This window comes from Mobilicoccus pelagius NBRC 104925, from assembly GCF_000247995.1.
GTDB lineage: Bacteria > Actinomycetota > Actinomycetes > Actinomycetales > Dermatophilaceae > Mobilicoccus > Mobilicoccus pelagius.
This window is the reverse complement of the sequence record NZ_BAFE01000056.1, coordinates 1-57,671: the sequence shown is the minus strand read 5'-3', so window position 1 is coordinate 57,671 and position 57,671 is coordinate 1. Positions and strand designations below refer to the sequence as shown.

Here is a 57,671-nt window from a genome sequence, read left to right as displayed (position 1 = left end):
CGCCTTCGCCTCCCGCAGGTGGGTGACGAGGTCGGTGCGGACGACGTCCGTGAGGTCACGCAGGCGCGCGTAGCCCTCCGGCGTCGTCACCCCGGCGACGTCCTCGTCGGCGAGGATCTGTCGCACGGCCTCCGAGGGGGAGCCGCCTCGACGTGCGACGACGACGAGGCAGCCGCCGAACACGTCCTCGGGCCAGGCGTCGACGACGGTGAGACCGTGACGTTCGCACGCCGCGGACCAGGCGTGCAGCGAGAAGTAGAGGGGATGCCCGTGGCGGACGGTGTCGAACTGTCCGCCGGTGAGCTGCCGCAAGGCGTGGTGGAACTCGATGACGAGCACCCCGTCCTCGCCGAGGGCGGCGACACGGTCGGCAAGGTCGGCGTCGGCCGTCTCCGAGTGGATGATCGACTGGTTGTCGATGACGACGTCGGCGTCGTTCTCGACGCTGCGGGCGCCGCGGTCGACCCAGGCGTCGATCCAGGATCCGCCGTGATGGCTGGAGAACTCGCGCACACGTGGGGGGTCGGGCAGGTCCACACGGCCGAGAATGCGGTCGGTGACCTCGCGGGCGTGGCGCTTCAGGGTCTCGCTCTCGACGGCGCGGGCGATTTCCTCCGGCGGCGAGACGTGGTCGAGCTGCACGAGGGTGCAGTCCCGGCAGATCGTGAGCGCGAGGGGCCACGTCGGGTCGGGCCCCGGGTCGTCGGCGGGCGGAAAGTGGTCGCAGGGCGGTTGGTCGCCGAGGTCGAGGACCCGGGTGAGGTGGCCGCCGCCGCACATGCGGCAGCTGGTGATCGGCTCGACGGGCTGCGACATGACATCTCCTGGGGTGTGGGTGCAGGGCGTCGTCCGCCCGCCCGGCGGGCGGCGGGGTGCTCGGCGCAGGCGTTCAGAACAGGGGTGCGCCGAGGACGGCCTTCTCGCACCGGAACGCCTCGGCGTACCGGTGGCGGCACTCCATGCCGCGGAGGCGGGCGAGGGCGGAGAACGTCTCGGCGTCCCACCAGTCCTTCTCGTGCTGGCTCACGTAGTGCTCGTTCATGATCCGCCACTTGGCCTCGACGGCGTCGGCCGTGAGTGGCTGGTAGACGTTCGGTCGCGAGGTGCCGAGGTCGCCGTCCCACTTGGGGATCTCGAAGGCGAGGACGAGGTGGTCGCGGAACGCCGTGGGTGCGAATTCACCGAGGAGGCGGTGGTCCTGGTGGGCGTCGTACCGCTGATGGGTGAGGACGACGTCCCACGGCTCGCGGGAGAGCTCGGCGAGGGCGTCCTTCACCCGGTCGTAGTCGACGGGAAGGCGGGTGTCCCGCAGGTCGTGGACGACGATCTCGACCTGCGCCGGCGCCACGAGTGCGGTGAGGCATGCGCGGGACTCGGCGGCGCGTTCCGGGGTCGAGGTGAGGATCACGCACGTGAACTCCGTGTCGGGCGCGGCCTGCGCCCACGTGTGGAGCGTCCCTCCGGCGCCGATCTCGATGTCGTCGCAGTGGGCACTCACGGCGAGTACTCGGCGGGGGCGACCCGATTCGGTGGGGGCGGCGATGAGCGGCAGCATGTCAGCGGCCTGAGAGGAGGGGGGTGTCGGGGACGGGCGGGGTCGTGTGGGGCATGTCGCTGTCGCCCCACAGCCGCCATGGCGCCTTCCCGCCGGCCGCGAGTTGTTCGAGGACGGTGCGTTCCTTGACCGTGTCGGCGGGCATCCAGAACCCGTCATAGGGGTAGGCCTTGACCTTTCCCTCGGCAGAGAGGCGGGTGAGGGTGTCGCCCACGAGATCGTGGCCCGGCTTCAGCTCGTCGAGGAGCTCACGGCGCATGACGAAGTACCCGCCGTTTTCCCTGATGGGCAGTTCAGACACCGACCGGATACCGCGAACCACGTTCCCGCCGTTGACGTCGATGATGTGGAACGCCGACTGCGGCGGCACGGCGAGCATCGTGGCGAGGGCATCGCCGGCGGCGAACTCGTCGATCATGGCATCGAGGGGCGCGTCGGTGAGGACGTCGGCGTAGTTCGCGAGGAACATCTCGTCGTCGCCGATGTAGTGCGCGACACGGCGGAGGCGTTCACCGATCGGCGTCTCCACGCCGGTGTGGGCGAAAGTGATCTTCCAGTCCTTGACGTCGGTGGTGAGGTAGTCGGTCTCACCCCGGTCGATGACGAAGTCGTTGCTGTAGGCCTCCTCGTATTCGAGGAAGTACCGGGCGATGTGCTTGGCGCCGAACCCCATCGCGAGGATGAACTCGTGGTGCCCGAAGTGGGCGTAGTAGCGCATGACGTGCCAGATGAGCGGCCGACTGCCGACCATCGCCATGGGCTTGGGGATGTCCTCGGCGCCCTCCCGCATGCGCATCCCGTACCCGCCGCAGAAGAGAACGACCTTCATCGGGTCTCACCGCCCGTGAGCGTCTCTGCGGGGTCGACGATCTCGAGAGCAGGAACGGCGAAGACGAGCTTGCCGCCCCAGGAGGAGACCGACGGGGCGAGCTGACGCGTGATCTCGTCGCGCAGATTCCACGGGAGGACGAGTACGTAGTCGGGCTTCGCCTCGTCGATCGCGGAGGGAGCATGCACGGGGATGCGGCTGCCGGGCAGGAACTTTCCGTGCTTGTGGGGGTTCATGTCGACGGTGAAGGAGAGTAGGTCGCGGGAGATTCCGCAGTGGTTGAGCATCGTGTTGCCCTTGCCGGGCGCGCCGTAGCCGACGACGGTCTTGCCCTGCTCCTGCGCGTCGAGGAGGAACCGCAGCAGATCACGCTTGACTGCGTGAACGCTCGCCTCGAAGCCGGTGAGCCCCTCGAGGTTGTGCAGGCCGGCGGACTCCTCGCGTTCGAGCAGCTCGCCGACGGCGGACGTGGGCTCGGCGGCGTGGTCGGCGTGCTGGGCGTAGACCCGCAACGAGCCGCCGTGGGTGGGGAGTTCCTCGACGTCGACGACGGCGAGGCCTCCCAGGGCGAGTGCCCGGCCGATGGTCTGCAGCGTGTAGTACTGGTAGTGCTCGTGGTAGATCGTGTCGTACTGCCGCAGGTCGATGAGCTTGGCGAGGTGAGGCACCTCGATCGTGAGTGTGCCGGTGTCGGCGAGGAGTTCGGCGAGGCCGCCGGTGAAGTCGTCGAGGTCGGGCACGTGGGCGTACACGTTGTTGGCGACGACGAGGTCGGCCTTCCCGTGACGTGCCGCGATGTCGCGCCCGGTTTCGCGTCCGAGGAAGCAGACCTCGGTCTCGATGCCCTTCTCCCGCGCCGCCTGCGCCGTGTTGGCCGTGGGCTCCACGCCGAGGCACCGGGTTCCGGCATCCTTGACGTGTTGCAGGAGGTAGCCGTCGTTGCTCGCCACCTCGACGACGAACGAGTCGCGCGTGAGGTTCAGCCGCTCCCGCATCATCTCGACGTAGCGACGTGCGTGCTCGATCCACGAGGTCGAGAACGAGCTGAAGTAGGGGTAGTCGTCGGTGAAGATCTCGTCGGCAGGCAGCACCTCGGGCAGCTGCACGAGCAGACACGCGTCACACACCCGCACGTGCAGCGGGTACGCCGTCTCGCCCTTGGTCACCGCCTCCGCATCCAGGATCGCCTCGCACGGCGGTGCCGACCCCAGGTCGACGAACGTCGTCGTCAACGGTGCGCCGCACACGCGGCAGTGTTCGTCCCACGATTCGTATGTCACGAAAAAAATCCCCCTGATCGGTGTGCGCAGCGCCCCCCGGGCCAGCGCCTTCCTGTCACGCGGGCCCCGTGGGAGCCGACGTGACGTCGCTCTCGATCATAGTCGGGCGTCCGACAAGTCAGCACTAGGCGGTCGACCGAATGAGGAGGGGCAGTCGGCAGCGCCGCCAGGATTCTGCTGGTTACAGTGCTGAGATGCGCGTCTTCATCGAACTGTCTCAGGACGTCGATGCCGCGTCGTGGGGGGAGAAGAACGCTCGGGGTCTTGCACCTGACGCCACCCCCTATGGGCTGCATCGGCTGGAGGATCACGGCCATCGGGTGCGTTTCGCCCCGCCTGTGCGTACGCCGTTCGTGCGGCGCCTGGGGGAGGTGACATCGGGTCGCCTGTGGGGCTTGCAACCCGTCCGCGCGACAGCGGCGGCGGTCGACGCAGCCCGGCCGAGCGCGGACGTCGTCCTGTGCATGGACGAACGGAACGGTGTCCCCGCGGCATTGTCACCGTCGTCGACCCCGGTGGTCACGGGGGTGGCCTGGCTCGAAGATCCGGCCGAGCTGTCCCCGGCGTATCGGGCCGTGGCGGCCCTCGCGTTGAAGCGTGCGTCGGCCGTGTTCGTCGAATGCTCCGCGATGATCGAGCCCCTCGTGCACGGCTTCGGCGTGCCCGCGGAGAAGATCCACTTCGTCACCCTCGGAATCGACGACGAACACTTCGCGCCGGCCGAGCAGCCTCCGATCCGCCAACGCGTGTTCTCGGTCGGCGACGACCGCATGCGGGACTACAGCACCCTGGTCGGGGCGCTGCACCGTGTCCACGAGCAGCGACCTGGGCTCACAGCCGAGGTCGCCACGACCCTCCCCGTCGAACTGCCGCAAAAGTGGGCGCACATCCATCGTCGCCGCATGGACCAGGAGGTCAAGGGCTGCTATCAACGGGCCGAGGTCGTCGCCCTCGCCCTCCGCCCCACTCGCCAGGGCTCCGGGCTGACCGTCATCCTCGAGGCCATGGCTTCCGGGCGGCCCGTCGTGGTCACCGACAACCCGGGCCTCTCGGACTACGTCGAACACGGCGTCACCGGTCTTCTCGTCCCGGCCAAGGATCCTGGCGCCATGGCCGACGCCATCGACGCACTTCTCGCCGATCCGGGCCGAGCCGCGGCGATGGGGCGTGAGGGGCGCCGGCGGGTAGAAGGTCATTTCACGACAGCGCACATGGCCGATGACCTCGCTTCGGTCCTGTGTGACGCAGTGAGGTGAGGTCGCGCGCTCGCCGGAGCCGGACGCCGTTACACCGAGGGGTCTTCCGGCGGTCCACTTCAGGACTCGTCCATACCTTCCTCGATAGGCGCCAATAGGGTTGCGACACCTATCCTCTCGCCAGCCGGCATGGCCGGGTCGTATCGGTCGCGAAGTCCGCCATGGGCTAGGTTGCCGTTCGGGCTGTCTCGTGGCCCGCCGACGAGCACGCAGAGAGGACTCTGAGGTGGACGCACCTTCGCCCACGGGTGGACCGCTCCGGATCGCGGTGGTCTGTGAGGGGGATCCCAGCGACCCGACGGAGTGGTCGGGCACCCCGTTCGGCATCGTCGGAGGACTGAATGCCCTGGGCGTCGACGTCGTCCCCGTCACAGGTGCCCCCAGCGGGCGCACCGCCGCTCTGTTCCGCGACGTGATCGCGGTTGCCGGGGTCCGGCCGGAGGGCATCCGATCATCTGGGATCGGCCGCGCCCTTCGCGTTGCGCGTGAGGTCGCACCTTTGACGGCCACCTACGGCAATCTCGGTACCGCGTGGGTCTGGGCTTCGCTGCGGCGTCGTGGGCCCGTCGACGGCGTCGTGCAGATCGGTTCGTCGTACGAGGTCCGCCACCCCCGGGTGGTGACGTTCGAGGACATGACGGTTCGCCAGGCCATCGACGAAGGGCAGTATCGCTGGGGAGTGATGAGTTCCCTGCAGATCGAGAAGCGGATCGCTCGTCAGCGTCGGGTATACGAGCATGCGGTGGCGGTGACCGTGGCCACGCCGTGGGCCGGCCGGTCCGTGGTGAGTGATTACGGGATTCCGTGTGGCAAGGTGGCCGCCGTCGGTTTCGGTCGAAACCACCACGTCGCCCCGGTAGAGCGTGAGTGGGGGAGTCCTCGGTTCCTGTTCGTGGGGGTGGACTGGGAGCGGAAGAACGGGGATGCCGTGGTCGCGGCGTTCAGGGAGGTGCGCAAGCTGCGCCCCGACGCCACTCTCGATCTCGTCGGCGGTCACCCGCCGGTCGACGAGTGCGGTGTCGTCGGTCATGGTCGACTGCGTCTCGACGACCCGACCGACGGCGAGGTGCTGGCAGGCCTCTTCGCCTCGAGTACCTGCCTCGTCATGCCGTCTCGTTTCGAAGCGGGTGGGATCGTCTACCTGGAGGCGGCAGCCGCGGGGTTACCCGTCATCGGAACGACCAAGGGCGGTGCACCCGACCTCATCGGCCCCGGTGGCTTCGTCGTCGACCCTCTCGATCAGGGGGCCCTCGTCACGGCGATGGTTCAGATGTGCGAGAAGGACATCGCCCGGGCGTTCGGCGCACGAGCCGCACAGAGGGTCGCTGCTTTTACGTGGGAGATGGTGGCCGCCCGCCTCCTTGACGCAATGGGTTTCGGGTTCGCCGAAGCGCAACCCGTCAGTTGGTGACATTCATGTTCGCGAGCCACGTGAGGAAGTACCAGGTATGAGAGAGACGGCCATCGTCGTCGTCAACTACGGCGACACCGGACTGCTGGAGCAGAACCTGGTTACTCTGGCGGAAAAGCGTCCGGATGTCGGGGTGGTGGTGGTGGACAACTACACCTCCCCAGCCAACGCCGCCGATGTCGACGCGATCTGTGCGCGGTATGGCTGGGGCGCCCACCTGAGTCCGACGAACCTGGGTTTTGGTGGGGGCATGAATGCCGGCGTGGAGCTCGCGATCGCGCGCGGGGCCACGCGGCTTCTTCTGCTGAATCCGGATGCCACGATGGATGAGGAGTCCTTGTCGAGGCTCGAGGCCCACGTCGACGCCGAGCCCATGGTCGCGGTGTCACCGCGGGTGCTCATGACTGCTGGGACGCCGTGGTTCGAAGGCGCGGGACTCGACGTGCGTGACGGCACGATGGTCGGCCCCGAACGGCTGGGGGAGCCAGACATCGAGCCTTGGCTCAGTGGAGCCTGTCTCATGTTGTCCGCGGTCCTGTGGCATCGGGTGGGCGGATTCGACGACTCGTACTTCTTGTACTGGGAGGACGTCGACCTTTCCCGGCGCATTCGCGAGGCCGGAGGGGGGCTCCGTGTGGTGGGGGACGCCGTCGCGGTGCACGACGAAGGCGCGACCCACGGGACAGGCGGTTCGCGTGCGAAATCGGACCTCTACTACTACTACAACGTCCGAAACAGGCTCAGGTATGCGCAGGTGCATCTGACCCCTGCAGCTCGTCGTCGATGGGTGGCCTCTTCCCCGGTCCAGGCTCGGGAGGTGCTCCTGCGGGGTGGCAGGCGGCAGTTCCTCGACTCGCGTTCAGGTCTCTGGGCCGCGGCCGCGGGTGTGCGTGACGGTCTCGCAGGACGATGGGGGCCGCGCGGGGGGCAGTCGCCGCGCCATGACGACGCCCTCGGTGGACGGGACGACAGGCCGTTGCGAGTGCTGATGACGTACATGCAGCCCCTCCCGTTTCACAATCCGTACGTCAAGATGCACGACCAGTCGCTGGAACGGACGGGGCAGGTCGAGGTGCTGCACTTCGACTGGCGCACTGCGTTGTCCGGTCGCTACGACGTCGTGCACTCGCACTGGCCAGAGGACATCTTCGCGGCGTCGTCGCCTCTCAAGGCTGCGGGTAAGCGTGTCGCCGCCGCGGCCTGGCTCGCAGTCCTTGCGGTCAAGAACATCCCCGTGGTGCAGACGGTGCACAACCTCGAGCTTCCGGACGACAAGGATCCGATCAAGAGAGCGATGCTGCGGCACATCCACGCGATCGCCGAGCACCGGATCCTCATCAGCGACACGACTCCGCCGCCGGACGGGCCGTACTCGGTCGTGCTTCACGGCCACTACGCAGACTGGTTCGCCGAGCATCCGAAGCCGGAGCCGATCCCCGGCCGGATCGCCTACGTGGGACTCGTGCGCCGTTACAAGAACGTCGAGGCGCTCGCCTCCGTCTTCACGGCGACGCGGGAATCGCACCCGGAGTGGTCGTTGGAGATCGCAGGAAATCCCTCGAATGACGACCTGGCCGAGGCTGTCGCTCGGATCCTCGAGGGCGACGAGCGTGCTCAGTTGCTACTGCGCTACCTGGAGGACACAGAGGTCGTGCGGGTCGTCACATCGGCGCAGTTGATCGTCCTCCCGTACAAGGAGATGCACAACTCCGGAACGGTGCTCACCGCTCTTTCGCTCGGACGCCCGGTGCTCGTTCCGGACAACGCCACCAATCGGGACATCGCAGCCGAGGTGAGGCCAGGGTGGGTTCACACGTTCAGCGGGGAGTTGACGGCTGCAGATCTGGAGTGGGCGATGATGGCGGTGGCCGATCAGCCCCGCAAGCCTGCCCCGGATCTCTCTCGGCGGGACTGGGAGGTCTCCGCGGCGGGGCACCTGGAGGCATTCCGGTCGGCTCTGCAGTCTAGGGGTGAACAATGATGGGGCGAGGTGAAGAACCTCTGCGGATTCTCTTCGACGGGTATTGGTGGGTGGACGGCCCCCCGTCCAACAGCCATGTGATGCGCGAGACCATCGCGGAGTGGCTCAGGCAGTTCCCTCAGGATCGCCTGGCCGTGGTGGTGCCGGAAAAGCATCGAGCGGCGGTCGCAGCCGAGTCAGCAGGCCGTTACGCTGTTCTGGGTACCCGTGTCTGGCCCCACGGCGCATCCAACATGACCGCGTTGTCCGAACTCGCGTTTCGGTGGGAACCGGACGTGGTCTACACGCAGAACTATTGCGTCCCGGTGGCCCCGCGGGGGACCTTGACCGTGGTGTTCCTGCACGACGTCCTTTTCCGTACGAACCCCGAGTGGTTCACCGTCGCCGAGCGACTGTACTTCTCTCCCATGCCTCGACTCGCACGGCGGGCAGACCTGGTCTTGACCTCAAGTGCCACCGAGGCCGGCCGCATCCGACGGGAGACGGGGGCCACGGACATCGTGCCCGTGGGCATCGGGATGAGTACCGAGCTGCAGGAGGCAGCACCGTCGCGCCCCGAGGCGATACCCGCGTGTAGCCCGTTCCTGCTGACCGTGGGGCGCCTGAACGTGCGGAAGAACCTCGGAGGTGTCATCGCGGCAGCGCTGACAAGCGGAGCGATCTCTCCTGCACGTCCGCTCGTGGTCGTCGGTGGCGCGGACGGCAAGGCCGAGGAGATGAGCCCGGAGGTGGACGCCGCGATGGCGTCGGGTGCCATCCGGTTCACGGGGCACGTCACGGATGGTGAGCTGGTGTGGCTCTACAAGCACACCGACCTTTTCCTTTTCCTGTCCCGGGGGGAGGGATACGGAATGCCCCCCGTGGAAGCCCGGTTCTTCGGGGCGCCTTGTCTGGTCAGTGACCTGGACGTCCTGCGAGAGATCCTTCCGGACGACATCGCGCGGGTCCACCCGGACGACGTCGACGCGGCCGCCAATGCCATCAGGGAACTGCTTGGCGACCAGAAGACACCGCGGGGGCTGATCGATCCGCCGTCGTGGTCCCAGACCGTGCGCACCACCCGAGAGGCGATCCTGGAGCGGCGGGGCAGGTAAGCATCACCCCTCCCAGCTGCGGTCCACCCGCCAGCGGGCGACACCGGGGCGCGCGTATTCGTCGAACACGAGATCCCAAGCGCCGAGTGCGATTCCGAGGCCGCGAAACGCGGTGTGCAGGCCGAGCCCGTAGGTGGCCTCGTCACGAGTCCCGAGCCCACGGAGGATTCGCGCACCTCCTCCCAGGACCCGCAGTACCCCCGCGCGGGTCTGACGGATCCTGTCACTCAGGTGAGGGCCGGACCCGTCGAAGCGGGTCCCGATCCTTCCGGTGATGACCCCATCGCCGACCGACCGCGTGAGGACCCAGCTGGGAGTCGTGCGTTGGAGTGGCACGGCCTCGTCCACGATGGCTTCCGGCTCCCAAGAGATGACGACGCCCCGTTTCACCATTGCGGTGGTGAACCAGCTGTCCTCTCCGCCCCGTGTCCCGATCTCGGGAAACGACAGGCCGTGGCGTCGTACCACATCGACATCGATCAGAAAGTTAGTGACCGCGCTGAGCGTCATCTTTGCGTCGCGAGGTAGATGAGACGCGTCATGGAACGGCCCCATTTCGATCCACGACGCCGTCCCGGGTGGGTAGACGGGGCGCGTCGGGCCCGCGACGGCGCCGGATCCTGTGCGCATCCAGGCGAGCAGGAGATAGCGGAGCCACATGGGGCGGGGCATCTGGTCGTCGTCGATGAACACCATGAGCTCACCCGACCGGGCTGCCTGGAGGCAGGCGTTCCTCGCAGCAGCCACTCCGGGAACGTCGGCGTGCACATACGTGACGGGCACGCTGCCTGTTGCTGCGTACCCCACGACCACAGAGCGCGCCCCCTCAGCCGGGTCGTTGTCCGCCACGACGATTCGGCTGCTGGGGGCGAGGTCTTCGATCTCACGTAAGTGGTCAGCGAGACAGGGGAGAAGAGCCTTGAGCTGGGCATTTCGACGGTAGGTCGGAACGGCGACGACGATCGACTTTTGCGGCGACCCAGATCGGCGCTCCGCGAGGCCCGCTGCTCGTCGGATACGTTCAATGACCTGTTCGATGTCGGCGCGTTCCCCCGGTGCCGGGATGGTGGGGACACGTCGGGCTCGCAGGACGGCTGAGAGTAGTCGTTCGCCGGGGGCCAGGACCGCGACGTCCGCTTGGGTCCTGAAGGCGGCACATGTCCGGCCCCCCAGAGAGCCGCCGAAAGCGCCCTCTCGCGCCCCCGGCATCGGCGTCACCACGTGCCCGTCCTCCGCGAGCCGTGTGGCCAGCAGACGCGGCCAGTCTTCGCCCCGGGCCTGCGCGGTGATGAGGACCTGGATGCCAGGGGACTCCACGAGAACTCCTGTCGAAGGGGATGGGCCGACCCAGGTTATCCGCGATGGATGAGGTGAGGGCGCGCGCGGCTATTGTTGGCGCGTTCAGTTCGGCGATCGTGGGGGTTGATGGTGAGCGGTACCCGTCTCAGGCCTGGCGGCATGGTGCGGGGTCTCGGCAACCTCCTCGGCGCGCGGGCTTTCGGCATCGTGTTCACCCTCGCCCAGGTCAAGATCTCGACGAACTACCTAGGGCCGCAGGGCTACGGCGTGCTCAGTGCCGCGCTCGTCTTCATCGGCACCTTTGAAGCCTTCACCGAGCTCGGGATCGGCACGATCGTCGTGCGCCGTGTGGCTGGGGGTGCGGATCTGCATCGCACTGTCGGCATCGCGCAGGCACTGTCGCTCGCGTTCAGCGGTGTCCTCATAGCTGCTGCACTCCTGTTCGGTTGGCTGGGGTACCGGGGGACGGGTGCTTTCGAGGGCATCGCGATCCTGTCGACGGGCCTGATCGGCACAGCCTGGGCTGCGACGTACAACTCCGTAGCGCAGACGCGTGATGACTTCGCGGGTATCTCCTGGGCCGACATCTCGGGCCGGGTGATCTCGCTCCTCGTCGTCCTGGTGGCCGTCTACTTCCGGTGGGGGATCACGGCGTTCTTCGTGGCACAGCTCGCCGCGCCACTGCTGCGCGGTGGAATCTCCCACTGGTGGGGACGCAGGCACGGACCGTTCCGCCCTCATTTCGACCTGCCGGAGATGAAGTCCCTCCTCGTGGAGGCGCTGCCGCTCACCTACATCACGATCATCGCGGGTCTGTACTTCCAGATCGCAGGGGTCATGGTGGCCCAGCTCAGCACGCTGGTGCAGGCGGGTGCCTACAACTTCGCCTATCGGATCGCTATGAACGTCAGCGTAATCGGCATGGCGATCAGTTCGGTCCTGGTGGCGCGCTACGCGTCGGCGGCCGCCGAGTCCGAAGAGAAATATCGCCGGGTCCTCCGTCTGTCCATGAGCCTGGTCCTGACGCTCGTGCTCCCCATCGCCTTCCTGCTCTGGCCGTTCAACCCGGACATCATCCGCCTACTGGGTTCCGAGGAGTTCGTCGAGCTGTCCAACACCCCCCTCATCCTGTTGTGGGTCTCGACAGCGGCTTCCATGATGGGGACCATCGTGTCGACGGCACTCGTGGCTGGCCACACTCAGCGCTTCCTTGCGGTGCTCAACACGTCCACGCTGCTGATGAACATCGCATTGAACGCCCTCGTCATCCCGCGCTGGCAGGCGACCGGGGCTGCAGCGGCCCTCATCGTCACCGAGCTGGTCGGGATGACCCTGGCTCTGGTGCGACTGGGCCGCCGCAGCCCCGGTTTCTGGCCCTGGCGTGATCTGTGTTGTCTTGTGGGTTGTCTTGCCATGGCTTTGTTGGTCGAATACTTGACCGCCCCATACCTCTTCTGGGTGCTGCGAGGACTGCTGGTAGCAGGGGTGTTCTTCTCAGGCGCCTGCCTGGCTCGAGTGATCACGCTCACGCGGGTTCGGGAACTGTCCGAAGGCTCTTTATCTTCCTGAGCCAAGGAATCGCGTGCCAGCTGGCTTGCCCAACGCGACTGCCACACTGTTCGGCAGAGGGTGTGCAACGGTCGGGGCCGTAGTGGCCACTATGGAGTCGAGGGAACCGCTTAGGTCGATGACGTTCCGACCCGCGAAAGATATTCCGGTTCGTTCCTGGCCATTGACCCTAAAGAAGTCAGCCAAGTTGGTGTGCGCGTAAGGGTCTGTGCCGGGCCGGCTCCAGGCGGAGAGCCAGCGTGGGGCGCCCTGCGATTGAGGAGCGTAGACGTTGCCGTCAGTCGAGATGCGCTGTCGTGTGGCATCCAAGACTCTGTCGAAATCCTCTACGCCCAGGGTCATGAGGCCCTTATCGCCACCAATTAGAACGTTGTTGCGAATGGATATATCCGAGATCACCCAGGTCATGGCGGCGTCCTTGGGGTGGCGTGCGTCCAGCGCTGAGGGGTTGTTTGTTGGTCGGCGTCCGTCTTGACTGACCTCAAGGGCGCGGTAAGCTCCCTGTAGTGTATTGTTCCAGGCGGCCACGTCGTTAGAGTTACGGATGGCAAGAGCATCATATCCGCTTCTAAGGATCGTGTTCCCTGCCACCAAAGCCTTACTGGATAGTTCGATCATGACGCCGGACCCTGCATTATCGAATAGCTCATTGCTGAGTACCGCCATGTCGAAGACGGACTCGTCGAACCAAATGCCTATCCCGTCGTTCTGTGATATCTTTGAGTCACGTACTGTAACACCTCTCGACCTGCAGATCTTGACCCCACCGGCGACGGGCGCGTGATTGAAGTGTTCAATGTTATTGCGTGTTACGAGGACGCGGTCGAGAGTGAGGTCGTCCGCCTCGCTGGCCTGAATCCCGATCATGCCGTGGCTGCTAATAGTGCTAGACCGGATGGTGCTGCCAGCTGCAAAAATGCCAACGCCCGCAGTGGAGCCATCAAGAACCGTCATGTTGTCGAGCGTCATGCGCGGGAAGAATGCGGTGACAGCGCCGAAGTCTGGTACGGATGGGACGTAACGTCGAATCCCGAAGCCCCGCAGGATGGTGCCTGGGGCTCGCAGCGAGAACGCTGACGGGAGCACTCCTGCCTCCACCCGGTTCCCCGAAGGATTGGTCCCGAGGACGAGCCGCTTGGAAGTGGTGTCCACGTAGAACGTGCCGGGCCCTACCTGCGCGCGTGAACCCACCTGGTGCTGCGGAACGTCGTCGATCCATACCTGGTCGGGGTGTGCGGCCATGGGGTGGGCTTTGGAAACGAAACGCCAATCAGGCTGAGTGTTGTCCGGAGCGCCGCGAGTGTAGGTCGGGCTGGAGTCCAGGATGGTGTCCCAAGGCGCGGACCACGCTCCACCAACGGGAGAAAAGCCATTGACGCGTCGGGATCCATCGAACCAGACGGCCTCGCCGGGATAGGGCTGAATGGTCACCGGCTTGCCGGGTGGGATGAGCACGCTCTCGTGGTAGGTCCCGGCCCGAAGGATGATGGTCCCACCTGTAGGGAGCTTGGCGAGAGCGCCCGTCACCGTACGAAGAGGAGCACTACTTGTGCCGGCCGCGCTGTCCATACCCTTCGGAGACACGAAGAGGGCACCCGACGGGATGGGGTAGGCCGAGGACCCGACCGGCGCCGCGCCCGCGGCGGGCGGTGCCTGCGGCACTGGGGCCGGACTGGGCGTGGGTGTGCGCGTGGGTGCGGGGGTGGGTGTTGGTGTAGGGCTCGGGGACGCACCGCATGCCGCCAAGTCGCCTGCGGTGCGAACACGGATGGCGGAGATGATTGCATTGTTGACCTTGGCGCTGAACGCGAGGTCTAGCCGGCCGTCGGTGACGGGGATGCGAAAGGTGTGCTCGATGGCTCGGTTTTGGCCAACCGTGCGGTAGATGTCCAGATCGGAGACGAGAGTCCTGTTCTCGGCTCGTACGGAGAACACGCGTCGGCCTGGTGCATTGAAGTACTTCTCTCGTGCACGCAACGTGACGTCGTAGCACGCCGAGGGCACGTCGATGTTCCAGGCGGTCATGCCGTAACGCTCATATACGAACAACTGCGGGTCTGGTGTCCCAGCTACGGGACGGGAATTGACCGCAGAGAGCGCGCCGCCGACGAACCTTCCTGCGGGGGCCCAAGTGGCCCCCTGAGAATCGCGTACGGCGCTCGGAGCAGCGGACATCCTGATGTCGACAGGTGCGACAGCCTGGGCAGGGGACGGGAAAGCGACGGTGCTGAGCACAGACAGGTAAACAAACGCCGTGATGGCACGGCGGAACGACTGAGACAACGGAGACCTCCGGGTGGCAGGAGGAGGGGTGCCACCCCTATCGACCCGCGCCCCGGGATCTGCAGCATCTGTCTCAGAATGCGCCGATCTGTGGACCCGCGGGCAACTGGCCAGCCTCTCGGACGTCCTGCGGAATCGGCTGCGGCACCGGATAGGTCATCGGCTTCGAGTGGAGCTGCTCAACGCTGTGCACGTCCTGATGATGCGCTGCGCTGAAGTCACGCACAGAGGTGTAGACGTTTGGGTCCTGCCCCGGGCGGGTCCATACCTGGGTCCATCGGGCGGCTGGGCTTGCTGCACGCCGATAAACGTTGGTGTCCAAGCGCATTCCGAGGTCGTCCGCATCCAGTGATCGGGTGAAGTCCTCCACCGCCAGTTCGGCATCGCCCGTGCTCGCACCGAGGATGCTGTTGGCAACAGTCGAACGACCGATACGCCATGTCATGGGCGGAATGCGAGGGTCGGACGAGACCCGCGGTGCGCCGGAGGAGCCTGGGGTTCGGCCGTCCTGCACATAGTCAACCGCGCGCCTGTTCGTGAGAGAGGTGATGTTCCATACATCCACCTGGTCACTGTTCTGCACTCTGAGACCGCTGCCGTCGTTGCCTGTGAGTCGGCACCCCACGAGCTTCACGCGCGACGAGAGCTCGACCAGGACGCCGTGGAGCGAGTTGCCTCGTGCGGACAGGCGGTAGAGGGTGGCGTCTCCGACAGACTCGTCCAACCATAGGCCGACGCCCAGGTTGCGATCGATGCTGGCGTCGCGGATCTGCAGGGGGGCGGTCTCCGTGATCTTGATGCCCCCGGCGTTAGGGGCCATGTTGAATCCGAGAGTGTTGTTGTGGGAGAAGTGGCCACCAAGGATCCTCAGGCCGAAGGCTCTGTGCGCCTGCACCCCGAGCATTCCGGAGCGCTGTACGGTCACATTTTCCAGGGTGACGTTCTCCCCTTGCACGCTTACCCCGGTGGTGGATGAGTCGACGACGGCCACGCTCGTCAGTCGGTCACCCCGTCCACCCAGGACCACCGCACCGAAGTCGGGCACGGAGGGGACGTAACGCCTGATCCCGATGCCCTCGATCCTCGTGCCAGGCGCATCGACCACGAGGGCGTGGGTGAGGGTGCCGATGCGAACGTCGTGACCATCAGGATCGTCGCCCACGAGTAGGTCCCTGCCGTCCACGGCGAACGTGCCCGGGCCGACGCCGTCCCTCGCGCCAACCTGGCGAAGCGGTCGGCCATCGAGCCAGACCTGTGAGGGATCAGCAGCCAGCGGATAATCGGGGGAGACGAAGCGCCAGCCTTCCTTCCGGTTGTCCGGAGCTCCCCGGGTGTAAGTCGGTGAGCGGTCGAGATCCGGGGCCTGGTCAGGAAGTCGCCAGTGGGAGCCTTCGGACTTGATCTCTTGGATTGGGACAGACCCGTCCATCCACACGGTGGCGCCAGCTTCTGCGCGAATCGTGAGATTCGGGGTATCGGCGATGTGGACGAGCTCGTGGTAGACGCCCGAGGCGAGGACGATAGTCCCACCGGGATGAGCGACGGCCACCGCTTCGGCGAGGGTAGAAAATGGACGCTGTTGCGTACCGTCGCCTGCCAGGTCCGAACGCGCGTCGACGAAGATGGATCCCTTCGGCGGCGTCTCAGCAGGCCCCCGGGGCACAACAGCGGAGGGAGCGGGTTGGGTCGGATCAGCTCCTGAGCTGGGTTGCGGAAGCATCGGTAATCCCCTGAGGAAATATACGGCGCCCAGGGCCACGAAGAGGATGCTGAGAGCTACGGCGGCAGCGCGCCGGTGGAGGCGGAGGCTCATGACCGCAGCTGGGTGTTCGATGGCGCTGCGTCGCCGGGCACCGGGGCTTGACGATCCACCGCCGGTGCTCCGGCAGCCACAGGTCCGACCAGAGCGAGAAGCAGGAAGACGAGCAGCCGGATTTGCGGAAATCCGAAGATATCGAGGATGGCGCTGCACAGGAGGAGCGCCGCCAGACTGCCGGCGAGCCCGCCTGCCAACTCGCGATCCGCGCTCGGCAGCGCGGGTGCGCGGTGCAGGAGCCACCACCCGGGCACGCACAGCAGGAGGACGAACGCGAGCATCAGGGGTACCCCTTGCTCAACGGCGAAGCCGAGCAACTGGTTGTCCAGCGTCCGCCCGCCAAGGGCACCATGGCTGCTCACCCCACGCCCGGCCCAGAAGTGCTGTCGGATGACCGTGAAGGCCTGCTGCCGGGCGAATTGGCGGCTGTAGAGAGAGGAGTCCGTCGCACTAGAAAGGCTAAAGAGGTCGGCGTACGCGGCAAACCGGCCGGGCGCCGCCACGACGAGACAGCCCAGGCCCAACAAGGCCGCCAAGACCGTGTTGCCGATGGTTCTGCGGGGCCAGCGAAGACTCATGACCATGATCGCCAGTGCCAAGCCGACCGTCGCGCTGCGGGACAACGTCGAGAGAGAGCCGAGAGCCAGCGCCCCAGCGCAGCCCCACCACACGGCCCTTTCACGACCTCTCGCGGAACGGGCCAGGGAGATCGCGAGGGGTGTCAGCACGGTGGCAATGACCCCGGCCTCCAGCGGGTGCCCTGCCATGCCTTGTGGGCGGATGAATCCGCCGCGTTCGTTCTCCACGCCTTGCAGGGCATCGGTGGCCTGTAGCAGAGGAAGCTTGAGTGCAACCGACACCTCGGTTCCGACCAGGGAGGTGATCACGAGCAGGAGCCCATAAAGGGCGCCGCAAGCGACCAAGATGCGAACGAATGTTCGGTAGCGTTGTCGTGGCGCGAGAACCCCGCCCAAAGCAAGAGTGAAGATGACCTCCGCGATGTTCTGCGCATACCCCACGTTGGCAAGTAGGGACAACTGAGGAAGCCCCCGACAGGACCAGACCAGATAGGACCAGGTCACCAGAATCGTCCACGGCAGCAGCAGCTTGGGCACCGGCCCTAGATGAGCCGAGGGGGGAAGCATGTTTGCGGCGTAACCGGCTATGGCAAACGCGACGAACATGACGGCGACGACCAGCCCAATCCCGCTGCCCAGGCCAGTGCGAGGAACCACCCACGATTGGCGCTGCAAGAGAAGCGCGAGCGGCAGGGCATATGCGAGAACGAGCAGAATGTCGAAGCTGCCGGGGCGCGATGCCGCCTGTGCGTGGTGGGTAGGTGGACGGCGCACCGCCATCACACCCGGTCGGGCCGATCGTTGTGCGTCCAACCATGGGGCTCGCGGCGTCGGCGTTGCAGGGCATCCCAGACCAACAATGCGGTCAGCCCGGTCAACCCGCCGAGAATCGCACCCACGCCAGCGGAGCGAACCTTGGGCCGTGTGGAGACGCTCGGTGTCTGGGTATACGGCATGTTCACGATCGAAACGCTCGCGTCTGCTTTGCCGGCAGCAAGGAGATTCCGGAGGAACCGCGCGTTCATGGCTCGCGATTCGTTCAGTGCAGCTGATGCCTGCTCGGACGAATCGGCCGTCACCGAGGTGGTGATGAGTGGGATTGCTGCGGGGGGACTGACTACTGCATTGGTCGACGTCACCACTGCACCATCGAACTCGCCCGCGCGAGAGGCGGTGTTCTGGACAAGCATTGCCCCGATCATGCCCAACTCGAAGCTGCCGGTGGTCGTCACCACCTTGCCGTCGGCAGACTCTTGGGACGATCGCAGGGCCTGGGCGGCGGTCAACGTGTAGGCAGGTGTCGTGTTCACCCAGCCGAGAATCCCCAGCAGGAGCGACACCAGGACGATGACGACAAGTACCCCCTTGCGCTCCCTGAGCCGCGAGAAAAGACTCCACAGATCCATCAGAACGATGCCCCCGTATTCTCTATCGTCTCTGATTTCATTGACCGGCCGAGGGGCCAGCAGTCACGGGAGAGGAACTTTTCCTACCGTTGACGCCCCGTGGCACCTGGGGCACGTCCAGCGTCGGAGTGTTGCCGTATCGCCACGGCGAGCGTGGGGACCGACGGCCCGTGTACAGACCCCTCTGGGACCCACCCGCCGCGAGCATCAAGCACAGGCGCGCATAACGCTCCGCTACATCGTCCCACTGATACAGGAGACGAGCGCGTTCCCGTAGTGCCTGTCCGGTTTCCTCCGCGCGAGACGGGTCCGCCTCGGCCCGGTCGATCGCCGCAGCGATGCCTGTGGCGTCGGCTGCGAACTCTGCATCTGGCCCGGCGACCTCGCGGTTGAACACGACGTCGTAGGCGATGGTGTGCGCCCCGGCGCCCATCGCGCGAAGCAAGGAGGGGTTTGTTCCGCCGACGGAGTGGCCGTGAAGGTAGGCGAGGGAGTTCGCGTACAGCTGGTCGAGGAGGTCCTGGTCCCACACGCCGCCGACGAGACGGATCTTGTCGGACTTGGCCGCCAGCTGCTGCAGTTGCTCGTTGTACCCGTCGCTGTAGGGCGTGGACCCCACGACGATGAGCGGGTGACGCGCGTTGCTCGCGAGGTAGCCCTCCATCATGAGGTGGACGTGGTTCTCGGGCTCGAAACGCGCTACGACGAGGTGGTACTCGTGCGGCGTCAGACCGAGTTCACCCAGCTTGTCGGATCCAGGCTCCACGATGGGCGCACCGTAGGCGATGCCCTCGGTGACCGCGCCGAATTCGTCCTGGTAGTAGCACTGGATCCCGTAGGCGTCCGCGATGAGAGCGTCCGCCCATCGCACGGAGAGCGATTCCGCGATGCGGTAGTACCGCTGACCGGCGGGGCCCCACTTGGACCGTCGCCACTCGAGGCCGTCGACGTGGACCGCTGTCGGCGTGCCCTTCAGACGAAGAAGGGGAAGGATGGGGGAGTTCGCCGCATTGCACAGCACGTACGCGTCGTAACGCGGCTGGAACAGCAGGTGGAGCGATGTGAAGAACGTGTGGCTCAGGGTCTCGAGCGCCGACTTCTTGATCGCCGGCAGATGGACCAGCTTCATGCCCAGGTGTTCCCGCGGCTCCACGGCCTCGCCGGAGTTCCCGGTGCGGCAGTAGACGGTGACGTCATGACCGGCCTCGACCAGCCGCTTCCCCACCTCTTCGACGGCGGTCTCGAACCCGCCGTATCTCGCCGGCACGCCCCTGGTGCCGAGCAGGGCAATGCGCAGTGCGCCGTTCGGTGCGCGTCGGCGTCGGCGCTTCGGCATGACCCGCAGCATGATGGCTCCTCAAAACCTCGGCGGTCGTGTTGTCCCCGACGCCGCCTCACACGGCCCCCCATGAATTGGGCAGGCGTCCTGAACGAGCGTACTCGATCGGCCGCGAGCAGACCGAAAGGCCCCGTGTGCAATTCGGATGCATTTCGGCCACAACACATCTGCGCGACTGAGGCGTGGGCCACCGTTCGCTTACGCGAGCATCCTGCGCAGCCTCTCGGAGGCATGCGGGACGTCGAAACCGGCTGCGGTGATCTTGGCCAGGTCGAGCGCGCTGTGCGTGGGTCGCGGTGCCATGTCCTTGCCGGCGCCGTACTCCTCGGTGCTCACGCGCGTGACGTCGTCGCGGGATCGGCCGCGCAGCTCGTACACGTCGGCGGCGATGTCGGCCCACGTCTGCACGGGGCCGGAGTTCGTGAGGTTGTACGTGCCGTACTCGGCGCCGGCGGCGAGAAGGTGGGCGATGCCGGCGGCGAGGTCCTGCGTGAACGTGAGCCGCCCGTACTGGTCGTCGACGACCGACGGGCTGACGCCCTTGTCGGCGAGTGCGGCCATCGTCGCGACGAAGTTCCTGCCCTCGCCGACGACCCAGCTGGTGCGCACGATGTAGTGCTTTCCCCATGACGCGACGAGCGCGTCGCCGGCGGCCTTCGTCTGTCCGTAGACGCCGAGGGGGCTGAACGGCTCGTCCTCGTCATGCTCCTCGGCCGTGCCGTCGAACACGTAATCGCTGCTCACGTGGACGAGGCGGCACGAGTGTCGGCGGGCCAGATCGACGAGCGCACCGACACCGGCCACGTTGGCAGCCCACGCCTCGCGACGTCCCTCGGGCGTCTCGGCCGCGTCGACAGCGGTGTAGGCGGCGGCGTTGACGATCGTGTCGATCCCGTCGAGGTCGATGCCCGACAGGGAGGCGGGCTCGGTGAGGTCGGCCTCAGCGCGGGTGAGGAACACCGCGTCGGGCAGGGCCCCGCGCAGGGCCCGCCCGAGCTGCCCGCTCGCGCCGAGAACCACGGCCCGGCCGGGCGTGAACGGGGTCGCGTCGGCGAGCGCCGGGTGCGCCTTGTCGGCGTCCGAGAGGATCGCCTTCTCGAGCGGGATGGGCCACGGGATGGCCAGCTCCGGGTCGCCGAGCTGCACGAACGTGTACCGCTCCTTGGCGGCGGGGCTCCAGTGGTCGTTGACGAGGTAGGAGTAGGCCGTCGCCGGCTCGAGCGTCTGGTAGGCGTTGCCCACCCCGCGGGGCACGAACACGGCCCGCTCCGGGGTGATCTCGCACGTGACGACGGCGCCGAACGTGTCGCCGGCTCGCAGGTCGACCCACGCTCCGAACACCCGCCCGGTGGCGACGGACACGAACTTGTCCCACGGCTCGGCGTGCACCCCCCGCGTGACGCCGACCTCGTCGTTGAACGACACGTTCTGCTGCACCGGGCCGAAGTCCGGCAGGCCCAGCCCCGTCATCTTGGCCCGCTGCCAGTTCTCCTTGAACCATCCGCGGTTGTCGCCGTGGACGGGCAGGTCGACGACGAGCAGGCCCGGGATGTCGGTCGTGTGCACGGCGAGGTCGGTCACGGGGAGGTCTCCTGGAGGCGCGTGGGGGGCGTGTGCGGTGGGAGTGGGTGCGGTCAGGGCCGCGCGGGCGAGGTCACTGACCGGCGGCGCGGTACTTGGCCTCGGTCGCGGCCTTCTGCGGGCGCCACCACGCCTCGTTGGCGCGGTACCACTCGATCGTGTCGGCGAGGCCGGAGCAGAAGTCGGAGAACCGCGGCTCCCAGCCCAGCTCCGTGCGCAGGCGGGTCGAGTCGATGGCGTAGCGCAGGTCGTGGCCGGCGCGGTCGTTGACATGGTCGTAGGCGTCACGCGGCTGCCCCATGAGCTCGAGGATGAGCTCGACGACGTCCTTGTTGTTCTGCTCGCCGTCGGCGCCGATGAGGTACGTCTCGCCGATGCTTCCCCGCTCGATGATGCGCAGGACGGCGGCGTTGTGGTCGTCGACGTGGATCCAGTCGCGAACGTTCTGGCCGGCGCCGTAGAGCTTGGGCCGGTCACCGTCGAGGACGTTGGTGATCTGGCGGGGGATGAACTTCTCGACGTGCTGGAACGGGCCGTAGTTGTTCGAGCAGTTGGAGAGCGTGGCCTGCACCCCGAACGAGCGCACCCAGGCGCGGACGAGCAGGTCGGAGCCCGCCTTCGTCGAGGAGTACGGGCTGGACGGGTTGTACGGCGTGGACTCGGTGAACCGCGCCGGGTCGTCGAGCTCCAGGTCGCCGTAGACCTCGTCGGTCGAGATGTGGTGGTACCGCTTCTCGTACCGCCGCACCGCTTCGAGGAGCTCGTACGTGCCGATGAGGTTGGTGCGCACGAAGGGGGAGGGGTCGCGCAGCGAGTTGTCGTTGTGGGACTCGGCCGCGAAGTGCACGACGACGTCGTGGCCCGCCACGAGACCGTCGACCAGCCCCGCGTCGGCGACGTCGCCCTGCACGAGGTGGACGCGGCTCTGCGGGAGTCCCTCGAGGGTGCGCGGGTCGCCCGCGTACGTGAGCTTGTCGAGGACCGTCACCTCGTCGTCGGTGTGCTCCACGACGTGCCGGACGAAATTGGAACCGATGAAGCCGGCGCCGCCGGTCACGAGCATTCTCGACATGGGTTCATCGTACGGGCGTCCAAGAGCGGGCCGGACGATCCACGGGACGGCCTGCGGATCGGGCAGACTGGCCACCATGCGCGGGATCATCCTCGCCGGCGGGACCGGCTCACGACTCCACCCCATCACCCAGGGCATCAGCAAGCAGCTCGTCCCGGTCTACGACAAGCCGATGATCTACTACCCGCTCACCACTCTGATCCTCTCGGGGATCCGCGAGGTGCTCGTCATCACGACCCCGCACGAGGCGGCCGGGTTCGAGCGACTCCTCGGGGACGGGTCGCAGTTCGGCATCTCCATCACCTACGCCCAGCAGCCGTTGCCGGACGGCCTCGCCCAGGCGTTCACGATCGGCGCGGACTTCATCGGCAACGAGGAGGTCTGTCTCGTCCTCGGCGACAACGTCTTCTACGGCCAGGGCCTGGGCACGCAGCTCGCCCGGATGCGCGGGCTGACGGGCGGCATGATCTTCGCGTACTGGGTCGCCGACCCCACCGCGTACGGCGTCGTCGAGTTCGACGCCGGGGGAAAGGTGCTGGGCATCGAGGAGAAGCCCCAGCACCCGAAGTCCAACTACGCCGTGCCGGGCCTCTACTACTACGACAACGACGTCGTCGAGATCGCGCGCGGTCTCCGGCCGTCGGCACGTGGGGAGTACGAGATCACGGACGTCAACAAGGCCTACCTCGACCGTGGGACCCTGCGCGTCGAGGTGCTGCCGCGGGGCACGGCCTGGCTCGACACCGGCACGTTCGACGCCCTCAACGACGCCGGCAATTTCGTCCGCACCATGCAGGCCCGGCAGGGCCTCCAGGTCGGCTGCCCCGAGGAGGCCGCCTGGCGCATGGGGTTCCTCGACGACGAGGGACTCCTGACCCGCGCCGACGCCCTGGCCAAGTCCGGCTACGGCGACTACCTGCGCGGCTTGGTCCCCGACGGTCGCTGAGTCCGCGGCTTCCGTCAGCTGTTGGCCAGGATCCCCAGCGACGCCGCGAACGTGAGCAGCTCCGACTCCGCCTCGCTGCAGGCGCCCGCCGCGCGGACCTGCTCGATCCGGTGCGTGAGCGCGTCGTGGTCGACGAACCGATCCGGGCAGGCGGCGGCGTACTCGGCCAGGCGGTCGAACGCGGCGGGGTCGCGTTGCACGAACGACACGTCGACGCGGAACGCGGCCTTTGCGAAACCGAGCCCGGCGAGCGCCGGTCGTCGCTGCGCCAGTCGGGGGAGCAACGCCCGCACCGGGACCTTGCCCTGGTCGATCCGCACGAACTGTGTGACCGGCCGCGCCGACGCCCACTCGGCGACGGGTGCGGCGAGGTAGGGCGGGCGCAGCTCGACGCCCTCCTCCATCCAGGCGTGATCGCCCTGCACGGTGAGCAGGTATGCACCGAGCAGGTTCTCCACGTCGAGCCGGCGCCGTGCCTCCAACGGGTCACCGGTGCCGTCCATCGGCGCGGCCGCGGCGGGCTCGAGCACGGCCTCGCGCAGCGGTGGGCGCAACAGGTCGGCGACGGGACGCAGGATGTCGACGCGTCGCGCGCCGGCACCGGTCGAGAACGCCACCAGGCCGCGCCAGTACGACCGGGCCCACACCGGGCCGCGGTCGGCGCCGAACTCCGGGGCGCCGAACGCGGCCCACGGCAAGCGCTTCGGGTCACCGAACGCCCCGGCCCGCGCGGCCAGGAGTCGGTAGGAGTCGTAGCCGGCGAACAGCTCGTCCGCGCCCTCGCCCGACAGGACCCCGCGGATGCCCCCGCGGGCGGCGCGCCGCGCGAGGGCGGTCATGCCGACAGGTCCCAACCGCACGAGCGGCACGCGCCGCGTCGAGACGTAGTGGGCCAGGGTGTCGACCACCTCGCCCGGAGTGAGCTCGTGCTGGACGAGCCGCATGCCCAGGGCATCGGCCACCTCGCGCTGCCGCTCACCGACCAGGTCGTCACCCTGCAGGCACAGAGCCAGGCCCAGGTCCGCGCCCTCCTCGCGGGCGAACCCGCCGACGATCGTCGAGTCGATGCCGCCGGACAGCAGGCAGGCGACCGTGCCCGTGGAGCGCAACCGCGCCCGCACGGAGTCCCGGACGGCACGCTCCAGCGCGTCGAGCGCGGCCTCGTCGCAGGTGGCGCCGGACCGCGGGTCCCCGATGGGCGGGACCCAGCGGGCGACGCCCAGTACTACGCCGTCGGGGGAGGGGGTGACGGTGACGACGTGCCCCGGAGGCACCTGGTGGACGCCCTCGAACGGGGTGAGTTCCCCCGTGGGCGCCCACTCGGCCAGGATCGCCGTCAGGCCAGCGGGGTTGGCCGTCGCGTCTCCACCCCGGAGGGCCAGGACGGCGCCCAGGTCCGAGCCCGCCGCGACCCCGCCCGGCGTCTGCGCCCAGTACAGCGGCGCGATACCGAACCGGTCGCGCGCGAGCAGCACGGGGCCCTCCGCCGTGCAGCGCGCGACGAGGGCGAACTGCCCGTCGACGCGGCGCAGGAACTCCGGGCCCTGCGCCTGCACGCCGGCGAGGAGCACCTCGACCTCCGAGGCGCCGGGACGTCCGAGGACGTCCTGGAGCTCGACCAGGTTGAACAGCTCCCCGTTGAACGCCGCCACGCCGCCCCGGCCGTCGACGAACGGCTGTTGAGCCGTCCCCTCGTCCCAGTGCCCCAGGCGCGAGGAGACGAGGAGGAGCGACTCGTCACTCCAGCGCGTCACCCCGTCCGGACCCCGCCCCGCGATGGCCGCCGCCGCGGCGTCGACGTCGGCCCCGATGTGCGGGGCGCCGACCAGGGCCGCCACCCCGCACACGTCAGGCCTTCTCGTACAGGGCGCGGATGGTGCTCAGGTTGCGGAAGTCCGAGGCCTCCGCGGCGTCGAACGCCTCCTCGTCCCCACTCGCGTCGATGAGGGTCTCGAGGATCGCAACGATCGACAGCGAGTCGAGGACGCCCGCCTTCGCGAGGTCGTCGGCGCTCTTCACCGTCTCGGCGTCGTGGGCGTAGAACACGTCGTCGAGCAGGTCCTGCTCGACCTCGTTCCAGGTGCGCTTGCTCATGTCTTCTCCTGTGGTTCGTGTCGTGTGGTGTGGTGCCGCGGCGTCAGCGGCCGGTCAGGCCCGTCTCGTCCTCATGGCAGGGACGCAGGCTGCGGGTGCGCTGGTAACGCAGCGTGGCGAGCAGGCCGGTCGCAACCTGGCGCAGGGCGCTCTCGCTCCAGCCCGGCGCGTCGGCCAGGAACGGGGACACGTCGAGCGCGTCCATGCCCTGCGCGTCCGCCGCCAGGGCGAGGCGGCGCAGTACGTCGGCGGGGAGGGCGTAGTAGTAGGTCTCCTGCGTCTGCTTGAGCGCGTACGTGTCCGTCGTCGGCGGGCGGGCGATGATCTCGGCCGGCACCCCGAGCTCCTCGGCGAACGCGTAGACCTGCGGCTTGGACAGGTCTCCGATCGCGCACACGTCGGCGGCGTCGTCGCCGTACTTGACGACGAACCCCGTGTCGAGCTCGTCGCCGTTACTCGCGCCCACGACCGCGAGGTTGTCCTTCTCCGCTTCCGCGTACGCGAACGTCATTCGGGTGCGCTGCTTGCGGTTTTGGTACGCGATGACGGCGCGCAGGTCGTCGACCGACGTCGACAGCGTCTTCGTCGGCTCGCCGTGCCGCGGGCCGATCGAGATGCGGTACACGAGCGTGCCCAGCCGCTTGGCGAGCGACGGCACCGCGTTGACCGCGTAAGCGTCGGTCTCGGGGTCGTATTCAGGCGCGTACTTGCGGATGATCTCGGTGATCTCCGAGATCGGCTGAGACGCCTCGATGGCCGCGCCGATGGGCCGCTCCACGAGACGCACCCCGGCGCTCGCGACCGCCGCGTCGACGAACCCGCGCGTCTCCTCGCCCGTGCTCGCCGCGTCGGGCAGGTACAACGCCGTCACGTTCTCCGGCCCCAACGCCCGCGCACACAGATGCACGACCACGCTCGAGTCGATACCCCCAGAGAGCTGCACGAGGGCACCCTTCTTGCCCAGTGCGCTCACCTGGTCGGCGATCCACGCGCAGCGCGCGTCGACCTGTTCGCTGATGGTCATTTTCCGCTTTCCCCCACTTCCAGTCGTTCGACGATCCTGATGTCACACAACGCCGCCACCGAGCCGATCTCGGCGTGCAGCACCCGGCGCACGGCCCCCTTCGCGACGGACTCCGCGCCCGGCACGATCTGGATCACCGGCACGACGTCCCCGCCGACCCGCGCCGGACGGGCGTCCACACGGACCACGATCGGCGAGAACGCGTCCTCGACGAGACCGCGCACCACCTGGGCGTCGATCTTCGTGCCGGCCACGTTGAGGACGTGATCGGCACGGCCCTCGTGGCGGCGCGACCCGTCGGGGAGTTCGACTCCCCGATCCCGCGTCGCGACGAACTCGAGGCCCGGCCCGTCGAGGACCCGGTCGTACGGAGCCGGGACGTACGAGGTCATGGCGTACGGGGTGCGGGCGTGGAACTCGCCACCGTGCACCTGCAGGTCGACCCCCGGGAGGGGCCTGCCGATGGTGCCCTCGACGAAATCCCCGGCCGGGCCGCTCCACGTCGTGAGTCGGGGCCCGAGCTCGGCCTGCCCGTACATGTTCGTGAGTTCGAGGTGCGGGTATCGCTCCGCCAACGCCCGAGCCGCCGTTCCGGACAATCTCCCTCCGGCCACCAGGACCCGCCGCAGGGAGGTCGGCGGTAGCTCGGCGGAGAGCAGGACCGGCACGTGTTGTGGCAGCACATACACCGCGAGCGGCTCGGTGTCCCTCGGGACCTGCGGCAGGCCCCATTCGGCGTCGAAGAAGGACACCGGAACGCCGGTGATCGCGTGGCTGTGGACGATCGACAGCCCGTAGGCATACCCCGGGGGCGGCAGAGCGACCCAGGTCATCGCGTCTTCATCCAGGCGCAGGCGGTCTGCGATCGCCCGGGCGTGCGCGTCGACGACGTCGCGTCGGTAGACGACGCATTTGGGGCGGCCTGTCGAGCCCGAGGTGTGGAACGCGAGCAACGGCTCACCCGAGGACGTTTCACCCGCGCGGGGTGGGATCGGATCGACCGTGCACGGTGGCCCCCCGAGGTCGGTGACGACCAACGGCTGGGAGGACGCCCGGGCGACATGCGCGGTGACCTCGTCGAGACCGTCGTAGGCGGTGACAGGGCGCACGAGGGCCGAACAGCCCAAGGCGACGGCCGCGAGGTACGCCTCGATCGCCGCAGCGCGTGGGGCGGGGGTCGTCGTGGTGGGGGAGGTCATGACGTCTCCGCGCAGGTGTCGACGCGACGAGGCGCGTCCCCCGGAGCCGTGGAGGCCTCGCCAGTGCGGGCACCGCCACCGGTGGGGGCGGGAGCTCCGAGCCGCTCGATGAGGAGCGAGAGTGTGCGCTCGCGGCTCGCCCGCGAGAACAGGCTGTGGTCGCAGACGGGATCGTGCGTGACTTCGACGTCGACCCCGTGACGTCGCGCGGCGGCCGCCGCACGGCGCCCCCCCCTGCCGCAGAAGATGCGGTACTCCTCGGTGCCGAAGAGCAACGTCACCGTGAGAGGACCCCGAAGGGGCCCGACCAGCATCGACACGAGGTCGAGCGGGACGTCGGGTCGCAACGCCGACCTGACCCGCGGATGGCGGATCGCCATCTCCTTGCTCACCCTCTCCATCGCCGTACGCAACCGCTGCTCGGTCCCCGGACGGCGCGCCTCGAGGCGACCCAACATCGCGGCGGCGAGTCTTCGCGGGTCCCGGCGTCGTCCCGCCGCGCTCCCACGGGTCGGGTCCGCGGCGCCCGGGCCGTCGGCAGACGGCGGGTTCGTCGCGCCCGACGGCGCGTCACCACCGTGGTAATGGCGGTAGAACACCTCGTCGTAGACCTCCTCGCGGGGGTTCCAGTGCACGGGGTTGACGGCGACGACCTCGTCGAAGACGCCCCGCTGGGCTGCCCGCAGCAGGGACCACGCCCCGGCGCACACCCCCACGCCGACGACAGGCAGCCCGTATCGCCGCAGGTGGGCGGCGGGGATGGTGACGTCGTCGACGCATCCGTCGGTGTAGGGGCGTGGCTCCTCGATCTGGGCTGGGCCGGTGTCCTCACCGATGGCCGAGCGGTCGGCCCGGATCGAGACGACGCCCTCCGGTGCCAGGCGCCGGGCCGCGTCCGCCCACAGGCGCCCCGGCCCGGCCTTGACTTCCGAGCCCATGGCGGAGAAGGTCGCGCCGACCCGCATCGGCACCCCCGGGCACGTGGTGACGACGACGGGAAGGTGACCGAGCGTGGTGCGGCGTTCGGTGATCCGTGTCCCGTCCGGGAGCATGAGATCCGCCGTCGTCTCGCCCCGCCACGGGGTCGTGGGTCGCGCCGGCCCACGGTCGAATCCGTCGACGATGCGGTGGACCGAGTCCATCGGCACGTGCGCGAAGTACGGCGCACCGAGCGCGATGCGGAGGGCGGCCCGGCGGTCCTCCTCGAGGAGGACACCCGGGCCGCGGCACGGCGCTCGCAGGGAGGCGAGACTCGCCGCCTGGGCCTCCGTGTAGTGGACCCCTTCGAGTTCGACGCCGTCCTCGACGACCGGGACGTCGACCGAGTCCTGCCGGATGATGCCGTGGTGCCGCAGGAAGCTGCGACCGGAGACGGGCTCCCACGCGACGCGGCTCCCGGGCCCGGCGCCGTTGAGGCCGTCGAGGAGGCAGGCCCCCACGCGCAACCCCACGACGTGGACCGGAAGCTCGCCGCCGACGTGGGCGCGGGCCGCGGCGAGGACCGCCGCGAGATCGGCGGTCCATGCCTCGGAGAGGTCGTCCCCTGGGCGAAGATCCGCCGAATCACCCTCTCCCGAGGGTGAGTACGTGAAGGCGACGAAACCGGCGTCCGCGGCCGCGAGCGCGAGCGCCGTGGTCGTCCGGGTCGCGACGACGGCCTCGCGCCCCACGGGAGGAGAGACGACGAGGGCGCCCACCGTGGGGCCTGCAGGGGCATCGACGCGCACCGCGAGCGCACGTCCCTCCGCCACGACCCAGCCGAGACGTCGTCGGGGCCTCCAATCGCGCCCCTGCGCCGACGGGTGCAGGCCCGTCACGGACCTCGAACCGGGCGTGCCGGGCGGACACGTCCTCGGATGCGTCGCCCGGGCAAGGGTGCGTGGCGCGGTCCGATACGCGACCGGCACAGCGATGCGCCACGACGTCGACGACGTGAAATGAAGAGTCATCCCCGGTCCTTTCCCCTCGATGCGTCCGCGGGGGCGGTCACATCGTCGCCGTGTTCGCCTCACCTCCGGCCCCCGGCCGGGCGATCATGCGGCACCGCCGATGTTAGCAAGCGACCTGGACGGGCGTCCCGAAACGTGCCGGGCCGAACGGAAGCATTCCGGCCGGCCACGGGTTGTCGGAGGTGGGTCCTACGCTTGACCTGCCCAACGGGGTGCACGTGCGTGCCTCGCCGCCGTTCGTCGTGTCCACTCGCCCCGGTCGTCGCCGGTGCGACGGTGCGCGTTTCGGCGGCGATGTCGCCGCCCCCGCCGCGCCCCATCCGTCGTGGTGGGCCGCACCGCCCGCCCCGCCTCGCCCAGGAGTGCCGTTCCATGAGCCTTGCCCGTCTCGTCGACGTCGTGCGTACCGATCCGGCCGTCGCGCGGGCGGTGGAGCTGGCAGGGGAGCACGGGCCGGACTCGGCTCTCGTCGACGTGACGGTCGCGCCCGGGCTGCGGCCGCTGCTGGTCGCGGCGCTCGCGCACGGGCAGGTCGCCCGTTCTGAGAACGCAGGGGGTGCCGGGAAGACGATCCTCGCCGTCACCGCCACCGGTCGTGAGGCCGAGGACCTCGTCAACGGGCTCTCGTGCTTCCTCGACCCGGAGCGGGTCGCCGACTTCCCCAGCTGGGAGACCCTCCCGCACGAACGCCTCAGCCCCCGCAGCGACACCGTCGGTCGCCGCCTCGCCGTCCTCCGTCGCCTCGCCCACCCCGACGACGCCGAACACGGGCCCCTCGACGTCGTCGTCGCGCCCGTCCGTGCCCTCGTCCAGCCGCTCGCGGCCGGGCTCGGCGACCTCGCCCCCGTCTCCGCGAAGGCGGGGGAGGAGTACCCCCTCGAGACCCTCGTCGCCGACCTCGCCGCCGCCGCGTACACCCGCACCGACCTCGTCGAGCGGCGCGGCGAGTTCGCCGTGCGCGGCGGCGTGCTCGACGTGTTCCCGCCCACCGAGCAGCACCCGCTGCGCCTCGAGTTCTTCGGCGACGAGATCGAGGAGATCCGTAGCTTCGCCGTCGCCGACCAGCGCAGCCTCGACGTCGTCGGCTCCGGCCTGTGGGCCCCGCCGTGCCGCGAGCTGCTCCTCACCGACACCGTCCGCGAACGCGCCGCCGCGCTCGCCGAACAACTCCCCGGCGTCTCCGACATGCTCGGCAAGGTCGCCGAGGGCATCGCCGTCGAAGGCATGGAGTCGTTCACCCCCGCCCTCGTCGACGGCATGGAGACCCTCCTCGACGTGCTGCCCGACCGCTCCCACGTCGTGCTCCTCGACCCCGAACGCATCCGCTCCCGCGCGCACGACCTCGTCGCCACCAGCGAGGAGTTCCTCGAGGCCAGCTGGTCCAACGCCGCCGCCGGCAACCACGTGCCCGTCGACCTGCGCGGCATCCTCGACCGCTCCAGCTACCTCACCCTCGCGCAGACCCGCGCCCACGCCCTCACCCACGACCTGCCGTGGTGGACGCTCTCCAGCTTCGCCGCCGCCCCCGAGATCGCCGAGGGCCCCGACGGGCAGGCCCTCCCCGACGTGCCCGTGGCGGGCGCCGACGTCGACGACGCCGTGCTCACCCTCCGCGTCGAGAGCAGCGACGTCGACGGCTACCGCGGCAACTCCGAGAAGGCCGTCGCCGACCTGCGGCGATGGGTCGAGGAGAACCGTCGCGTCGTCGTCGCCACCGAAGGCAAGGGATTCGGTCGACGTCTCGCCGAGCACCTCCTCGAAGCCGAGATGCCCCACCGCCTCTGCACGAACGGGGACGTCGACGACGAGCCCGGCGTCGTCCAGATCGTCGCCGGTCGCCTCGCCCACGGCGCCGTCGCGCCGGGCGCCGACCTCGTGCTCCTCACCGAGGCCGACCTCGTCGGCAACACCGCCGCCGGCGCCGGCGGCTCCACCCGCGACATGCGACGCATGCCGTCCAAGCGTCGGAACCAGGTCGACCCGCTCTCCCTCAAGCCCGGCGACCACGTCGTCCACGAACAGCACGGCGTCGGCCGGTTCGTCGAGATGATGCAGCGCACCGTCCAGGGCGCCACCCGCGAGTACGTCGTCATCGAGTACGCGAGCAGCAAGCGCGGCCAGCCCGGCGACCGCCTCTACGTGCCCACCGACCAGCTCGACCAGATCACCCGGTACGTCGGCGGCGAGGCCCCCACCCTCAACAAGCTCGGCGGCTCCGACTGGAGCAGGACGAAGTCCCGCGCCCGCAAGCACGTCCGCCAGATCGCGGGCGAACTCATCCGCCTCTACAGCGCCCGCATGGCCTCCACCGGCCACGCCTTCGGCCCCGACACCCCGTGGCAACGCGAACTCGAGGACGCCTTCGCCTACGTCGAGACCGCCGACCAGCTCAGCAGCATCGAGGAGGTCAAGGCGGACATGGAGAAGAGCGTGCCCATGGACCGCCTCATCTGTGGCGACGTCGGCTACGGCAAGACCGAGATCGCCGTGCGTGCCGCGTTCAAGGCGATCCAGGACGGCAAGCAGGTCGCCGTCCTCGTGCCCACGACCCTCCTCGTGCAGCAGCACTTCCAGACGTTCTCCGAGCGGTACGCCCAGTTCCCCGTCACGGTCAAGGCACTCTCCCGTTTCCAGGGCGCGAAGGAGACCGAGGCCGTCCTCGACGGGCTCCGCGACGGCAGCGTCGACCTCGTCATCGGCACCCACGCCCTCCTCACCTCCAAGGTCCGGTTCAAGGACCTCGGCCTCGTCATCATCGACGAGGAGCAGCGGTTCGGCGTCGAGCACAAGGAACAGCTCAAGGCGCTGCGCACGAACGTCGACGTCCTCGCGATGTCGGCCACGCCGATCCCGCGCACCCTCGAGATGGCAGTCACCGGCATCCGCGAGATGAGCACCCTCGCGACGCCCCCGGAGGAGCGGCACCCCGTCCTCACGTTCGTCGGCGCCTACGACGAGAAGCAGATCGCCGCCGCCATCCGCCGCGAGCTCCTCCGCGAGGGGCAGCTGTTCTTCGTCCACAACCGGGTGAGCGACATCGAGAAGGTCGCCGCCCGACTGCGCGACCTCGTCCCCGAGGCCCGCGTCGCCACCGCCCACGGCCAGATGGGCGAGCACCGCCTCGAACAGGTCGTCGTCGACTTCTGGGAGAAGCGGTTCGACGTGCTCGTCTGCACGACGATCATCGAGACCGGCCTCGACATCAGCAACGCCAACACCCTCATCCTCGACCGCGCCGACACCTTCGGCCTCTCCCAGCTCCACCAGCTCCGCGGCCGCGTCGGTCGAGGCCGCGAACGGGCGTACGCCTACTTCCTCTACCCCGGCGACAAGCCCCTCAACGACACCGCCCACGACCGCCTCGCCACCATCGCGAGCCACACCGACCTCGGCGCGGGCATGCAGGTCGCGATGAAGGACCTCGAGATCCGCGGCGCCGGCAACCTCCTCGGTGGTGAGCAGTCCGGCCACATCGAGGGCGTCGGGTTCGACCTCTACGTGCGCCTCGTCGGCGAGGCCGTCGCCGACTTCCGCGACGGAGGTGGGGAGTCCCGCCCCACCGAGATCAAGATCGAGCTCCCCGTCGACGCCCACCTCCCACACGACTACGTGCCGGGGGAGCGGCTCCGCCTCGAGGCGTACAAGAAGCTCGCCGCCGTCGAGGACGCCGACGAGCTCGCCGCGATCGAGGCCGAGCTGCGCGACCGCTACGGCGACTTCCCCGAACCGGTGAGCAACCTCATCGAGGTCGCCCGCCTCCGCACCGTCGCCCGCCGCGCGGGTGTCGGCGACATCGGCGTCCAGGGCAACAACGTGCGGTTCGCGCCGCTCGAACTCAGCGAGTCCCAGACGCTGCGCCTCCAGCGCCTCTACAAGGGCTCGCTCGTCAAACCCGCCACCCGCACCGTGCTCGTGCCCCGCCCCAAGACCCGCCCCGTCGGCGGCCAGCCGCTCCGCGACAAGGCCGTGCTCACCTGGGCCGCGCAGGTCCTCGAGAGCGTCGTCCTCGACGCACCGGGGGCTCCGGTGCGCCGCACGAGTGCCTGACGGGTGACAATGGGGCGAGCCGCGCCCCACCCCGCTCGACATGCCGCCCGAAAGGACACCGTCGTGAAGCTCCACCGCAGCCGCCGCCTCGTGGCAGGAGTCGCCCTCCTGGCCGCCCTGCCCCTCACCGGATGCACGACCCCCGGAGCCGAGCCCGGGACGGCCGCCCGGGTCGGCGACCGCACCGTCTCGGAGAAGGACGTCGACGCGGCGACCGTCGAGCTCGCGCAGGTGCAACTGCCCCAGCAGATCGACGCGAGCGGTGTCACCCAGTTCCTCGCGATCGGCCCGCTGCTCCTCGACAAGATGAGCGACGCCGGTGTGCCCGTCGGTACCGCCGAGGCCCGCAGCCAGCTGCAGAACCCGCGGATGACGCTCTCGAAGCCCACCGAGGAGGTGCTGCGCACCTACGTGGCCCTCCAGGAGGTCAACCAGGCCCAGCAGATCCTCCAGCAGGGCGTGGGCGACGCCCGCCTCACGAGCCAGGCCCGCAAGGTCGCCGCCGCGAACGACGCCTTCGAGCAGGAGCTGCGGACCTACGTCACCGACGGTCGCGTCGAGGTCAACCCCAAGTACGCCAAGCTCCCCGTCAACTGGGTCTACCAGAACGGCATGGGCACGCAGGCACCCGAGGGCCAGGACGCGCCCCGCGAGGCACCCGCCCAGTGACGACGCACGACTCGCGGCCGCCCGCTCGGAACACCTCCGGGTCGGCGGCCGCTCGCGTCGGCAGGCGCGGCGAGGCCGTGCTCGACCTCGTCGACGTCATGGACCGTCTCCGTTCGCCCGGCGGCTGCCCCTGGGACGCCGAGCAGACGCACGCGAGCCTCGCGCCCTACGCCGTCGAGGAGGCCTACGAACTCGCCGACGCCATCGAGGGCGGCGACCTGCCCGACCTCGTCGACGAACTCGGCGACGTGCTCCTCCAGGTCGTCTTCCACGCCCGCGTCGGCGAGGACGGCGATGACCCCTTCGACATCGACGACGTCGCCCGCGGCATCGTCGCCAAGCTCCGCCGCCGCCACCCGCACGTCTTCGACGGTGTCGCCGTGAGCGGCGCGGCCGAGGTGGAGACGAACTGGGACGCGATCAAGGCCGTCGAGAAGCCCGACCGGGTCGGGCCACTCGACGGCCTCCCCCGCGGCATGCCCCCGCTCGAACGCGCCGTCAAGGTCGCCGCCCGCCTCGACCGCGCAGGCCTCCTTCCCGCGGACCCGGCAGCCCCGGCCGACACCGCACCCTCCGCAGGCACTGCGGACCCCGCGGACGTCGTGGACGTCGCGGTCCCCGCGGTCCCCGCAACGATGGAGACTGCTGTCGTGGCAGGCGGCCCCCCCGGGACCGACGTCCCCCACGACTCCGCCCCCGGCGATCTCGGCGAGGAGATGCTGCGCCTCGTGCTGCGTGCACGACGTGAGGGGAGGGACGTCGCCGCCGCACTCCGTTCCGCCGTGCGGCGACTCGAGGAACGAGCGACGGGCGACCGCCCCGACTGAGGCCTCGTGCCCCGGTTGCGGCCCCATGCCACGCGGCGGCCGCCCCGCCGCGCGCCCACGCCCGCCCGCTCCGGGGGTGCCGGCGGGCGACGGGGCGAGGGGGTGACGGGGCGACGGTCACGAGACCGCGGGGATGCCCCGGCGAGGGAGTCCGAGAGCGGGTCGTCCGGCCGTGGAGGGAGCATCCGAGGCCCGACGCGCACCCTCGGCCCTGCGGGGCCCCGGAGGCACCCACTAGGCTGGAGGAGTACCTCGTTCCACAGCACTCCCCACCTATAGCAAGGAGAGATTCGTGGCTAGCATCGAGCACATCGAGGCCCGGGAGATCCTGGACTCCCGCGGCAACCCGACCGTCGAGGTGGAGGTCCTCCTCGAGGACGGCACCGTCTCCCGCGCGGCCGTCCCCAGCGGCGCCTCCACCGGCCAGTTCGAGGCCGTCGAGCGTCGTGACGGCGACAAGGGCCGCTACATGGGCAAGGGCGTCGAGCAGGCCGTCGACGCGGTCATCGACGAGATCACCCCACGCCTCGTCGGCTACGATGCGAGCGACCAGCGCACCGTCGACCAGGAGATGCTCGCCCTCGACGGCACCGACAACAAGGGCAAGCTCGGCGCGAACGCCATCCTCGGTGTCTCCCTCGCCGTCGCCCGCGCGGCCGCGGACTCCGCCGGCCTGCCGCTGTTCCGCTACGTCGGCGGCCCCAACGCGCACGTCCTGCCCGTGCCGATGATGAACATCCTCAACGGTGGCTCCCACGCCGACACCAATGTCGACATCCAGGAGTTCATGATCGCGCCGATCGGCGCGCCGACCTTCCGTGAGGCCCTCCGCTGGGGCGCCGAGGTCTACCACTCCCTCAAGAAGGTCCTCCACGACAAGGGCCTCGCGACGGGTCTCGGTGACGAGGGTGGCTTCGCCCCCAACCTCGGCAGCAACCGTGAGGCGCTCGACGTCATCGTGGACGCCATCCGCTCCGCCGGTTACGAGCCCGGCCGCGACATCGCGCTCGCGCTCGACGTCGCCGCCAGCGAGTTCTTCGAGAACGACTCCTACAAGTGGGAGGGCGGCACGAAGACCGCCGCCGAGATGATCGACTTCTACGCCGAACTCGTCGAGGCCTACCCGCTCGTCTCCATCGAGGACCCGCTGAACGAGGAGGACTGGGACGGCTGGAAGCAGATCACCGAGCGCCTCGGCGACAAGGTCCAGCTCGTCGGCGACGACCTGTTCGTCACCAACCCCGAGCGTCTCGCCCGCGGCATCGAGAACGACACCGCGAACGCGCTGCTCGTCAAGGTCAACCAGATCGGTTCGCTCACCGAGACCCTCGACGCCGTCACGATGGCGCAGACCAACGGCTACCGCTGCATGATGAGCCACCGTTCCGGTGAGACCGAGGACACGACGATCGCCGACCTCGCCGTCGCCACGAACTGCGGCCAGATCAAGACCGGAGCCCCGGCCCGCTCCGAGCGCGTCGCGAAGTACAACCAGCTGCTCCGCATCGAGGAGCTCCTCGACGACGCGGCCGAGTACGCCGGCGCCTCCGCCTTCCCGCGGTTCCACGCCTGATCGTGGCCACCACCGGACCCCGCCGCCGCGCACCCCAGGGTGGGTCGGGTAACCCCCGACGCGCCCCGGGGACGCGAGGCGCGACCACCGGACGCGGCGCGTCCGGCGACAGGTCGCGCCCGGCGGGGTCCACCCCACGGCCCGCGGCACGACCCGTCCGCACCGGCTCCCGCCGGGTGACGATGCCGGGCGCACTCGCCCGCCGCTCCACGCGGCGTCTCGCGATGCTCGGTGGCGTGTTCGTGCTGCTCGCCGTCATGCTCGTCCCCCCGCTGCGCGCCTACCTCGTGCAGCAGCAGCAGTACCGCGACCTCGAGGCCTCCGTCACCCACAAGGAGTCGACGGTCACCGAACTCCGGCAGCGCACGCAGGACTGGCAGAACCCCGCCTACGTCGAGCAGCAGAGCCGCGCCCGACTCCGGTACGTCCGCCCCGGCGAGACGGCCTACGTCGTCGTCGGCGCCGACACGCTCCGCGACCGCCCCGCCCACGACAGCCTGTCGGTCATCGATCCGGGCCACAGCGCCGAGCCCCGAGCCTGGTACACGACCGTGTGGGACTCGATCGCCACCGGCGACACGATGGGCGACGATCCCCGCACCGCGCCGGTGAGCCGCCTCGACGCGCCCGAGGCCGAGACCGATCCCACGACGGGTCTGCCGGTCACGACGCCCGCCACGCCCCCGGCCGCACCGACGACCGGCCCCTGACGCGGCGGCGCCCCACCGCGCCACCGCGCCACCGCCAGAATCCTCACCCGAACTGCCACCGGCCCCACCGCCGCCCGATCGCCACGCCCGAGGTCATGACGTCTTCCGAGAACTCCCAGCCCGCAGCGTCGCCCGTCCCCGCCCCGGGGGAGACCGCACCGGACGCCACCCCGACTCGCGGCCCGGCCCATCCGGTCCCGGCCGTCACCGACGCACCGACCGAGGCGCCGGTCGCCGGGGAGGGCGTCGCACCGGAGGATCTCGCCGCCGTCGCCCGACAGCTCGGCCGGGAGCCCCGCGGCGTCGTCGGCGTCGCGCACCGGTGCCCGTGCGGCGACCCCGACGTCCTCGCGACCGCGTCGCGTCTGCCCGACGGCACACCCTTTCCCACGACGTTCTACGCGACGTGCCCGCGCCTCACCGGCGCGATCAGCACCCTCGAGTCGGCGGGGCTCATGAAGGACATGAGCGAGCGGCTCGCCGCCGACCCCGACCTCGCCGAGCGCTACTGCGCCGCGCACGAGGACTACCTGCGTCGGCGCGCACGGCTCGGCGACGTGCCCGAGATCGACGGCATCTCCGCCGGAGGCATGCCCGAGCGCGTCAAATGCCTCCACGTCCTCGCCGGTCACGCGCTCGCGGCCGGGCCCGGCGTCAACCCCCTCGGCGACGAGACCCTCGCCGCCCTGCCCGACTGGTGGGCCCACGGCTCCTGCACCCGGGCTCCCGAGGAAGAGGCCCGCCCGTGACCCGCGTCGGGGTCGTCGACTGCGGCACGAACTCCCTGCGACTCCTCGTCGCCGACGTCGAGGACGGCGTCCTGCACGAGGTGAGCCGCCACAACGAGATCGTGCGGCTCGGTGAGGGCGTCGACGCCTCCGGCCGTCTCGCCCCCGCCGCGATGGAACGCGCCTACGCCGTGCTGCGTCACTATGCCGAGACGTGCGCCGAGGTCGGCGTCGAACGCACCCGCCTCGCTGCGACGTCCGCCTCCCGCGACGCCGCCAACGCCGACGAGTTCTTCGCCGGCGTCCGCGTCGCCTTTCCCGGTCTGCAGCCCGAGGTGGTCTCCGGAGCCGAGGAGGCGGACCTCTCGTTCGTCGGCGCGACGTCGGCACTCCTCGCCCGCGGGGAGGAACTCGGGTCCACGCTCGTCGTCGACCTCGGCGGCGGCTCGACCGAGTTCATCCGCGGACACGCCGACCCGCTGCGAGCCGAGGCCGCGATCAGTGTGCCGCTCGGCTCCGTCCGCCTCACCGAACGTCTCCTCCGCGACACCGACGAACGCGGCGCCCCCACCACGGGGGCCATCGGCGCCGCCGCCCGCGAGATTGCGCGGCACCTCGACGAGGTCGAGACCGTCGTCCCCCTCAGGGACGTCGACACCCTGGTCGGCGTCGCCGGCACCGTCACCGCGCTCACGGCCCTCGCGCTGCGGCTCGACTCCTACGACCGCAGCCGCATCCACGGCGCCCACGTCGAGCTGCAGGACATGCTCGACGCGTGCGAGCGCATGTACCGCTCCACCCGGGAGGAGCGGGCGTCGATGCCGTTCCTCCACCCCAAGCGGGCCGACGTCATCGCCGCGGGCGCCCTCGTGTGGTCGGAGATCGTCCGGCGCACCCTGTTCGTCTCGCCCCGCCTCTCGCTCCGCACGAGCGAGAGCGACATCCTCGACGGCATGGCGTTGCGACTCGCATGAGGCACCCCGTCACCGGCGTCGAGTTCGAGTCGCCCGTCCCGCCCGGCACGGGATGGCCGGAGGACCCGGCCGCCCCCGACACGCCCGTCGCCCACGACGCGACCGACGTCGAGCGTCTCGCCCTCGCCGCCACCCTCCCGCAGATCGACGCCCGCAGCTCGGTGTGCCGCGCCTGCCCGCGCCTCGTCACATGGCGCGAGCACGTCGCGCTCGAGAAGCGCGCCGCGTTCGCCGACCAGCCGTACTGGGGACGCCCCGTCCTGTCGATGGGTGACCCGGAACCGCGTCTCCTCGTCGTCGGTCTCGCGCCCGCCGCGCACGGCGGGAACCGCACGGGCCGCATGTTCACCGGCGACCGCAGCGGCGACTGGATCCACGCCGCCCTCCACCGGGCGGGGTTCTCGACGCAGGCCGAGAGCGTGCACGCGGGGGACGGACTTCGGCTCAGCGGCGTCCGCATCATCGCGCCCGTGCGGTGCGCGCCTCCGGCGAACAAGCCCACGCCCGAGGAACGTCACACGTGCTCGGGATGGTTCGACCGGGAACTCGAGCTCGTCGCGCCGTCGCTCCGGGGGATCCTGGTCCTCGGCGGCTTCGGCTGGCAGGCGATGCTCACCGCCGCGCGCCGCGTCGGCTGGGACGTGCCGCGTCCCACGCCGAAGTTCACCCACAGGGCGGTCGCCGAGCTCGGCACGCCGCACGGCCCGGTGCGACTCGTCGGCAGCTACCACGTGAGCCAGCAGAACACCTTCACCGGCCGCCTCACCGAGCCCATGCTCGACGACGCCGTCCGCCTCGCCGCGGGACTCGACGACCCTGCCTGACGGGGATCTGCGCCACCAGCGACCCCTGCCTCCGCCGAGACAGCGACGGGCACGGCGCGCGGCCGGGGGTCTGACTCGGACGACGGGTGACGCCCACAGGCATGTGTCGACGGCCGGGGCAGGGGAACCGACAGGCGTGACCGCGGACAGGTGCGCGGTGCAGGCGGCTGTCCGATGTCCGAGCGTGGGCCGCGGGCCGACCCGATGAGGGCTGCCGACGGCGGCGAGTCTCACGTCGTCTCGGAGACCTCCCGACGCAGGTCGGCGAGGCGCCCGCCGAGGGTCCCGTCCGGGGTGCCCGCGCGGGCCGCCTCGTAGACGGCGACGCGGAGCTGATCGAGCGCGGTGGCGGGGCCGAGGTCCTCGACGGGGCCGCCGAGCCACTCGGCGGCGAGGGCGCGCATGGGAACGGCCGCAGAACGCGCCCGGCCCACCGGCAGCGTGTGCCACCGGTGGGCCAGGCGGTCGAGCTCGGTGCGGGCCGAGTCTCCGACGGGGTCGAGCATGGTCAGTCGCGGCTCTGCAGGTTGGCGAAGAGACGCAGCAGCTCGATGTAGAGCCAGACGACCGTGACGAGCAGGCCGTAGGCGAGGACCCACGAGTACTTCTCGGGGGCGCCGGCGTCGATGGCCCGCTGGATGGAGTCGAAGTCCATCGCGAGGGAGTACGACGCGAGGCCGACGGCGAACACCGAGACGAGGATGCTCAGGCCCGAACCGACCCCGAAGACGCCCCAGCCGGCGTTCATGCCGAAGAGCGCGGCGACGAAGTTGACGAGCATGAAGAGCATGTACCCGACGATCGCCATGCCGAAGATGCGGCGGCTGCGCGCCGTGACGCGGACGAGGTTCGTCTTCCACCCGAGGAACATCGTCGCGAACACGCACAGCGTCGCGATGACGGCCGTCGTGACGACACCGTCGTAGGCCCGGACGAAGACGGCCGAGATGCCGCCGACCATGAGGCCCTCGAACACCGTGAAGACGAGGACGAGGGCCGGGCTCACGTTCTTCTTGAACGCGATGACGAAGCCGAGGACCAGCGTGACGAGGGAACCCGTGATCGCGGCGAGGCCCGCGATGCCGGGGCTGATCATGAGGGCCGCCGTCCACGTGACGCCCGCGACGACGAGCATGAGGCCGAAGAGCAGGCCGGCCTTCATCATCACGTCGTCGAGGGTGAGGCGGCGGCTCTGCGCCGGGCCCGCGGCGGGAGAGTTGTAGAGGTCGTTCAGCTGTCCCGCGCTCATGTCGGGGCGGCCGGCGCTCTGGTAGTCCTGGGGGTGGCCCTGCGGGGATCCGTAGTACTGGGTCGACCGGTTGCTGCCGAAGCCGGCGTAGCCGCGGCGCGACTGCTCGTCGATCCGGTTGAAGACCGGGTTGCTCATGTCTGGGATGCCCTTTCGAAGCAGAGACGTGTCGGGAGTGTCAACGTCCGGGCCGTGGCCCCTGTTCCCGGGGTGGCGGGGAGGTCGCGCCGGCCGGTCGAACGGGGGACGGCCTCGCGTCCTCCCTGCGGCGCGAGCGCGCGCCCGCAGGCGGGACTCGTGGGGTCGACGCAGGGTCGGGGTCGGGGGAGGGGTGCGGCGGTGGCGCCCGACCTGGGAAGAGTCCGTCGACACCCGTGACGCATGCCCGCGCGCAGACGGCGGGCTCGTGATCGGGAGGGGCCGCGGTGCACCGACCACGGCGCCGGCGAGGTCGGCTTCCAGCCGGGGTGGGGCGCGAACACGCACCGCTCGACGGGGACGTGGTGGGTGCAGGAGCGCCGGTGGTCGCGCCGGACCGGCGTCGAGCGCCGGGGGTCGAGGAGGGACGACGGGCGTCGCCATCGGTGCCCCCGACGGGATTCGAACCCGCACTTCGGCCATTTTAAGTGGCTCGCCTCTGCCGGTTGGGCTACGGGGGCGGCACCAGCGTAGACGCGCAGACCGGCGCGGAGACCGGTCGTGCACACGCCGTCGTGGGCCCCGGCACGACGACCGGCGCCGTCGTCGTCCCGGGGGTCGTGCTCCCACGGCCGGTCGCGCACTCCCCGGGGGACGCCGACGGATCACCCGTCCGTGGAGGCTCCTGGAGCGGCTCCCGGAGCGGTGCCCTCGGTGGTGTCGAGCTCGTCGTCGGGGTCGTCGTGCTCGGGCGGGCCGTCGGGGCGGCGCCGTCGCAGGAGCATGGCGAGGCCGCGTCGCCTGTGAGTGGATCCGCCGTCGACGGCCCTGACCTCGGCGCCCGGGGAACGGGCGGCGCGGGCGGCGGTGTCCTCGACGGTGCCGACGCGTTCGCCGCGCAACCGATCGGGGCCGCGCTGCGCCTCCCCGGCCCACAGGCCGAGCGCGGCGCACACCGTCGGGAGAAGCGCCGACGCCGCCCGCGCGTACCCGGCGGGGGAGGGGTGGAACCGGTCGACGCTGAACATGTGCTCCGGCGCGGAGAGGAAGTCGGGGCGGAGCAGGTCGCCGAGGGAGACGGTGCGGCCCCCGGCCTCGACGACGGCGACCGTCTGGGCCCGGGCGAGCTCCCGGCTCCAGTGCTTCGTCAACGTCCGCAGCGGCTGCGCGAGCGGTTCGATCGTGCCGAGGTCGGGGCACGTGCCGACGACGACCTCCGCGCCGGCACCCCGCAGCGTCGCCACGGCGTGACGCAGGTGGCTCGCGGACACGGCGGTGGGGATGCGGTGCGTGACGTCGTTGCCGCCGATCGTGACGAGGGCGACGTCCGGCCGCGGCACCGCCTCGAGCGCCCGCCGCACCTGTCCGTCGAGCCACGGGGACTCGGCGCCGACCTCCGCGACGTTCGTCAGCTGCACGGGGCGCCCGGCGAGCGCCGACACGCCCGTCGCGAGGACGCCGCCGATCGTCTGGAACCGCGTGTCCGCCCCGAGACCGGCCGCAAGGCTGTCGCCGAGGACGACGAGCCGGACCGGTGCGCCGAGGCCTGCGCCGTAGAGGCTCGTGTCGTCGGGGGAGGCGTCGAACGGCTTGCCGATCGTGCGCCGCGCGAGACGCGCCTCGACCTTGAGGACGCCGTAGCTCACGGCGCCCGCCGCGCCGAGGCCGGCGAGTCCGGCACTCCCACCGATCACGGCACTCGTGAGCATCACGCGTGCGCGACTCATGCGTCCTCCGTCTCTGCACGGCCGGGCTCCCGCCGACGACGGTGCGGGCGGGCGTCGTGTCGTCGCCCCTCCGACGAGTGAACGCGACCCGGTGCCGGGCGGGTTCCGCGAACAGGCGGACCCTGGGGGACGAATGGATGAACGATGCGTGACATGCCCGCCCGGCACGTCGCCCGGACGGATCCCGGCCATCTCCTCACCCGACACGTCCACCGGGTGGGGCACCCGTCCGACTCCGGCACTCAGACGGCGCGGCGTGCGGACGATGGGGACGCAGGGAGGTAGGCCGCCTCCTGCGGCCAGGACGGCCGCTCACGACTCATGGATGAGTGATCGCGATGACCTCGATGCCCGATCTGTCGACCGCCGGCAGGGGAGTACCCCTGTCGGTCCTCGGCGTCTCCGGACGGCACGACGTGACGCCCTCGCGGGAGACCCGGACCGATCCCGGTGCGCAGACAGTGGACCCGCTCGAGCCGATCGGCGACTCCGCCTCCGTCCGCGCCGAGACCCGTCGTCTCGTCGCCGACCGGTACGCGTTGGAGACGCAGAGCCGCACCGCCGAAGGGCTCAAGGAGGCCCTCGCCGAGACCTCACGCCAGGTGCAACCCCAGGTGGCCGACCTGCGGCGGCTGTACGAACAACCGCGGCCCGCCGACGAGGGCGCCGCCCGCGCACAGGAGGACGCGACGCTCGCCGCCGCCACGGAAGCCGCCCAGCGCACCCGTGCGTCCGCGGCACGGCTCGCCGCCCTACGGATCACCAACCAGGAGAAGGCCGTCCGCATCGCCGAGGAGGCCGTCACCGACGCGCACCGCCTCGCGGAACTCAACGACGAACTCACCGCGCAGACGCCCCCGACGGCCGCCCGCCGCACCGACATCCAGGCCCGCCAGCGGCAGCTCGCCGACGGGCTCGCCGAGAAGGTCGGCGCGACGATCCGCGAGAACCCCGACGGCACCGTCGACGCGACCCTCGACGACCGCGCCCTCGTCGTCGGCGGACGTGCGGAGACGCTCGAGGTCGATCGGCCCGTGTCCTCCCGCCCCGAGCCGACACCCGGGGGCAGGCCGCGGCGACACCTCTCCGGAGGCCCCGCCCCGCACCGAGGCGCCGCCCCGCTCCCACGCCCCGGTGCTCGACCGGCCGGACGGGCGGGAGACGCCCTCCGCGCCCCTGGCCGACGACGACACGGCTCCGACGGCCCGCCCCACCGCACCGGCCGCGGGCGGTACGGCCCCCGTCGTGGCGCCGCCCCGACCCGAGGGCCCGACGGCAGGTGACGGTGCGGCCACGCCGGGCCGCGCCGGAACTCCCCCGACCCGCGCGCCCGGTTCGACCACCGGGGACGCCCCCGCGCCGTCGCCGGCGTCGCCAGGACCCGTCACGGCCGAGGGGGACGCCCCACCGGTCGCCACCGCGGGACCGGGACCCGTCGACACGCCCCCGGCCGGGTCGACCACGCCCCCCGCCGTCGGCGGGACCACGGCTCCGTCCCCGTCCGCCCCGGGTGCGCCGCTCGGCCCCGATCCCGGTGCCGTCGCGGGGCCGGCCACGTCCCCCGCCGCCCCGGTCCCGGGAGACGAGGACACCGCGGGATCGCCCGCACTCCAGCTCCGTTGGTCCGACGGATCCGCGGCGACCGCGGGCGGTAGATTCGGCGGGCACGTCGCCGCGGACCGCACCCTGCTCCGACCCGCCGTCGACGCCCTCGACGAGGTCGCCCGCTCGCTCGTCGGCGCCGTCCGCGACGCCCAGGCGGCCGGGACGACGGCCGCGGGCGCCCCCGGTGTCACCCTCCTCGCCGGCGATTCGGCGTGGACGCTGCGCGTCGCCGACGGCGTCACCGGCGCCGACGTCGCCTCCGGCGCACCGCTCCTCGGCATCTCCCTCGGCGGGACACCCGCAGCGGGGGCCACGAGCGAAACGTCGGCCGGCCCCGGTGCGCCGGGCGCGGCGGCAGGACCCACCGGGACCCCCGGCGCGATTCCGCCGACCGGCACGCCGACCACCCCGGGCGGATCGGACGCGGACACCTCGCCCCTCGAGGCGCTCGAGGCGCTCGAGGCGCAGGCCGCGGCCACAGCCACCGCCCTCGGGCGACGCGCGGGCCTCGTGGGTGCCTTCGACGCCGCCGTGACGACGGCCTCCGCCCGCATCGGCCGACACGTCTCCGAGGCGCTCGGCGCGATCGGGGAGGTCCCGACGTCCACCCTCGTCCCGGCGCTGCACCAGGCCAACGCCGCGATGGCCTCGGCAGGGTCGGCCGCACGTCAGGCCGTCGCCACCGGCATCCCCGTGCTCGTCGGGTCGAGCGACCCCGCCGTCGCGACCGCCGCAGGCGTCGTCCCGGTCGAGGGCACGGGGGACGGCCGCGTCTCCGAGATCCTCGCCGTCGACGTCCGCGCCGTCGCGGGCGCTCCCGGCGTTCCCGCGGCGGGGATCCCCGGCCTCGCGGGCGCCGGGGGCGACGCCTCCACCACCGGGTCGCCCACCGACGCCGGACGCACCGTCGTGGTCGTCGGCGGGGTCGAGACGACGTCGCCGACCCGCGTCCTCACCGGCGTCCGCCCGGGCATCGACGTCACCGTCGCCGCCCCCGGGACGGCCACCCTCGCCATCACGCCCGACCCCGGCCCGGCACTCGGACGCGTGCAGACCCTCGTCGACGCCGTCGGGCAGGTCGCCGACGCCGTGGGGGGAGCCCTCGGCGCGACGGGCGAGATTCCTGCCGGCGGCCCCGGGGCCGCCGGACGTCCCGCGCCGACCGACACCTCGCGCGGTGCACTCGCCTCCACGTGGGCGGCGATGACCTCGGCCGCCTCGTCCTTCGCCGCCTCCTTCACCGCACCCGCGGCGTCGGCGTCGGGCGGGGACACGGTCGCCGGCGTCCTCGGCGCCGTCGCGGCACCGCTCGCCGCCGCCGTCGGCGAGGCGTTCGTCGACGCCGACGGCCGCCCCCTCATCGCCGGGACGTCGGTCCATCGCAGCCGGGTCGCCCTCGACCGTGAGGCGTTCGCGCACGAGTACGTCAAGGATGCCGTCGGCGTCGAGAACACTGTCGCGTCCGTCGCCCGCTCCGTGGCGTCGACGTCGGAGGCCGCATCCGACCCACGCGTCGGGGCGCTCGCGATCCGCATCCAGGCCGAGCTCGCCCCGCAGGGGGAGTACACGATCGACAAGTCGGGCGCCGAACAGCGCCTCGACTCCCGCCGCATCGACCTCGACCGCCGCGTCGAGGCACTGCAGTCGCTCCTCGAACGCCTCGAGGACCAGTCCGGGTGGCTCGCCTCGCACACCGCCTGACCGCGGACCCGGGACACCGGCACCCGTCACGTCGTCGACGACCCGCTGTGTCGCACGCCCCAAGTCGCACGCCCGAGTCGCACGCACCGAGTCGGGCGGGGCGGAGACGGACCGGGCCGGGCTGCGTGGCTGTCCGGTTGCCCGGCTGCCTGGCTCCGTGGGTCCGTGGGTCCGTGGGTCCGTGCGCGTGGGTCGGCCGTCAGCGACGAGCGCGTGCCGACATCGTGCGCAGGAGGAGGGCGGCGGCGACGACCTGGGAGAGCGCGACGAGGGCGACAAGCGTCGGGACGGAGCGGTCGAGGAGGAACCCGGCCGTGGCTCCGCCGACGAGGGCGAACACGCCCTGCACCGCGGCGAACACGCCCTGCACCGCGGCGAACACGCCCTGCACCGCGGCGAACACGCCCTGCACCGCGGCGAACACGCCGTGGGCCGTCGCGAGGGACGCCGCCGGGACGAGATCGGCGACGAGTGCCTCGATGGCCGAGTCCTGGATGCCCGTCGTGCACCCCCACAGCGCACCCCGGCGAGCGCGAGCATCGGCGAGGCACCGAACGCGAGCGGTGGCACGATGGCGACGGCCACGGGGACGACGAGGAGGGTGACCGGACCGACGCGGTCGAAGACCCGCCCCGTGACGAGGGCCGCGACGGCCTCCGCGGCCACCACGGCCACCGCGGCTACCGCGGCGGCGTAGACGAGCGGGATCGACGCGGCGGCCATGCCGAGGTCGCGGGTGAGATGCACCGAGATCACCGCGACGGTGACGAGTCCGGCCGCCGCCACCCCGGCGGCGCAGGCGCACCGGAGGAACGCCCGTGGCAGATCCGCGCCGAGGACCGTCCGCCACCACGCGCGTCGACCGCCCGTCCCGTCACCCGTGGACGACGTGACACCCGCCGGCGACGCGGCATCGGCCTGCGGCGTCGCATCGGTCGGTGCTCCTCCCGGGATCGCCCCGTCGAGCGTGCGGCGAAGGCGAAGGAGGGCGAGCATCGCGAGGGCGCCCGGCACGGCGAGACATGCGAATCCCGGCCACGGGGACGAGGTCGCGGCGACGACGCCCGCGACGAGGAGCGGCCCGGCGAAGGCGCCGACCTGGTCGAGGGTCTTGTGCACCCCGAACCCGCGACCGCGGCCGAGGGACCGCGCCGCCGTCGCGAGGAACGCCGACGTGGACGGCGACCGCACGGACGTGCCGCCGCGTTCGAGGAGGATCATCGCCGTCTCGGGGCGAGACCGGCGGCTCCGAGGCGCGGCGCGACGGCGAGGAGCGGCACGTACACCGCGGTGAGTCCGTATCCCGCGACGGTGGACGACCAGTGGGTGCCGCGACGGTCGGCGGTGGGGCCGGCGGAGTGGCGCAGGAGGAGGGCCATCGCCTCGCTCGCCCCGGTGACGAGCCCGACGACCGTCCCCGACGCGCCGAGGGCGAGCAGCGCGTGCCCGTAGAGGGAACGGCCGCCCTCGTGGACCATGTCGGCGAAGAGGCCGACGACGCCGAACGCGACGCCGACGCGCCACGCGGACGGGCGGGAGGAGACGGAGGCGCTCACGGCTGGACGGTAGCGGCCCCCGTCGCGGTGCGCAGGGCTCGACATCCGGCCGTGCGGCGTGCCCGGCCGACGCACGCGAAACACCCGGTCCGCCTCGTCCGGCCGGGATCACCGGGTGAGGGGGAGGATGAGGGTCAGCCGTCGAGAAACGCGGTGAGCGCACCCGTCGGGGTGATCTCGACGCGGCCGTCCCGGCCGGGGGCGGTGAGGGCGTCGATGTGGCCGTCCTGCCACGTGTAGAGCTCGGGGCTCACGGGGCCGGCGCCCTCGTCGTAGGCCGTGCCGGCGAACCGGAGCATGACGGGCAGCACCGCGCGGACGGACTCGGGGTCGGTGGGCAGGTGGTAGACGATCTGCTGCCGCGTGGGCACGGCGAAGACGATGCCGCGGGAGAGGTCCGCACCGGGGTCGAGCCGGTCGACGACGCCGGGCAGGTCGAGGGCGAACGTGGCGGTGAACGGCGACTCGGAGAACACGACGCGCACCGCGCCGGACCCCTCGCCGTAGATCTCGGACTCGAGGCGGGTGCGTTCGGCGAGCGTCCGCGTGGCCTCCGTGGCGGCGGTGACGGCCTCCTCCAACGGCACGACGGCGGTGACGACGTCGGCGGACACGGGGAGGAGAGCGTCGGGCGTCTCGACGACGAGGTGCCGGACGAGGCCGGGGGCGACGGGCTCGCATGCCGCGGGCTGCTGCGGCATGCCCCGCACGTAGGACTCCTCGGCGAGGCGGAGGCGGAGGGCCTCGAGCATCTGCCGGCGGGTCATGTCCTCGGGGCCGACGGGGTCGACCGCGGTGACGAGTTCGCGCACGTGCTCGGAGACGAGCGCAGGCCACTCCTCGGGGGCGTTCGCCGCGCCGCAGATCGTCGCGAGGTTCCACAGCTCGACGGTGGTGCCGTCGGCCGTGACGATCTCCCCGCCCTCGACGCGGGCCTCGATGCCGTACGCGGCGAGTGCGCTCAGGGTGAGCCGGCGGAGCTCATCGGCCTCTGAGACGGTCATGAACGAGAGGTCCGGGTCCATCGACTCGGTGCGGCGGCGTGAGAACAGTCCCATGGGGGCATCCTGCCAGCCACGACGACACCGCCCGCCGCCTCCCGGTGAGGGAGGGGTGGGCGGTGTCGTGGTGAGGCGGGCCGGCGCCGTCAGCCGCGGGGCGGCTCGACGTCGGTCTGCGCGGGGACACCCACGAGCCCGACGGGGCAGCTGTAGCCGTTCGGACCGTGGTTGCAGTACCCGTTCGGATTGGCGTCGAGGTACTGCTGGTGGAAGGCCTCCGCGTAGTAGAACGAGCCGGCCTCCTCCACGGGACGGATCTCCGTCGTGATCGTGCCGTGCCCCGCCGCGGTGAGGACCTCCTGGAACGCGGCCTTCGCCGCCGTCGCCGCGGCGAACTGCTCCGAGGTGGTCGTGTAGATCGCGGACCGGTACTGGGTGCCGACGTCGTTGCCCTGCCGGTTCGGCGTCGTCGGATCGTGGTTCTCGAAGAGGGTCGCGACGAGACGGTCGGCGCCGATGCGGGCCGGGTCGTAGGCGACGAGCACCGTCTCGGCGTGCCCGGTACGACCCGTGCACGTCTCCTCGTACGTCGGGTTGGGCGTGTGGCCACCCATGTACCCGACGGCGGTGGAGACGACCCCGTCGAGACGCCAGAAGATCCGCTCGATCCCCCAGAAGCAGCCACCGGCGACGTACAGCACCTCGACGCCGTCACCGAACGGCGCCGTGAGGGGCGCGTCGAGGACCAGGTGCCGCTGGGGCACCCCGGGCATCGGCGTGGACCGGCCCGGCAGGGCCTCGTGCGGTTCGACCATCGTCGGCGTCTGACGGAAGAACATCAGACGCGGTAGGGCTTGGCGCCGGTGATCGTCACGGTGATCGTCTTGCCGTTGGGCGCGGCGTAGGAGGCCTCCTCGCCGACCTTGCGGCCGTTGATCGCCTCGCCGAGCGGGGACTTCTCCGAGTACACGTCGATGTCGTCGTCGTCGCCCTTGATTTCGCGGCTGCCCAGCAGGAACGTCAACTCCTCGCCGAACATGTCGACGCTCACGACCATGCCAGGCTCGACGACACCGTCGTCGGGCGGGGTCTCGCCGACGATCGCCGTCTGCAGCAGCTGCGTGAGCTGGCGGATGCGGGCCTCCATCTTGCCCTGCTCCTCCTTGGCGGCATGGTAGCCGCCGTTCTCACGGAGGTCGCCCTCGTCCCGGGCCGCCTCGATGCGCTTGCTGATCTCGGCACGCCCATCGGTGGAGAGATGCTGGAGTTCTGCCTCCAGGCGGTCGTGTGCCTCCTGCGTGAGGTAGCTGGCCTGCGCGGTGGTGTCGGACACGTGACTGCTCCTTGGTCGAGTGGGACTCCCTGCGGCACATGCGCACTCCTGTCCACGAACCGTGACCGGCGCGTGGGCGGAGCCCCCGGGTAGATCGAACGGCCCGCCGTCAGGGGGGCCGTGGATAAGTCCTCCATGATAGAGCGCCCCGCCCCTCATGGCGATTCGATGTGGGACACCCGTCCCCGTCCCCTCCACGGGCACGAGCGGGGGCCACGAGCGGGGGCCACGCGCGGAGGCCACGCGCCGGTGCCACGCGCCGGGGCCTCGACGGGCCTCAGGCGCGGGGGTCGGCGCCGTGGACCACCTCCGCCGCTCCGTCCGCCGTTCCCGGCGGCGTCGTGCTCGTCGTGCTCGTCGTGCTCGACGCGGTCGTCGGTGCCGTCGTCCCCGTCGTCCCCGTCGTCCCCGGAGTCATGCGCAGCGTGGTGCTCAGCGCACGCGGCACTGGGTGACCTCGCCGGCGACGGGCCGGGCGGAGGTGCGGACCTCGATGTGACGCGTGAGTCGGGGTTCCCCGCCGGGTGGGACGACGTCCTCGACCCGGCCCACGATCGCGTGGCTGAGCTCGCGTGCTTCCACCGCACAGACGACCGTGCGGTCCGTGGGGCGAGTGAGCTGGTAGCTCACGACGACGTGTCGGCCGTCGCGGATGTCGTACCCGACGTTCGTCCACAGTGGCTTGCCCATGGTCGAGGCGAGGCCGAACCAGATGGCGAGCGCCGTGCCGAGCAGGAGCGTGAGCGGCCCGACGATCCACAGGATGCGCTGGGAGCGGGGGAGGGTGCGGTAACGGGCGAGGGCGGACACGCCGACAGGCTACGCGGTGGCCCCGGGCGGCGGAGCCCTCCTCGGTGCGCGGTGCCACAATGACGGGCGAGTACGACCGTGCCCCCATCGGAGCCCCCTGCCATTCGAGGAACCCCGTGACCGAATCCTTCCGGCTTCTGGCCGTCCACGCCCATCCCGACGACGAGTCGAGCAAGGGTGCCGCCACGATGGCGCACTACCGCGCCCAGGGTGCGCGCGTCCACGTCGTCTCGTGCACCGGTGGGGAGCGGGGCGACATCCTCAACCCCAAGTTCGAGACCCACCCCGACGTGCTGCGCGACCTGGCCGGGTACCGCCGACAGGAGATGGAACGGGCGCGGGAGATCCTCGACGTCGAGCACACGTGGCTCGGGTTCGTCGACTCGGGTCTGCCGCAGGGCGATCCCGGCCCCCGCTGCCGGCGGGCTGCTTCGCGCTGGAGCCGGTCGACGTCACGGTCGAGGCCCTCGTGCGGGTGATCCGCGAGTTCCGCCCGCACGTCATGACGACGTACGACGAGAAGGGCGGCTACCCCCACCCGGACCACATCATGACCCACGTCGTGTCCGTCGCCGCGTTCCGTGCGGCGGGCGACCCGGAGGCCTTCCCTCACGCGGGGGAGCCGTGGCAGCCGCTCAAGCTCTACTACAACCAGACGATCGCCGTGGACCGCATCCGGGCGTTCCATTCCGCGCTCACCGAGCGGGGCGCGGAGTCCCCGTTCGGCGAGTGGCTCGAGCGGTGGGCCGACCGTCCGTCGCGGACCGTCACGACGCGCGTCGACGTCGCCGACCACTTCGAGACGCGCGACGCCGCGCTCCGGGCCCACGCGACGCAGATCGACCCCGACTCGTGGTGGTTCGGCATGCCGCTCGAGACCGAGCGAGAGGTGTGGCCGACCGAGGACTTCGAGCTCGCGGCCTCATACGTGCCCCACGAGGCCGGCGAGTCCGACCTCTTCGCCGGCCTCGGGTCCGCAGCGGAGGCGGACGCCCTGTCACGCTCCGCCGTGGCGGGCGAGGCGTCATTGGTCGTCGACGACGTCGTCGTCGACGAGGAGATCCTTTCGACCCTGAAGGGGGAATGATGGGCGGCATCAACCAGACGATCTCGGCCGGTCTCGGCGGGTTCCTCGCGCTGTTCGTCCTCGCCGTCGTGCTCTGGCTGCTCATGCGCAACATGAGCGGTCGGCTGCGCAACGTGCGCTTCGACGAGGAGCTCGAGGACGAGCGTCGTGCGGCGGAGGCCGAGGCCGAGGGTGTGCACGCGCGCCCGTCCCGGCGTCGGATCTTCCTCCCGGTCGACCCCGACAAGCGCCCGACGTTCGCGCCCGACGGCCCCGCCACCGCCTACGGCGAGGGCGCCCGCATGCCGGTCGAGGCCGACGCGCCGCGCCGCACGGCCGCTCGCGACGGGGCCGCCGAGGCGGGATCCCCTGTTACGCCCGAGGATCCGCGAGCCTGACGCCTCGGGAGCCGCACACGTGGTGGCCACGCCCCGGCGTGGCACGCACTCGGCCCGTCCTCGGCCGAGGCACGGCTCCCGCCCAGCCCGGGGCGGTACCGTTGATCCGGTATCCCCTCCCCGACTGGAGCCGCTGTGGACGTGAGTGACCTGCTCTACGGGGCATACGAACGCAAGCTCGTGGCGCAGCTGCCGCCCGAGCGGCTCCCTCGCCACGTCGCCGTCATGCTGGACGGAAATCGCCGCTGGGCGCGGGAGAACGGCGCCGCCACCGCCGACGGACACCGGGCGGGTGCCGACAACATCGTCCCGTTCCTCAGCTGGTCCGAGGAGGTCGGCATCGAGATCGTCACGCTGTGGCTCCTCTCGACCGACAACCTCAAGCGCGACCCCGACGAGCTCGCCCCGCTGCTGCGGATCATCGCCGACGTCGTCGGGGAGATCGCCGGCATGCGCCGCTGGCGGGTCAACCCCGTCGGGGCTCTCGACCTCCTCCCCAAGGGCATCCGCGCAGAGCTCCAGGCGGCCGCCGAGCGCACCGCCGACATCGAGGGCATGGTCGTCAACGTCGCCGTCGGCTACGGCGGTCGGCAGGAGATCGCCGATGCGGTGCGCGCGATGCTCCAGGAGGCCGCGGCAGCCGGACGTACCCTCGAGGACGTCATCGAGACCCTCGACGTCGAGACGATCGCCGCACACCTCTACACGCGTGGGCAGCCCGATCCGGACCTCGTCATCCGCACCTCCGGCGAGCAGCGCATCGGCGGGTTCCTCCTCTGGCAGAGCACGCACAGCGAGTTCTACTTCTGCGAGGCGTACTGGCCCGACTTCCGTCGCGTCGACTTCCTCCGCGCCCTTCGCGCCTTCGCCGAGCGGGAACGCCGCTTCGGCTCCTGAGGTCCGCCCCGGCGTCCGCCGCGGCCCGACCTGGGTCCCGCCGCGGATCGCCACGTCGCCCGACGGGGCGTCCCGGTCGGTCGTCCGACGACGCGTCGATTCCCAGCCCACGCCCAGACGCACCTGTCATGATGGAGAGGTCACCCATGAGTCGGACGGGGCCGTCACGGCGCTGCCCACCTCCGCCACGTTCGTCGTCGCCCACCAATGGGCGGCCCCCGCGGACGGGCCTCCGCGCGGCGGACATCGGGGACACGACGGTTCGAGACCAGCGGGCGGCACGCGAGGGGGGCGGATGACCACGGCGCACGAACGGATCGGCGCGCACGACGCGGCAGGCTCCACCTCGACGACCCGGATCGTCCTCGCGGCGCTCCGCGGTGCCCGCTCCGATCTCGCCGACGCCTGGCATGCCCCGCTCGTCCGGCAGGGCTTCGTCGCGATGCTCCTCATCGCCCTCGGAGCCTTCTCCCCGGCGTTCGTCGCCGCCGACGCGCCGCTCTACGACGGGCCGTTCTTCTCGCACATGACGAGCGAGCCCGCCCGGTTCACCGCGACGGCGCTCCTCCTCGTCGGTCTCCTCCGACTCCTCGACGTGTGGCTGCGCCTGCGACCCGCGCCCGGGCGGCCCACGGCACCCGTCGCCGCGTGGGCGTGGTGGAGCCTGCCCATCGCCTGCGTCCCGCCGTTGTTCAGCCGCGACGCCTACAGCTACGCCGCGCAGGGCCTCGTCGTGAGCCGGGGAATGGACCCCTACCGCACCGGCCCCATCGCCGTGCCCGGGGCGTTCGCCGACCAGGTCGACCCCCTATGGCTCTACACCGCCGCCCCCTACGGGCCGCTCGCCCTACAGGTCCAGCGGCTCGTCGTCGACCTCACCGGCGGGCACGCGCTCCTCGCGGCGATCGCGATGCGGATCCCCGCGCTCGTGGCCCTCGGGGTCATCGCCTACGCCCTCCCGCGCCTCGCGCAGCGAATGGGCGTCTCCCGCGACCAGGCCGTGTGGCTCGGCGTGCTCAACCCCCTCGTCCTCATGCACCTCGTCGGTGGCATGCACAACGACGCGATGATGATCGCGCTCGTCGTCGTCGGGCTCCTCCTCGCCGCCGACGGCCGCTGGGTAGCCGGCGCGATCGCCGTCGCCGCCGGGGCCGGGTTCAAGCAGACCGCCGTCCTCGCACTCGTCGGGGTCGCCGGGCTCGCCTACCGCCACGCCCGAGGTCTCGCGGGGGAGGGTGCGCTGCGTTCGGGCGTCGACGAACCCGCCTACGCCCGCATCGCCGTCAAGGTCGGCCTCGTCGCCCTGGCGGCCTTCACCGTCCTCACGGCCCTCACCGGACTCGGCTGGGGATGGATCGCCAACCTCGGCGTCCCCGGCTCGGTGCTCTCCCTCCTCGCACCAGTGAGCATGCTCGCAGCGGGCGTCTCGTTCCTCCTCACCCAGCTCGGCGTCCCCGGTGAGTGGACGGCCGGGGTCGTCCCCGCGACGCAGGCCGTCGGCATGGTCGGCGTCCTCATCGGACTCGTGTGGATCACGTGGGTGCTCGCCCCGCGCCGGCCCGTCGCCGCCGCGGCCGCGGCGATGCTCGTCTTCACGTTCGGCGGACCCACGGTCTATCCCTGGTACGTGCTCTGGGGCGTCGTCCTCCTCGGCGCGACCGCCACGCACCGGCGCCTCGTCGCGGCCGTCTGCGTCGCCGCCGGGTGGCTCATCGCCTACTCGATGCTCGACCTCTCCGTCGTCAACGGCGCCGGCATGCTCGGCATCGCCGCCGTCGCGTGGGGCGCCCTCAACCTCTGGCGCCGCCGGGCCGAACTCGCCGCGCCGATGGCCGCGGTCGTGCCCGGGGACACCGAGGAGTTCGACGGCGACGTTCGGCGCACCCTCGCCGGCCTCCTCTCCCGCGGCTGACAGCCCCGGACCGAACGCAACGTCCTTCTCACGGCCCTCTCCCGCATCGGGCAGAACTCCCGCGTCGCCCGCACCCACGACGTCGCCCAGCGCGACAACCTCCGCGTGGGCCGGTACGACGGGATCGCCGCGGTCGTCGAGATCCTCGAGGGGCACCCGCAGTTCGCGCACGTGACGCTCGCGCAGCGAACGGAGCCCCATTGCGGCGCCCGTCACCGACCTGCTGGAGGGATCGGCGACCCGATCGGCCGTCCCGACCTGCCGCCGCCCACCGGCGGGGCCCGGTGCGCGAGGTGGCCCGAGGGGCGCGAGGTGGGGTCGAGTCGCGCGGAGAGGTGGTCCGGTGGGTGGGGTGTCTCAGCGGGTGAGCAAGGCGTCTCAGGCGTTCGACGCGCGCTGACAAGGGGATCCACCGCGTGACGGGACGATCGTCCCCGACGGGTTGGACGGGCGTCCGCCACGTGTCATCGTGAGGTCACGAAATCGTCAAGAAACGGTGTCCTTGCGACATCGGAAGTGGAAACCACTGTGTCTCAGCACTTCTCCCGCTCGGCTCGCCTCGCCGCGCCCGTCGCGGTCGCCCTCCTCGCCGCGGGATCGTTCGCCGCCGCGCCGCCGGCGCTCGCCGACACCACCTCCGCCCGTCCGCAGGGTGCCGCGCCCGCCGCGGTGCCGGCCTCGACGGCCCGCCTCGGCGCCGTCACCGCGACGATGCCGGGCCACCCCCTCGCCGGGGTCGCGCTCAGCGCCTTCGCCCTCGCCCCCTCCGTGGCGACGACCGCCGCCTCGACGCGGGGCTCCGCCGCCGCTGCGACGGGTGCGAAGGCCGCCGGGGCGCGAGCCCACGGCGCCCGGAGTTCCCGGTCGAGCGCACGCGCGGCGCGCTCGCCGAAGGCCGTGGCCCGTTCCCTCGCCTCCGCCCGAGGCTGGGGTGGACGCCAGTTCGCCTGCCTCGACGCCCTGTGGACCAAGGAGTCCGACTGGACGGCCACGGCGGACAACCCCACCTCGAGCGCCTACGGCATCCCTCAGGCGCTGCCCGGTCGCAAGATGGCCTCGCACGGTGCCGACTGGCGCACGAACCCCGCGACCCAGATCAGGTGGGGCCTCGACTACATCGACGACGTCTACGGCAGCCCCTGCCGGGCGTGGTCGCACTCCCGCGCCCACAACTGGTACTGAGCCGCTTCGCGCGCCAACCACGACGGCCCTCGCCCTTCCGAGGCGGGGGCCGTCGTGTCGTCGGTGGCGGTCAGAGGCCGAGGACGGCGCGGGCGATGAGGAAGTAGACGAGGAGGCCCGTCGCGTCGACGAACGTCGTGATGAACGGGTTGGAGAAGACCGCCGGGTCCACGCGGAGGGTCTTCGCGACGAGCGGCATGACCCCGCCGACGGTGGCTGCGAGGGTGCAGATGCTCAGCAGGGTGAGCCCGATGACCGCGCCGATGGGTGCCCCGTAGGCGAGGCCTGCGACGACGAACCCGACCGCGCCGAGGACGAGGCCGAGGCTGAGCCCGACGCGCAGCTCGCGGGCGAGGACGGCGAGGACGTCCCGCGGCCGGACGTCGCCGAGCGCGAGGGCACGGGTGACGGTGGTCGCGGCCTGGTTGCCGGTGTTGCCGCCCGTCCCGATGAGCAGGGGGATGAAGAGGGAGAGGGTGACCTTCTGCGCGAGAGTGGCCTCGAACACCTCGAGCACCTGCACGGTGAGGGTGGCCCCGACCGCGAGCACGAGCAGCCACACGACGCGGGAACGGACGATGGCGAGCACCGGCGTCGCGAGGTACGGCCGCCGCAGGGGCTCGGAGCCGCCGATGCGGGCCTGGTCCTCCGACTCGGCGTCCTCGAGGATCCGCAGGGCGTCGTCCACGGTGAGGATCCCGACGAGACGCCCCTCGTCGTCGACGACCGGCAGGGCCAGCAGGCGGAGGTCGGCGCACCATCGCGCCGCGGTCTCCGCGTCGTCGGTGGCCCGGGCCGAGTGCGGCTCGTCGAGGAGGTCGGCGACGAGGTGGTCGGGCGTCGCCGACATGAGGTCGCGGAGGCCGACGACGCCGACGAGCCGCCGCCGGTCGTCGACGACGGGGAGGGTGTAGACGGTCTCGGCGCCGGCGAGTCCCGCACGGACCCGCCCGAGGGTCTCCTCGGCGGTGAGGTGCGGATGGGCGGTGACGTACTCGGGGCTCATGCGTCGGCCGATCGACCCCTCCGGGTATCCGAGCACTGTCGCGGTGAGGTCGCGTTCGGAGGGGGACAGCGCCTGCAGGAGTCGGGTCGCGACCGAGGCGGGGAGCTCGTCGAGCAGGCTCACGCGGTCGTCGGGCTCCATCTCGGTGAAGACGGAGGCGACGTCCTCGTCCTTGAG

General features: G+C 70.9%; 49 protein-coding genes, 1 tRNA gene and 1 pseudogene (1 of these 51 running past the window's edge). 23 read left to right on the top strand and 28 right to left on the bottom strand.

What is annotated here, in order from left to right:
• The 4 genes from MOPEL_RS08880 to MOPEL_RS08865 form a co-directional block, all read right to left on the bottom strand.
• Window positions 1-816, bottom strand: partial view of a methyltransferase C-terminal domain-containing protein gene (locus MOPEL_RS08880; RefSeq protein ID WP_009482559.1) — the 5' portion only. It extends 300 nt beyond the left edge of the window; the window shows 816 of its 1,116 coding nt (coding positions 1-816); its start codon is at window positions 814-816; its stop codon lies beyond the left edge, outside the window.
• A gap of 73 nt (window positions 817-889) precedes the next feature.
• Window positions 890-1,555, bottom strand: coding sequence for a PIG-L deacetylase family protein (locus MOPEL_RS08875; protein WP_009482558.1), 666 nt, complete (start codon window positions 1,553-1,555; stop codon window positions 890-892).
• Between the two features lies 1 nt (window position 1,556).
• Window positions 1,557-2,384: a sugar phosphate nucleotidyltransferase gene (locus MOPEL_RS08870; RefSeq protein ID WP_009482557.1), complete on the bottom strand. Its 828-nt coding sequence runs from the start codon at window positions 2,382-2,384 to the stop codon at window positions 1,557-1,559.
• Window positions 2,381-3,664: a class I SAM-dependent methyltransferase gene (locus MOPEL_RS08865; RefSeq protein WP_009482556.1), complete on the bottom strand. Its 1,284-nt coding sequence runs from the start codon at window positions 3,662-3,664 to the stop codon at window positions 2,381-2,383. Before MOPEL_RS08865 ends, MOPEL_RS08870 begins: the two co-directional genes overlap by 4 nt.
• Before the next feature lie 527 nt (window positions 3,665-4,191).
• Between MOPEL_RS08865 and MOPEL_RS08860 the strand changes: the two genes are divergently transcribed.
• The 4 genes from MOPEL_RS08860 (at window position 4,192) to MOPEL_RS08840 (ending at window position 9,406) form a co-directional block, all read left to right on the top strand.
• The gene (locus MOPEL_RS08860; RefSeq protein ID WP_217994530.1) at window positions 4,192-4,920 is read left to right on the top strand and encodes a glycosyltransferase family 4 protein; all 729 of its coding nucleotides are present in this window, start codon (window positions 4,192-4,194) and stop codon (window positions 4,918-4,920) included.
• A 226-nt stretch (window positions 4,921-5,146) separates the two neighbouring features.
• Window positions 5,147-6,331 carry a glycosyltransferase family 4 protein gene (locus tag MOPEL_RS08855; RefSeq protein ID WP_009482554.1) on the top strand — a complete coding sequence of 395 codons (1,185 nt, stop codon included), beginning with the start codon at window positions 5,147-5,149 and terminating at the stop codon, window positions 6,329-6,331.
• A 37-nt stretch (window positions 6,332-6,368) separates the two neighbouring features.
• Window positions 6,369-8,312 carry a glycosyltransferase gene (locus MOPEL_RS16660; RefSeq protein ID WP_009482553.1) on the top strand — a complete coding sequence of 648 codons (1,944 nt, stop codon included), beginning with the start codon at window positions 6,369-6,371 and terminating at the stop codon, window positions 8,310-8,312.
• An 80-nt stretch (window positions 8,313-8,392) separates the two neighbouring features.
• Window positions 8,393-9,406, top strand: a complete 1,014-nt coding sequence (locus MOPEL_RS08840; RefSeq protein ID WP_051992270.1) for a glycosyltransferase family 4 protein — start codon at window positions 8,393-8,395, stop codon at window positions 9,404-9,406.
• A gap of 3 nt (window positions 9,407-9,409) precedes the next feature.
• Here the strand turns inward: MOPEL_RS08840 and MOPEL_RS08835 are convergent, their stop codons facing one another.
• Window positions 9,410-10,723 carry a glycosyltransferase family 2 protein gene (locus tag MOPEL_RS08835; RefSeq protein ID WP_009482551.1) on the bottom strand — a complete coding sequence of 438 codons (1,314 nt, stop codon included), beginning with the start codon at window positions 10,721-10,723 and terminating at the stop codon, window positions 9,410-9,412.
• Between the two features lie 141 nt (window positions 10,724-10,864).
• On the opposite strand from MOPEL_RS08835, the gene MOPEL_RS08830 reads away from it, so the two are divergent.
• Window positions 10,865-12,274 (top strand): flippase, encoded by a 1,410-nt coding sequence (locus MOPEL_RS08830; protein WP_040633715.1) that lies wholly within the window; start codon window positions 10,865-10,867, stop codon window positions 12,272-12,274.
• On the opposite strand, the gene MOPEL_RS19085 is transcribed toward MOPEL_RS08830, so the two are convergent.
• The 7 genes from MOPEL_RS19085 to rfbB form a co-directional block, all read right to left on the bottom strand.
• Window positions 12,263-14,449 (bottom strand): right-handed parallel beta-helix repeat-containing protein, encoded by a 2,187-nt coding sequence (locus MOPEL_RS19085; RefSeq protein WP_505758754.1) that lies wholly within the window; start codon window positions 14,447-14,449, stop codon window positions 12,263-12,265. The two genes, MOPEL_RS08830 and MOPEL_RS19085, sit on opposite strands and share 12 nt — an antisense overlap.
• Before the next feature lie 181 nt (window positions 14,450-14,630).
• A complete protein-coding gene (locus tag MOPEL_RS08825) occupies window positions 14,631-16,106 on the bottom strand; it encodes a right-handed parallel beta-helix repeat-containing protein (RefSeq protein ID WP_051992269.1) in 1,476 nt (491 codons plus the stop codon).
• 260 nt (window positions 16,107-16,366) lie between these two features.
• Window positions 16,367-17,731 (bottom strand): O-antigen ligase family protein, encoded by a 1,365-nt coding sequence (locus MOPEL_RS08820; protein ID WP_009482547.1) that lies wholly within the window; start codon window positions 17,729-17,731, stop codon window positions 16,367-16,369.
• Complete coding sequence (locus MOPEL_RS08815; protein WP_009482546.1) at window positions 17,731-18,357, bottom strand: hypothetical protein; 627 nt, start codon at window positions 18,355-18,357, stop codon at window positions 17,731-17,733. The genes MOPEL_RS08820 and MOPEL_RS08815 overlap by 1 nt, the downstream gene beginning before the upstream one ends.
• A 37-nt stretch (window positions 18,358-18,394) precedes the next feature.
• Complete coding sequence (locus MOPEL_RS08810) at window positions 18,395-19,705, bottom strand: DUF1972 domain-containing protein (RefSeq protein ID WP_009482545.1); 1,311 nt, start codon at window positions 19,703-19,705, stop codon at window positions 18,395-18,397.
• 189 nt (window positions 19,706-19,894) lie between these two features.
• Window positions 19,895-21,277, bottom strand: a complete 1,383-nt coding sequence (locus MOPEL_RS08805; RefSeq protein ID WP_009482544.1) for a sugar nucleotide-binding protein — start codon at window positions 21,275-21,277, stop codon at window positions 19,895-19,897.
• A 73-nt stretch (window positions 21,278-21,350) separates the two neighbouring features.
• Window positions 21,351-22,349 carry a dTDP-glucose 4,6-dehydratase gene (gene rfbB / locus MOPEL_RS08800; RefSeq protein ID WP_040633713.1) on the bottom strand — a complete coding sequence of 333 codons (999 nt, stop codon included), beginning with the start codon at window positions 22,347-22,349 and terminating at the stop codon, window positions 21,351-21,353.
• Window positions 22,350-22,425: 76 nt separating this feature from the next.
• Here rfbB and rfbA point away from each other — a divergent pair, with 76 nt between their 5' ends.
• Window positions 22,426-23,295 (top strand): glucose-1-phosphate thymidylyltransferase RfbA, encoded by an 870-nt coding sequence (gene rfbA, locus MOPEL_RS08795; RefSeq protein ID WP_009482542.1) that lies wholly within the window; start codon window positions 22,426-22,428, stop codon window positions 23,293-23,295.
• A gap of 14 nt (window positions 23,296-23,309) precedes the next feature.
• Here the strand turns inward: rfbA and MOPEL_RS08790 are convergent, their stop codons facing one another.
• Genes MOPEL_RS08790 through MOPEL_RS08770 form a run of 5 tightly spaced genes read right to left on the bottom strand, consistent with a single transcriptional unit; the run spans window position 23,310 to window position 29,363 of the window.
• Window positions 23,310-25,133: an asparagine synthetase B family protein gene (locus MOPEL_RS08790; RefSeq protein WP_040633711.1), complete on the bottom strand. Its 1,824-nt coding sequence runs from the start codon at window positions 25,131-25,133 to the stop codon at window positions 23,310-23,312.
• A 10-nt stretch (window positions 25,134-25,143) separates the two neighbouring features.
• The gene (locus MOPEL_RS08785) at window positions 25,144-25,389 is read right to left on the bottom strand and encodes a hypothetical protein (RefSeq protein ID WP_009482540.1); all 246 of its coding nucleotides are present in this window, start codon (window positions 25,387-25,389) and stop codon (window positions 25,144-25,146) included.
• A gap of 43 nt (window positions 25,390-25,432) precedes the next feature.
• The gene (gene nadE, locus MOPEL_RS08780; protein ID WP_009482539.1) at window positions 25,433-26,413 is read right to left on the bottom strand and encodes an NAD(+) synthase; all 981 of its coding nucleotides are present in this window, start codon (window positions 26,411-26,413) and stop codon (window positions 25,433-25,435) included.
• Window positions 26,410-27,612 carry an AMP-binding protein gene (locus MOPEL_RS08775; protein WP_009482538.1) on the bottom strand — a complete coding sequence of 401 codons (1,203 nt, stop codon included), beginning with the start codon at window positions 27,610-27,612 and terminating at the stop codon, window positions 26,410-26,412. The genes nadE and MOPEL_RS08775 overlap by 4 nt, the downstream gene beginning before the upstream one ends.
• The gene (locus MOPEL_RS08770) at window positions 27,609-29,363 is read right to left on the bottom strand and encodes a hypothetical protein (RefSeq protein ID WP_009482537.1); all 1,755 of its coding nucleotides are present in this window, start codon (window positions 29,361-29,363) and stop codon (window positions 27,609-27,611) included. Before MOPEL_RS08770 ends, MOPEL_RS08775 begins: the two co-directional genes overlap by 4 nt.
• A gap of 570 nt (window positions 29,364-29,933) precedes the next feature.
• On the opposite strand from MOPEL_RS08770, the gene mfd reads away from it, so the two are divergent.
• From mfd to MOPEL_RS08730, 8 genes are all read left to right on the top strand, one after another.
• On the top strand, window positions 29,934-33,608 hold the full coding sequence (gene mfd, locus MOPEL_RS08765) for a transcription-repair coupling factor (RefSeq protein ID WP_009482536.1): 3,675 nt from the start codon (window positions 29,934-29,936) through the stop codon (window positions 33,606-33,608).
• A gap of 63 nt (window positions 33,609-33,671) precedes the next feature.
• Window positions 33,672-34,277: a hypothetical protein gene (locus MOPEL_RS08760; RefSeq protein ID WP_009482535.1), complete on the top strand. Its 606-nt coding sequence runs from the start codon at window positions 33,672-33,674 to the stop codon at window positions 34,275-34,277.
• A 77-nt stretch (window positions 34,278-34,354) separates the two neighbouring features.
• Window positions 34,355-35,104: a MazG family protein gene (locus MOPEL_RS08755; protein ID WP_040633748.1), complete on the top strand. Its 750-nt coding sequence runs from the start codon at window positions 34,355-34,357 to the stop codon at window positions 35,102-35,104.
• Window positions 35,105-35,396: 292 nt separating this feature from the next.
• Window positions 35,397-36,677 (top strand): phosphopyruvate hydratase, encoded by a 1,281-nt coding sequence (gene eno / locus MOPEL_RS08750; RefSeq protein ID WP_009482533.1) that lies wholly within the window; start codon window positions 35,397-35,399, stop codon window positions 36,675-36,677.
• A 182-nt stretch (window positions 36,678-36,859) separates the two neighbouring features.
• Complete coding sequence (locus tag MOPEL_RS15980; RefSeq protein ID WP_009482532.1) at window positions 36,860-37,387, top strand: FtsB family cell division protein; 528 nt, start codon at window positions 36,860-36,862, stop codon at window positions 37,385-37,387.
• A gap of 95 nt (window positions 37,388-37,482) precedes the next feature.
• A complete protein-coding gene (locus MOPEL_RS08740; protein WP_009482531.1) occupies window positions 37,483-38,136 on the top strand; it encodes a DUF501 domain-containing protein in 654 nt (217 codons plus the stop codon).
• Window positions 38,133-39,089 carry a Ppx/GppA phosphatase family protein gene (locus tag MOPEL_RS08735; protein ID WP_009482530.1) on the top strand — a complete coding sequence of 319 codons (957 nt, stop codon included), beginning with the start codon at window positions 38,133-38,135 and terminating at the stop codon, window positions 39,087-39,089. The genes MOPEL_RS08740 and MOPEL_RS08735 overlap by 4 nt, the downstream gene beginning before the upstream one ends.
• Window positions 39,086-39,913, top strand: coding sequence for a uracil-DNA glycosylase (locus MOPEL_RS08730; RefSeq protein WP_009482529.1), 828 nt, complete (start codon window positions 39,086-39,088; stop codon window positions 39,911-39,913). The genes MOPEL_RS08735 and MOPEL_RS08730 overlap by 4 nt, the downstream gene beginning before the upstream one ends.
• Window positions 39,914-40,143: 230 nt before the next feature.
• Here the strand turns inward: MOPEL_RS08730 and MOPEL_RS08725 are convergent, their stop codons facing one another.
• The 4 genes from MOPEL_RS08725 to MOPEL_RS08710 form a co-directional block, all read right to left on the bottom strand.
• Window positions 40,144-40,419 carry a hypothetical protein gene (locus MOPEL_RS08725; protein ID WP_009482528.1) on the bottom strand — a complete coding sequence of 92 codons (276 nt, stop codon included), beginning with the start codon at window positions 40,417-40,419 and terminating at the stop codon, window positions 40,144-40,146.
• Between the two features lie 2 nt (window positions 40,420-40,421).
• Window positions 40,422-41,300: a Bax inhibitor-1/YccA family protein gene (locus tag MOPEL_RS08720; protein WP_009482527.1), complete on the bottom strand. Its 879-nt coding sequence runs from the start codon at window positions 41,298-41,300 to the stop codon at window positions 40,422-40,424.
• A gap of 447 nt (window positions 41,301-41,747) precedes the next feature.
• A tRNA-Leu gene (locus MOPEL_RS08715) sits at window positions 41,748-41,821 on the bottom strand.
• A 144-nt stretch (window positions 41,822-41,965) separates the two neighbouring features.
• Window positions 41,966-43,027: an SGNH/GDSL hydrolase family protein gene (locus MOPEL_RS08710; RefSeq protein WP_141631266.1), complete on the bottom strand. Its 1,062-nt coding sequence runs from the start codon at window positions 43,025-43,027 to the stop codon at window positions 41,966-41,968.
• A gap of 338 nt (window positions 43,028-43,365) precedes the next feature.
• Between MOPEL_RS08710 and MOPEL_RS17235 the strand changes: the two genes are divergently transcribed.
• Both MOPEL_RS17235 and MOPEL_RS08705 read left to right on the top strand, forming a co-directional pair.
• Window positions 43,366-44,310 (top strand): FlgK family flagellar hook-associated protein, encoded by a 945-nt coding sequence (locus MOPEL_RS17235; protein WP_009482525.1) that lies wholly within the window; start codon window positions 43,366-43,368, stop codon window positions 44,308-44,310.
• Window positions 44,273-46,333 carry a hypothetical protein gene (locus MOPEL_RS08705; RefSeq protein ID WP_009482524.1) on the top strand — a complete coding sequence of 687 codons (2,061 nt, stop codon included), beginning with the start codon at window positions 44,273-44,275 and terminating at the stop codon, window positions 46,331-46,333. The genes MOPEL_RS17235 and MOPEL_RS08705 overlap by 38 nt, the downstream gene beginning before the upstream one ends.
• A 199-nt stretch (window positions 46,334-46,532) precedes the next feature.
• Here MOPEL_RS08705 and MOPEL_RS18505 read toward each other — a convergent pair whose 3' ends face one another.
• From MOPEL_RS18505 to MOPEL_RS15960, 6 genes are all read right to left on the bottom strand, one after another.
• Complete coding sequence (locus MOPEL_RS18505) at window positions 46,533-46,757, bottom strand: hypothetical protein (protein ID WP_009482523.1); 225 nt, start codon at window positions 46,755-46,757, stop codon at window positions 46,533-46,535.
• 793 nt (window positions 46,758-47,550) lie between these two features.
• Complete coding sequence (locus MOPEL_RS18500; RefSeq protein WP_245544748.1) at window positions 47,551-47,889, bottom strand: MFS transporter; 339 nt, start codon at window positions 47,887-47,889, stop codon at window positions 47,551-47,553.
• A 134-nt stretch (window positions 47,890-48,023) separates the two neighbouring features.
• A complete protein-coding gene (locus tag MOPEL_RS08695; protein ID WP_009482521.1) occupies window positions 48,024-48,947 on the bottom strand; it encodes a hypothetical protein in 924 nt (307 codons plus the stop codon).
• 89 nt (window positions 48,948-49,036) lie between these two features.
• A complete protein-coding gene (gene msrA / locus MOPEL_RS08690; protein WP_009482520.1) occupies window positions 49,037-49,729 on the bottom strand; it encodes a peptide-methionine (S)-S-oxide reductase MsrA in 693 nt (230 codons plus the stop codon).
• Window positions 49,729-50,223, bottom strand: coding sequence for a transcription elongation factor GreA (gene greA / locus MOPEL_RS08685; protein ID WP_009482519.1), 495 nt, complete (start codon window positions 50,221-50,223; stop codon window positions 49,729-49,731). Before greA ends, msrA begins: the two co-directional genes overlap by 1 nt.
• 432 nt (window positions 50,224-50,655) lie before the next feature.
• The gene (locus tag MOPEL_RS15960; protein WP_009482518.1) at window positions 50,656-51,033 is read right to left on the bottom strand and encodes a DUF4307 domain-containing protein; all 378 of its coding nucleotides are present in this window, start codon (window positions 51,031-51,033) and stop codon (window positions 50,656-50,658) included.
• 116 nt (window positions 51,034-51,149) lie between these two features.
• Here MOPEL_RS15960 and MOPEL_RS18975 point away from each other — a divergent pair, with 116 nt between their 5' ends.
• The 7 genes and pseudogenes from MOPEL_RS18975 to MOPEL_RS08655 all read left to right on the top strand — a co-directional run bounded on the left by MOPEL_RS18975 (window position 51,150) and on the right by MOPEL_RS08655 (window position 56,488).
• Window positions 51,150-51,512, top strand: a complete 363-nt coding sequence (locus tag MOPEL_RS18975; RefSeq protein WP_009482517.1) for a PIG-L family deacetylase — start codon at window positions 51,150-51,152, stop codon at window positions 51,510-51,512.
• Window positions 51,398-52,120, top strand: a complete 723-nt coding sequence (gene mca / locus MOPEL_RS08675; RefSeq protein WP_373279735.1) for a mycothiol conjugate amidase Mca — start codon at window positions 51,398-51,400, stop codon at window positions 52,118-52,120. Before MOPEL_RS18975 ends, mca begins: the two co-directional genes overlap by 115 nt.
• On the top strand, window positions 52,120-52,497 hold the full coding sequence (locus tag MOPEL_RS08670; protein ID WP_009482515.1) for a hypothetical protein: 378 nt from the start codon (window positions 52,120-52,122) through the stop codon (window positions 52,495-52,497). The genes mca and MOPEL_RS08670 overlap by 1 nt, the downstream gene beginning before the upstream one ends.
• Window positions 52,498-52,632: 135 nt before the next feature.
• Window positions 52,633-53,394, top strand: coding sequence for an isoprenyl transferase (locus MOPEL_RS08665; protein WP_009482514.1), 762 nt, complete (start codon window positions 52,633-52,635; stop codon window positions 53,392-53,394).
• A 46-nt stretch (window positions 53,395-53,440) separates the two neighbouring features.
• On the top strand, window positions 53,441-55,306 hold the full coding sequence (gene mptB / locus MOPEL_RS08660) for a polyprenol phosphomannose-dependent alpha 1,6 mannosyltransferase MptB (protein WP_281023908.1): 1,866 nt from the start codon (window positions 53,441-53,443) through the stop codon (window positions 55,304-55,306).
• Window positions 55,307-55,318: 12 nt separating this feature from the next.
• Window positions 55,319-55,538, top strand: a pseudogene (locus MOPEL_RS18495) (PhoH family protein); the annotation flags it as partial.
• A 296-nt stretch (window positions 55,539-55,834) separates the two neighbouring features.
• Complete coding sequence (locus tag MOPEL_RS08655) at window positions 55,835-56,488, top strand: aggregation-promoting factor C-terminal-like domain-containing protein (RefSeq protein ID WP_009482511.1); 654 nt, start codon at window positions 55,835-55,837, stop codon at window positions 56,486-56,488.
• Between the two features lie 70 nt (window positions 56,489-56,558).
• Here the strand turns inward: MOPEL_RS08655 and mgtE are convergent.
• Window positions 56,559-57,671 (bottom strand): magnesium transporter (gene mgtE, locus MOPEL_RS08650; protein ID WP_009482510.1); only part of this gene is annotated, 1,113 nt, incomplete at its 5' end.

Coding starts and splice junctions, on each gene's coding strand:
- MOPEL_RS08875 (WP_009482558.1), bottom strand. CDS start 1,555: ATGCTGCCGCTCATCGCCGCCCCCACCGAATCGGGTCGCCCCCGCCGA.
- MOPEL_RS08740 (WP_009482531.1), top strand. CDS start 37,483: ATGACGTCTTCCGAGAACTCCCAGCCCGCAGCGTCGCCCGTCCCCGCC.
- MOPEL_RS08840 (WP_051992270.1), top strand. CDS start 8,393: ATGCGCGAGACCATCGCGGAGTGGCTCAGGCAGTTCCCTCAGGATCGC.
- MOPEL_RS19085 (WP_505758754.1), bottom strand. CDS start 14,449: ATGTCCGCTGCTCCGAGCGCCGTACGCGATTCTCAGGGGGCCACTTGG.
- MOPEL_RS17235 (WP_009482525.1), top strand. CDS start 43,366: ATGACCTCGATGCCCGATCTGTCGACCGCCGGCAGGGGAGTACCCCTG.
- MOPEL_RS16660 (WP_009482553.1), top strand. CDS start 6,369: ATGAGAGAGACGGCCATCGTCGTCGTCAACTACGGCGACACCGGACTG.
- MOPEL_RS08870 (WP_009482557.1), bottom strand. CDS start 2,384: ATGAAGGTCGTTCTCTTCTGCGGCGGGTACGGGATGCGCATGCGGGAG.
- MOPEL_RS08815 (WP_009482546.1), bottom strand. CDS start 18,357: ATGGATCTGTGGAGTCTTTTCTCGCGGCTCAGGGAGCGCAAGGGGGTA.
- MOPEL_RS08720 (WP_009482527.1), bottom strand. CDS start 41,300: ATGAGCAACCCGGTCTTCAACCGGATCGACGAGCAGTCGCGCCGCGGC.
- MOPEL_RS08830 (WP_040633715.1), top strand. CDS start 10,865: ATGGTGCGGGGTCTCGGCAACCTCCTCGGCGCGCGGGCTTTCGGCATC.
- MOPEL_RS08775 (WP_009482538.1), bottom strand. CDS start 27,612: ATGACCTCCCCCACCACGACGACCCCCGCCCCACGCGCTGCGGCGATC.
- MOPEL_RS15980 (WP_009482532.1), top strand. CDS start 36,860: ATGCCGGGCGCACTCGCCCGCCGCTCCACGCGGCGTCTCGCGATGCTC.
- MOPEL_RS08785 (WP_009482540.1), bottom strand. CDS start 25,389: ATGAGCAAGCGCACCTGGAACGAGGTCGAGCAGGACCTGCTCGACGAC.
- MOPEL_RS08820 (WP_009482547.1), bottom strand. CDS start 17,731: ATGGCGGTGCGCCGTCCACCTACCCACCACGCACAGGCGGCATCGCGC.
- MOPEL_RS08695 (WP_009482521.1), bottom strand. CDS start 48,947: ATGGGACTGTTCTCACGCCGCCGCACCGAGTCGATGGACCCGGACCTC.
- MOPEL_RS08730 (WP_009482529.1), top strand. CDS start 39,086: ATGAGGCACCCCGTCACCGGCGTCGAGTTCGAGTCGCCCGTCCCGCCC.
- MOPEL_RS08670 (WP_009482515.1), top strand. CDS start 52,120: ATGGGCGGCATCAACCAGACGATCTCGGCCGGTCTCGGCGGGTTCCTC.
- mfd (WP_009482536.1), top strand. CDS start 29,934: ATGAGCCTTGCCCGTCTCGTCGACGTCGTGCGTACCGATCCGGCCGTC.
- MOPEL_RS08710 (WP_141631266.1), bottom strand. CDS start 43,027: ATGAGTCGCGCACGCGTGATGCTCACGAGTGCCGTGATCGGTGGGAGT.
- msrA (WP_009482520.1), bottom strand. CDS start 49,729: ATGTTCTTCCGTCAGACGCCGACGATGGTCGAACCGCACGAGGCCCTG.
- MOPEL_RS08810 (WP_009482545.1), bottom strand. CDS start 19,705: ATGCTGCGGGTCATGCCGAAGCGCCGACGCCGACGCGCACCGAACGGC.
- rfbA (WP_009482542.1), top strand. CDS start 22,426: ATGCGCGGGATCATCCTCGCCGGCGGGACCGGCTCACGACTCCACCCC.
- nadE (WP_009482539.1), bottom strand. CDS start 26,413: ATGACCATCAGCGAACAGGTCGACGCGCGCTGCGCGTGGATCGCCGAC.
- MOPEL_RS08725 (WP_009482528.1), bottom strand. CDS start 40,419: ATGCTCGACCCCGTCGGAGACTCGGCCCGCACCGAGCTCGACCGCCTG.
- rfbB (WP_040633713.1), bottom strand. CDS start 22,349: ATGTCGAGAATGCTCGTGACCGGCGGCGCCGGCTTCATCGGTTCCAAT.